Origin of the sequence: Polynucleobacter necessarius (assembly GCF_900096755.1) — a bacterium.
Lineage (GTDB): Bacteria > Pseudomonadota > Gammaproteobacteria > Burkholderiales > Burkholderiaceae > Polynucleobacter > Polynucleobacter necessarius_K.
This window is the reverse complement of sequence record NZ_LT615227.1, coordinates 55322-112992: the sequence shown is the minus strand read 5'-3', so window position 1 is coordinate 112992 and position 57671 is coordinate 55322. Positions and strand designations below refer to the sequence as shown.

Below are 57671 nucleotides of genomic sequence, written 5' to 3'. Positions count from 1 at the left end.
GTGCGGCTAAAGGCTCAACTGGTCGCCCAGTTCCTTTGCTTGTCAATTTCTTGCTTGAAGAAAAGTAAGTCAATAGGATTGATGGTTAGCTTATGGCACGCATAGATTTTCATAGCAATGTCAGCGATAAGTTGGAATACGCTTGTCGATTAACTCGCAAGATTTGGAGGGCCACTCCAGAAGGGCAGCCAGTTCGCCAGATTGTGATGGTGGGAGAGAAGGCCGACCTTCAAAAGTTAGATCAGTTGCTTTGGTCATTTAGCGGCACCGATTTTTTGCCGCACTGCTTTATTGAAGATGAAGCTGCTGCAGAAACGCCGATTGTTCTAACAGATGATTTTGCGTCTCCTGCGCTAAGCAATATCCCTCATGCTGATGTCATGATTCACCTGGGGATGCGCATGCCCGCTGATGTGCCTGCGTTGGTTGCGCGCTTTCCTAGAATCGTTGAGGTAGTCACCGTTAACGAAGCCGAGCGATTGGCGGGGCGCGATCGATACAAGGCATATCGCGAATTAGGTCATGAATTACATAACTTCGACCAGTCCAAAAGCTAATACCTCATGTTGATTCATCCTCAGTTTGATCCTGCAGCTATTCGCATAGGGTCCTTCGCCATTCATTGGTATGGCTTGATGTATCTGATGGCTTTTGCGCAGTTCCTCTTGCTCGGACGCTTACGTCTTCAGATGCCTCGCTACCAACTAATGGGGTGGACCTATAAAGATCTTGAAGACCTCTTATTCGCAGGCGTTTTGGGAGTGGTTCTTGGTGGACGCCTGGGTTACACCATGTTTTATATGCCCGGCTATTACCTTTCCCATCCTTTCGATATTTTCAAAATATGGGAGGGCGGTATGTCCTTTCATGGAGGACTTTTGGGTGTGCTTGCGGCCTTGTATTGGTTTGCTAAAAAACGCAAAACCACCTTTTTTGTTGTAAGTGATTTAGTTGCCCCTTTAGTTCCTTTTGGATTGGCCTTTGGCCGTTTAGGAAATTTTATTAATGGAGAGTTATGGGGTAGGCCAACCGATCTTCCTTGGGCGATGGTATTTCCGATGGTGGATTCGATTCCACGTCACCCATCACAGATTTATCAATTGTTGGGTGAAGGCATTCTGCTTGGAGTTGTCTTGTGGATCTATGCCAGCAAGCCGCGTCGCATAGGTCAAATCTCGGGATTCTTTTTATTGGGGTATGGCGCATGCCGCTTTTTAGCTGAATATGCGCGGGAACCAGATTCTTTTCTGGGGCTCTTGGGTCCTGGCTTATCTATGGGGCAGTGGCTCTGTGTACCCATGATGTTGTTTGGTATTTATTTGATGACCGCATATGAGGCTAAGGCGAGCAAGTAATACACATGCAAAACGAAGAAGTCACCTTACGTAAGTTAGAAATACTCTGTTCCTTTGTCAGAACAGGCTCTCTTTCAAAGACTGCTGATGAGTTACGCTTAAGCTCTGTCAGTATCCATAAGGCACTTCATTCTTTAGAGGCGGCGATTGCATGTCCTTTATTCATTAAGGAGGGTCGACAGCTCAAGCCGCTTCCTGCAGCCCTGTATTTGGCAGAAGCCAGCGTGGACCTGCTTGGCGATGTAGATCGCATTCTCAAAAAAACGAGATCAAAGGCTGGCGTAGAAGCAGGTCAAATTCGCTTGGGTTCAATGAAGACTTAATGAAGAAGCTCTCAGAAGGCGCCGTTGACGCGGTTGTGATTGCAGTGCCTGCTAGTGGCCTACCGGAGGGTATTCAGGTCATTCGTTTATTTGAAGACGAGCTGTACTTTGCATCATCCAAGAACAAAAAGCCCAAGCAAGCCGAAATTGATTTGTCTGAATATCAAAATGAAAAGTTCTTAACCCTACAAGATGGTTTTGCAACAACCTCTGGTTTTTATGAAGCCTTTAAGCTAGCGGGACTCTCCCCTAATGTTGTCATGAAGGTAGGCGATATTTTTTCCCCTCATGAATATGGTTTCCAGCGATATGGGGATGACGCTATTGCCGGGCAGGGTGAAGGCGCTTATGGGGGGTGCAATTGAATTTACGCCATTGGCCAGGAAATATCAGGTCGTTCAAAACATCGCCTTAATGTACCTTCGGGCTAATGAACCAAATCCCAACATATTGGCTTTGGCGGCTGAAGCCCGCATGCTGCATCGCAATAACACCTGATAAACCCTTACAATTTGCAGCATTATTTAACTTTAGGTTAATGATTATTCACTTAATTGATTTCGCATGTTCTGAGTAATACATTGAATCGATCCGTTTTTTGACGATTTCTTTTTGAAAAGAACACATGCTTGAAAAGTTAGCAAAAGCACGCAACCCGTCTAAGGCAAACAACGCCATCAAGCGTTTGATTTCCGAACGCGGGGAGTCTAATGCTGTCAGCATGGCTGATGATGTGGTGAATAACTATCGCAAGCTTGGCAAAGATCAGCACATCCCATTTTTTACATATCTATTCGAGAAGTTAAATCCTCAGGCAGATGCCGTTCTCAAAGCGGCGCAAAATTTTGCTGCCGAATCCAATGCGCGTAATTACATTCGCCTACAAAAAGTTTCTGAGTCTCCGCGGCAGGAATTATTTCGCCGCCTCAATCGCGCTAGTCAAGGCACTGCCGCGGTAGTGCAGATGCGTCGCGACCTATTGCAAATATTAGAAAAGAAGCCTGAGCTCACTGCGGTTGATTTTGATATGCGGCACTTACTATCTTCCTGGTTCAATCCAGGATTTTTAAAGATGCATCGCGTAGATTGGAAATCACCGGCAGAGGTTTTAGAGAAGCTCATTCAGCACGAAGCGGTACATGCTATTGATGGCTGGGATGACCTGCGCCGTCGTCTACAGCCTGATCGCCGTTGCTTCGCTTTCTTTCACCCACAACTTCCAAGTGAGCCTTTAATCTTCGTTGAAGTAGCACTTCTGCCAGAGATCCCTACAGTTATCACTCCCTTGGTGGATAAGAAGGCAGAGACTGTTGACCAACCATCGCAATATAAGGTTGCCGTTTTTTACTCCATCAGTAACTGCGAGCCTGGCCTGCGCGGTGTATCAATGGGTAATTTCTTGATTAAGCGGGTGGCAGAGCAGTTGCACGCAGAATTCCCGGGCCTCAAAACCTTCGTAACCTTGTCACCAATTCCTGGATTTATGGATTGGGTGTCTGCAGGTGCACAGTTAGGTGAAGACCTTCCTGCGGAGCGCTTGAAGCCAAATTTAAAAACGGCGAGGGAGCAGGCATTAGCTACATTGAAGCTGGATGCTCAATCATGGACGGAAAAGTTAAGCGCCGGATGGCACCCTGATCTAGCCTCAGAAAAAGAAAGAGATGCATTGTTGTGTCTAGCATCTATTTATTTAGGGTTGGGCTCGACTGGTCGAAATGGTAATCCGGTTGCCAAGTTTCACTTGGGCAATGGCGCAAAGTTGCATTTGGTGAACTGGGCGGGAGATTTATCGCGCAAAGGATTGCGTCAGTCAGCTGGTCTGATGGTGAACTATCTCTATGACTTAGGCAATGTAGAAGAAAACCATGAAAAATTTGCCAATGGCGAGATTGTGTATTCAAGGGCGGTTGGGCGATTAATGGCCCCTTGATAAGGAATTTAGGAGGAGATCCTCCAGGGAAGAGTCCAAAAGAGATTCACCTTGGAGAACGAAGTATCGAACTGGGCGCTAAGATCCAGTGTAGTAACAAAAAATGCTGTATTGATAATGAATAGATAGTCATGAAAATGGCAAGTGGAGGAGACAAAGATGTTTAAGCAATCAAGCCTTGTGGCAACTCTCAAGAGAGCGCTGTTTCTAATCTGTGCGGCGCCGTTAGTCGTGTGCGCACAGGAGTGGCCCAATAAGCCCATTACCTTTGTTGTGCCATTTCCCGCTGGCGGAGGCACTGATGCTTTTGCTAGACCTTTGGCTACTCAATTAACCAAGCAATTGGGCAAGCAAATCATTATTGATAACCGCGGTGGAGCTGGAGGCACCTTAGGCGCCTCCATTGCCGCCAAGGCCGCACCAGATGGTTACTCATTCTTCGTAGGAGCTGCGTATCATGCTATTGCGCCTGCTACGTATCCAAATTTAGATTACGACATTGAAAAGAGCTTTATACCGGTTGCGATGATTGCAAGTCCACCTCAGGTAATTGTGGTGAACCCAAAAAATGTTCAAGTGAAAGACTTAAAAGAGTTCATCGCACTTCTGAAGAAAAACCCCGGTAAATTTAACTACGCTAGTGCAGGCAATGGCTTTTCACATCATTTGGCTGGCGAGCAGTTCAAGATGTTGACTAAAACCTTTATCACCCACATCCCTTACCGTGGAGCCGGCCCAGCGATGCAAGACCTTATTGCAGGACAGGTCGACATCGAGTTTGATGGTCTTGGCTCATCTGCTGCGCAAATTAAAAACGGCTCCATTGTTGCTTTAGCGGTTGCCTCTCAGAAGCGCGCCCCCGGATTCCCGAACGTGCCTACTGCAGCTGAAGCTGGCTTGGTTGGTTATGAGGTATCCACTTGGTACGGCTTGTTTGCTCCTAAGGGCACACCACAACCGATCATTGACAAGATGATTGCTGAAGTGCAGAAGGCGATCAATACTCCAGAGCTTAAAACCATTTGGACAAATAACGGCTCTGATACACCCAATCTCTCGGGTGATGCATTTGGTAAGTTTGTAAGTGCTGATATCAAGCGTTGGGCTGCTGTTGCTAAGGCCTCTGGCGCTAAATTAGATTAAGCAATTTTATTAAACATTACCCCTTGGATTTGAGGCTCGAATGAATTTATATTCACTATTGGAAAAAGGTTTTCCAAAAGATAAAAAAGCATGCGCTATCGAGACGCATGATGGTTTGTATTACTCTTGGGGTGACCTAGAGGGTGCCACCGCAAAACTTGCAAATTTATTGGCGAGCCTTAAGCCCCCTAAAGGCGCTAGAGTTGCCGTTCAGGTTGAGAAATCTCCAGAAGCATTATTTCTTTATCTGGCTACGATTCGTGCTGGCTATGTGTATTTGCCGCTGAACACTGCTTACCAGTCTGCAGAGATTCAGTACTTTTTGGAAAATGCTGAGCCGGCGGTAGTGGTGTGCAGCGGTAAGAATCTTTCATGGGTATCTAAGGTTGCTGCAAAGGCGGGCACAAAGCATGTTTTCACATTGGACGAAAACCGTACGGGTACTTTATTGGAGCGTGCTGCAGGCTTGAGCGATAAATTCAAGACAGTTCCAGCTAAAGATGATGATCTAGCCGCCATTCTGTATACCTCCGGCACTACCGGTCGCAGCAAGGGCGCCATGCTCACGCATAAAAACTTGGGAAGCAATGCTCAGGTGCTACAAAAATTCTGGGGCTGGAAAAAAGGCGATGTATTGCTGCATGCTTTGCCAATATTCCATGTACACGGTTTATTTGTAGCCGCTCATGGTGCACTTATCAATGGCAGCAAAATGATTTGGTTGCCACGTTTGGATACCGCTCAATTGATCAAGCATATGCCTCAATCTACGGTCATGATGGGTGTGCCTACTTTCTACGTGCGCTTATTGGCTGACAAGGGCTTCAATAAGAAAGTTGCACGTAATATGCGCCTCTTTGTTTCTGGATCAGCACCTTTGCTAACAGAAACCTTCAATACTTTTAAAGAGGTAATTGGCCAGCCTATTCTTGAACGCTACGGCATGAGTGAAACCGTGATGTTGGTTTCCAATCCATATAAAGGTAAGCGTGTTGGCGGCTCTGTAGGATTGCCATTGCCTGGCGTGAAAGTACGCGTAGTCAATGAAGACAATAAGCCATGTAAGGTTAATGAGATTGGCGGCATCCAGGTTAAAGGTCCAAATATATTTAAGGGCTACTGGCGCATGCCGGAGAAGACTGCAGAAGAATTTACGAAAGACGGTTGGTTTAAGACTGGCGACGTTGGCCGTTGGGGTGGTGATGCCAATGGCGGCAAAGCGCCAAAAGTTATGCATTGTTGGCCGCAGCAAGGATTTAATTATTTCAGGTGGCTATAACGTCTATCCAAAAGAGATTGAAGGATTTATAGACGATATGCCAGGCGTTGATGAGAGCGCTGTGATTGGTATTCCGCATCCAGACTTTGGTGGAGCAGTGATGGCAGTAGTAGTGCCAAAAGCTGGCGCGAAGTTAAATGCTGAGTCAATGATCGCCGCACTCAAAACGCAAATTGCGAACTTCAAAATACCGAAGCGTTTAGAGATTGTTTCTGATTTGCCTCGTAATGCGATGGGTAAAGTGCAAAAGAATATTTTGCGCCAGCAATATACGAGCTAATTAAAAGCCAAATGCCTTGCGGCTTTCATTAAACATGAAGGCTGCAAGGAAAAACAGCAAGATGCCAAAGACTCGTTTGAGTTGAGCTATATCGAGTTTTCTGGCCATCTTTGCGCCTAGCGGTGCAGTAAAGATACTCACCACCACAATGCAGGCAACGGCCGGCAAATAAACAAATCCTAATGAACCAGCCGGAAGGTTTGGGTTTCCCCAGCTTCCATACATGTAGCCAATTGTGGCGGCTGCTGCGATCGGAAATCCTAGGCCTGATGAGCTTGCCATAGCGGTATGTGGCTTCACATTGCACCAAAGCATAAACGGTACTGTGATAAAAGCGCCGCCAGCTCCCACCAAGCTGGCAAGTGCCCCCGCAAAAGTGCCAAAAGAAAACAATCCAAGCGTGCCTGGTAATTCTCTGCCCGCCTTTGGTTTTTTATTCAAGAGCATCTGGATTGAGGTGTAAACAATAAACACGGCAAAAAAGAGTGAGAGCCAGGATGTTTTGAGGGCCTCAAATAGCTCGCTTCCGCCAATCAAGCCACCAAATATCATTCCAGGGCTAAGTGCTGCAACGAGCTTCCAATCGATGGAGCCATGCTTATGATGAGCCCAAATTGCAGAGGAGGTAGTAAAGAGAATGGTGGCCATGCCTGTAGCAATTGCCATATGCACAATCACATCTTGACTAAAGCCTAAGTGATTAAAAACCAAGATCATGAAGGGCACCAAAATCATGCCGCCACCAATGCCGAGTAAGCCGGCCAAGTATCCAGAAATGCCGCCACACAACACCAGCATCAAGATATCGCTTAGTAACATGAATTCCCCGCCTTAGCCGCTAGGCCGTCATCCTGAACCCTAAGGTTCAAGGTGGAACGGCTACTCTGTTTCGGGTGCATTAAGAGGTTCAGGGAGTAACCAAGTCTAAGTTGGCACTGTGAACTTTCGAAACGCTCACGCCCACAAGGTAAAGATCGTTCCGGATGCTTGCGCATCGGTTCAAGGAACTATTGGCCTTTTGGCGAACCAGGCAGGGAAAGGGTTTGCATCAAAGCATCCACCCGATCTTCAAGTCTATGGATCTCGCTCTGAAGACGTGAGACTTCATCTGAGCTAACGTTTGAAGAAGTGCTTTGCTGCGTTTGGTTTTTCTGAAGGGTGATTAAGTCGCCAGCAATTTTAAGGGCAGCCATCATGCTGGCTCGCTCAATGCTGCGATTGCCGCCGCCAATAGCCAGCTGAATTTGTTCGTCAACTAATACGCAAGCTGTACGCAACAATGGTTCGTGTTCGGTGCTGGTGGCTAAAGTAATCTTTTGCCCAGCGAGAGTTACTTCAATGCGTTGTTGGCTCACTGTCGTCCTCTGGATTGGTTGGTGGAATTGTTTCGCCTAGTAAATTGAGTTGGCGGCCATCACTTTGCTCTGGCAGGCGACTCAAGATCAAGATGCGTTGAACACGTTTATGGGCGGCATCGATCTTGCCTTCGAGTTGAGTTTGATTTTGATTCAAGTTTTTGACGGCCTCATTGATCAAAGCAATTTTCTCGGACAGGCGGGTGATGGATGCGCTGATCGCAACCAGATCGCCATCGGCGTCACTTGGGAGAAATGGGCTAAATTCACTCATATTGGCATTGTAGCCCTAGGGAAAAGCTTGGTGTTGGGGCGCCAGTTCAGACCCTCATATTTGGATGAATGGATCTAAACCGGACCAATACGCCTAAAACGATTAATTGAAGTTGTATTTCAGAGTTAAATAAACCGACCTAGGTTCGCTGGGGTAGTAGGAATACTTGCTGGATACAATGCTTGGCGCTGTTCCATATGTAGCGTACTGCGCATTACCCACGTTTTTTACTGTAAGCCTGGTTTCGATAGCTTGATATTTGTAGAAGGTAAAAATATCACCAATGACGTATGAGGGCATTACAGGAGATGCGCTGTAGTAGTTCGGGCCCGTATCGTAGTGTTGGTTGCTTACTTACATAATTCACTACTCCGCCTACACTCCATGCAGATGTAATGAGGTAATTTGCTCTAGCATTGAGTAGGGTGTCTGGAACAACGGGAATGGCATTGCCAGCAAATGGCCCGTTTGCGTAGTATGACTTTTGATACTTACCGCCAATACCAATATTTAATGAAGAGGTGATATTGGATGCAGCATCAAGCAAAATGCCGCCGCGATTAGTTTGGTAAGTTGAGTTGTAGTTATAGCCTGTGGCTGGGTTATAGCTAATCTCATTTTGAGTCATGGATTTAAAAATCGATGAGGTGGCCTTGGAATTCCAAATCGACCAATTGCCACCCATTTCATAAGTCTGAGTAGTTTGGGGTTGCAAAATTCCGCTAAATACAGATGTAGTGGTTTGCGTTATTGGGTTGTAGAGCAGGCCCCAGTATTCGTCAATATTAGGGAATCTAAATGATTGATTCCATTTGACATACACCCTCTGCCCAGGAAGGTAATTAGCATTGAGCGCTACGTCGCCAGCGTTTGCCGCATATTGCTGATCGCTGGCAACGGCTCCATTCGCTGCGGATATTTGGCTGCTAGAGGTTGATGCTTGCTGAACTTGTCTGCGAAAGCCGCCGCTTGCCTCAAATACTTTATTTAAGGGAACTTTTTGAATTAGATAAAGCGAGTTATTAATTTGCGCAGCGTTTTGGGTATCGCTAGTCAGGTTGTTGTAATACGTGCCAAATGGATTATTGACTGCATCGTATTGATTGGCAAGAATAATGCCCTGAGATTGTGACGAATAGGTATTCGTTCCAGCTTGATTTTCTTTTGAAAAATCGTAGCCAAAGATGCTAGTCCCTATGGCGCCAAAGTTGGCTTTGATGCGTGGGGATGCTGCTAGTTGCCAGCCTTGTAATTTATTGTTCATTGGCCCGCCGGCGGATCCGAAATCAGGGCTAGCAAAGAAATCTGCTTGAGGTGTGTAGAAGAACGAAGTTTTATTGTTGTAGGAAGTATCCAGCTCCACAACATAATCTTTGCTCAAGGTTTTGGTTAGGCCCTGACGAAAGCCGGAGTTATTTGTAGTCGCATTGTTTCCTGCGTTTTGCGGTCGCACTGAAAGTGGGTTTCCTGATCCCACTAAACCTACTACAGGGCTCGCTATTTGAGAGTTTGTGTATCCATAGTAGCCATCCACATACACTCTGTCGCCACCACCTAAGTCTTGAGAGATTTTTGCATCTACAGAGTACGCGTTTGCTGCAGTATTTGGTCTCCATCCGTTTGTGTTGGAGGTGTTTGCGCTGACCTGATAAGTAGTCTTATCAACAGTGTTTCTGAAAATCGCATTATTAATCGATGTACCCCAAGTGCCTAGAGTTGCTGATGCTTGATTAATATTTTTCTTGCCACCATTGGTGATGATATTGATGACGCCGCCTACTGCGCCGTTACCGTATTGGACGCTTGAGCCACCCTGAAGGATTTCAATGCGCTCAATAGAGTCAATTGGAATAGATTCCCAATCTACGCTGCTTGAGTCAATGGGGTTAATTCTGATGCCATCAACTAGAACCGCAGTGGTGCTATTGCCCGTAGGACCATAGCCACCCATATCTGCGGAGGCTTCTAAATTTAGTGTGCTGGAATTTAAGCCGCTGACTTTGAGGCCGCCAATTTGTGACAACACTTGAGGAATGGTGTTGGAGCTGGAGTTCTCAATTTCATCTCGTGTAATCACTTTGACGTTTGCAGGAACCTCATTGAGGTTTTCGGCGAATCGTGAGCCCGTTACCACAAGGGTATTTTGTGAGTTTTGTGCAAACAACGTTGATGAAGAAAAGACGGCGAATATTGCGCCACAAAGTAGGGCAATTTTTTTCTTGCGTAACTGCTATTTCATGAAATGCTTTCTGTTATCGATTGCCTAGCTAACTTCCCCGTTAGCTGGGTCGAACAGAATTTCACGAGCGTGAGTTCAGGCGTCAATTGGGCGCCAGATCGAGGGATAGGGCGCTGTCATTGGCGCGCGAAGATCCCCGTCCGCAAAATTCCACCTGTTTTGGCCGGTATCCGGGCTAGTAAATATCAGAATCTGGCCTTCCCATGCGATTGACGCGCACAGTGGCTTTGTCAGATTCCTGACGCCCAAAAATTGCTTAAGGACGTATTTACCTGCTGTTGCGGGGGCAGCACACGTTTAGTGTTTCCCGTTTAACTTTGTTGCATTGCAATAAAGCACCACGACCCCGTAATTCTAGCGTACTTAGGTGTATTCACCCTGAAAAAAGGGGTAAAAAAGCCTACAATATGGGCTCTAGGATTAAGGATTCATGACCGCGTTAGATAAGCACCCCGAAAAAACCTGATTCGCTTGCAGTTGAGCCAAAACTCAGTCTTAAAAAGCTTGGACCCAGCAGCAATGGCGGATCTAGAGCGTCATTTAGAGATATCGGACCTCAAAAAATCAGAAATCTTGCTCCATCAGGGGTGACCACCAGATGGAGCAATACTTTGTGCTGGACGGGATTTTGAAGCGGATTGTTTCTAGTCCAGATGCCAAAGAGATGATCTTGCGCTTCGCTATTGAAAAGGATATTGAAACTAGCTATGCTGCCTGGCGCCTTAAGACTGCAGCCCCCTATAGCATTGCCAGCGTAACCAAGGCCCGGATGCCTATGAAGAAGTGGGCTGAGTTCTTGGAGCTGCATAAGCCCCTGAAGGAGAGCTTTGAGTTTGAGGTTATGCGCCTTATGAGCGAGATCATGGCGCACACCATCAACCTTGCATATGCTCGATGCTCCCGGCCGAGTAGAGCGCTTCTTGCGCAAATACGAGGATTTATTCGAGCTCTTGCCCAAGAAAGAGCTGGCCGCCTATCTCAACTTATCTCCTGAGACCTTAAGCCGCCTTAAAACCAAGCATAAAGAGCTTTTTGTTTAGGTCCTTGATCAGCTTGTAATTACAGGATTTAGGGGGAAATTGACCGAAGTCAATGATGAACCCCCTCCCCAAGCCTAATATTCACTTCAGCCTAAGCGGGAGCTTAAAACCCGTTGTGCGATTAATAACTACATTGGAGACATTAGCGAAAGCTAAATTGCGTTAGCCTTTATGGCCCACCTGCAATTCTTATAAAAATTTCTATGACAACAGATAACCAAAACACACAATTAACAGATGGTTTCCATCTCGTCATTGACGCTTTAAAAGCGAATGACCTCAATACTATTTTCGGTCTTGTTGGTATTCCAATTACTGACTTATGTCGTTTGGCTCAAGCTGAAGGTTTGCGCTTTATTGGCTTCCGTCACGAACAGCACGCAGGTAATGCAGCAGCAATTGCTGGTTACATGACACAAAAGCCAGGTATTTGTATGACGGTTTCTGCACCAGGATTCTTGAATGGTTTAACAGCATTAGCTAACGCTACTGTGAACTGCTCCCCAATGATTTTGATCTCTGGTTCGAGCGAGCGTGAAATCGTTGACTTGCAACAGGGTGACTACGAAGAGATGGATCAGCTCAACGCAGCCAAGCCATATTGCAAAGCTGCATATCGTATTAATCACATTGAAGATATCGGCATTGGTTTTGCTCGTGCAATCCGCGCTGCGGTTTCTGGTCGTCCAGGTGGTGTCTATTTGGACTTGCCAGCACAGTTGCTAGCTCAAACTATGCCTGCTGAAGAAGCTAAGAAAACAATTTTCAAAGTAATTGATCCAGTTCCACGTCAAATCCCAGCGGCTGATGCAGTTGCTCGCGCATTGGATGTATTGAAAGGCGCTAAGCGTCCATTGATTCTCTTGGGTAAAGGCGCTGCTTATGCACAAGCCGATAAAGAGATTCGTGATTTGGTTGAAAAATCAGGTATCCCATACTTGCCTATGTCGATGGCCAAAGGTTTGTTGCCAGATAACCATCCACAATCCGCTTCTGCAGCACGTTCATTTGTATTGGCTGAAGCTGATGCAGTGCTGTTGGTTGGCGCACGCTTGAACTGGTTGTTAGCGCACGGTAAGGGCAAGACTTGGGGTAAAGATCCTAAGAAATTTATTCAAATCGATATTCAAGCAAACGAAGTGGATAGCAACGTACAAATTGCTGCTCCATTGATTGGCGATATTGGTTCATGCGTTGGTGAACTCTTGAAAGGTATTGCTTCAGTACCTAAGCCAAGCGCTGAGTGGATTGCTGCTATTGCCGAGAAGAAAGATAAGAACTTGGCGAAGATGGCTGAAACATTAGCCAAAGAAGCTAACCCAATGAACTTCCATGGCGCATTGCGTGTGATTCATGATGTGATCAAGAAGAACCCAGATGTGAACTTGGTAAACGAGGGCGCAAACACACTTGACTATTGCCGTGCAATCGCTGATATGTATAAGCCACGCAAGCGTTTTGACTCTGGTACTTGGGGGATTATGGGTATTGGTATGGGTTACTCCATCGGCGCTGCTGTAATTAGCGGCTTGCCAACGGTTGCGGTTGAGGGCGATAGCGCATTCGGCTTTAGCGGCATGGAATTAGAAACCGTTTGCCGTTACAACTTACCAATCACAACCGTTGTATTTAATAACAACGGCGTATACCGCGGTACTGATAAGAACCCAACGGGCGGCGCTGATGTTGCACCTACCGTGTTCGTTAAAGATGCTCGTTACGACAAGATGATTGAGGCATTTGGTGGTGTCGGTTACTACGTAACTACCCCAGCGGAATTAGAAGCAGCGTTAACAGAAGCAATTGCTGCCGGTAAACCAGCTCTTATCAATGCTGTTATTGATGAAACCGCAGGTACTGAGAGTGGGCGTTTAACAAACTTAAACCCATCTACAGCAGCTGCTAAGAAGTAATTAAATAATTAATTTAGAAGTAAACAAGAAAGACTTAAGGAGAAACAAACATGACTAAACCATTAGACGGTATTCGCATTATTGACTTCACACACGTACAGGCAGGTCCTGCATGTACTCAGCTGTTGGCTTGGTATGGCGCTGACGTGATCAAGGTAGAGCGTCCAGGCTCTGGCGACGTAACACGTAGCCAATTGCGCGACGTTCCAGGCGCTGATGCTTTGTACTTCACAATGTTGAACGGCAATAAGCGTTCTTTGACTCTCGATACTAAAACTCAAGAAGGTATAGAAGTTTTAGAAAAGATGATCAAGACTTCAGACGTCATGGTTGAGAACTTCGGTCCTGGCGCTTTGGATCGCATGGGATTCTTTTGGAAGCGTATCCAAGAATTGAACCCAAAAATGATTATGGCTTCTGTAAAGGGCTTTAGCGATGGCCACTCATACGAAGACTTAAAAGTGTATGAAAACGTTGCTCAATGTGCCGGTGGTGCAGTCTCTATTACTGGTTTCTGGGATGGTCCTCCGACAGTTTCTGCAGCCGCTTTGGGCGACTCTAATACTGGTATGCACTTGGCAATCGGTATTTTGACTGCATTGATGCAGCGTGAAAAAACTGGCCGTGGTCAAAAAGTATCTTGCTCAATGCAAGACGCTGTATTGAACTTGTGCCGTGTGAAGTTGCGCGATCAACAGCGTTTAGAGCGCGTAGGCCTCATGCAAGAGTACCCACAGTTCCCGAACGGTGAGTTTGGCGACTCCGTACCCCATGCAGGCAATGCCTCTGGCGGTGGCCAGCCTGGTTGGATTGTGAAATGTAAGGGTTGGGAAACCGATCCAAACGCCTATATGTATGTGATTGTTTAAGCTCCAGTTTGGGAGGCAATCTGTAAGGTAATCGGCCGTGAAGATTGGATTACAGATGTGCGTTTTGCATCGCCAATGGCGCGCTTGCCGCACCTCATGGAAATTTTCGGTGAGATCGAAAAATGGACCATGACTATGACGAAGTTTGAAGTGATGGATGTTTTGAATAAATACGACATCCCATGCGGCCCAATTCTCTCGATGAAAGAAATTGCTGAAGAGCCTGCACTGCGTGCTACTGGCACCGTAGTGGAGGTGGATCATCCGATTCGTGGCAAGTACCTCACTGTTGGTAATCCTATCAAGATGTCTGATAGCCCAACAGAAGTGACACGTTCACCATTGCTTGGTGAGTACACTGATGAGATTCTGCATGAGTTGGGTTACACCGCTGATGATTACATTACGTCACGACAAGGTGATCTAAGATGCGGGTGGCCTTGATTGGGAGTGCGGATTTTGGTAAAGCAGCTTTAGAGGCTTTTTTGGATCGTGGCGACGAAGTAGTTGCTGTCTTCTGCCTACCCGATAATCCCAAATCAAGTAAGCCGGAAGTCTTAAAAGAGGCTGCACTTGCAAGGGGCTTAACCCCCTTGCAGTTCGCTTCCCTAAAGGGTGGCGAAGCTGCTCAGGCCATGATTGATAGCAACGCAGATATTTGCGTAATGGCTTATGTCATTCAGTTTGTGCCGCAAGAGCTCTGCAAGATCCCAAAGCATGGAACTATTCAATACCATCCATCATTACTTCCAAAATATCGTGGTCCAAGCGCTATTAACTGGGCAATCGCATTAGGCGAAGAGAAGACTGGTTTAACCATCTTCCGTCCAACTGACGGTTTAGATGAAGGTGCGGTGATTTTGCAAAAAGAAGTCGCTATTGGACCCAACGACACTCTGGGTAAGATTTATTTTGATCATCTGTTCCCGGTTGGCGTAAAAGCATTGCTTGAAGCCGCTGACTTAGTGGTGGCAGGCAAGCACCAAGAGTTGGTTCAAGATGAATCGCAGGCTAACTATGAGGGTTGGTTTGATGCGAACGCTGCGCAAATTCATTGGGCAACACACATCAGTCAAATTCATAATCTCATTCGGGCATGCAATCCTGCGCCTGGCGCATGGACAAAGTTTGGCGAATAAAAGGTGCAGATCTACGATTGCCATAAGCACGTTGCTGCTACATTTAGCGCCGTTAAAGGCAAGCCAGGCGAAGTGACTCAGATTACCCTGGACTCTTTCTTTGTTGCCTGCCACGGCGGTCAAATAGAGGTTCTCAAAGCAAAAGGCGCCGCAGGAAAAGTAACGGGCGCCGCGAGCTGGCCAAGGAATTGAATCTAGAAGTAGGGCAGTTCTTCGCGCTGTAGCAATTTAATCTAAGGTACGGCAACGCGCCTAATAGTGTCGCGAGTATCGATAATTGTTTTAAAGCCGCTTACTGGGTCAATGGTTTCGGTATAGATAGCTTTTTTAGATTCGCGTTCAATGGCTCTGTCGGTTCACGAGAAGCCTGTACATCTGATTGACCTCTTTGCGCCTCTTGTTGGCGAAGCTTAATGCAGCTTGGTGCTGCACTTGAATACTTGCTAGTACATTTAATGGCTAGAGCATCTTCATGCATTCCAGCCTGATCAAATGATCTTGCGGCCTCAAAAGTCATGCATTCCGTTGCCTCCCATGAAGAGCCGGTGCTAAATCCAAATAAAACAGCCGAGCCAGCAATAGATGTTGACCCCATACAAGGTGCGGTAGGAAAGTTTGATGGTGCAATTGCAGTTGTAACTGGAATTTTGGTAGCGCCGTAGTTTGATGTAACGGTTGCATTACCAGAACCACCTTGAGAGGTAGATGCACCTGTCACAGCATTTGAGGTGCCACCAAGACCGGCGGCCTGCGCCACCTTGGGACGTAGAAGAGCGCCAGTAGTTGATACGGAGTTGCTAATAGGGGTGCTTGTGATAGCTCCACCTGTAGTCCCGCCAGTGGTGTCAATCGTAACTTGGGCATATGGTTTATTGAATGCAAAAACCATCAAACTTGCTATTGCAAGTTTTTTATACATAACTAAAATTTCTGTGGAGAGTGAGGCCTGCTCTAATTCGCTAGAGAGGACGACTGTTATGTGTGCTTAAATAAATCAAATGCTGTAACAGTTATCAGTCTTGATCTCGTTACAGCTTACTCCTTAAGCGGAGCGATAGATACTACTTATCTTTATAGGGTTACAAAGGGTCAATCAAGGTCTCAAATGAACCTTTTATCAGTGCAACCTAAATCTCTAGGTTATCAATCAAACGTGTTTTGCCAAGCTTAGCGGCTGTCAGGATAACTAGTGGCTCACCTGCCTGTAATTGCTCATTAGACGCAGGCGCTAAATTACTTTGTTGACGAATGGCGATGTAATCTGGCTGCCATCCCCGTCCAGCTAGTGATGCAACAGCAGCTTTTTCAATTTCAGAGATGGGTTGAGCGCTGCGATCTTTTAGTTGCAGAACGCGTTCGCGAACCTCTTTTAATGCCTTTTGCAATTCAGGCGCCTCGGCACGCTCTTCTACTGAGAGGTAGCCGTTGCGGGATGAAAGAGCTAAGCCATCTTCAGCGCGAATGGTTTCGCCAGGAATAATGTCTACTGGCAGAGAAAACTGCTTGGCCATCTGACGAATAATCATCAGCTGCTGATAATCTTTTTTTCCGAACACGGCAACCTTAGGTTGAACGCAAGAGAATAGCTTGAGAACAACTGTGCAAACACCCTTGAAGAAGCCTGGGCGGAATTCACCTTCAAGGATGTCGCCTAATTGTTGCGGTGGGTCAACTCGATACTCTTGTGGCTGCGGATAAAGATCTCGCTCAGTTGGTGCAAACAAGATGTAAACACCTTCTTTTTCGAGCTTATCAATATCGGCCTGCATCGTACGAGGATAACTATCAAAATCTTCGTTAGGGCCAAATTGCAGGCGATTAACGAAGATACTCGCTACTACTGGATCACCATGCTGACGCGCCAGACGCATCAGTGAGAGGTGACCTTCATGTAGGTTGCCCATGGTTGGCACAAAGGAGGCGCGATTTTGGCCGCGCAAGTGATCGCGCAGCTCTTGAATATCGCTAATGATTTTCATGCAACAGGGGTATAGGCAAGGCGCACATAGATTGGCGCATATGGCTCAGCTTGAGTAATTTCTACTAAAGCTTCGCGTGAGAGCTCCAGCATGGCGATGAAGTTCACAATCACTACTGGAATTCCTCTGCCGGATTTAATCGCATCTTCAAATAGCTCACCGAACTCAACAAACTTTGTACCCTGCAAGCGACGCAATATACGCGTCATGAAGTCACGCACGGATAACTCTTCACGAGTAATTGTGTGATGTTGTGTGAGTTTGGCACGGTGCAGAACATCACGCCAAGCCATTTGCAAATCTTCTACGTTGACATCAGGCCAAGAAATGGCGATGGTGGTATCCACAAAGCCGTGCGCCACTTGGAAGTCGCGACCTTGTTGCGGGATCTGATCGAGCTCTTGTGCGGCAAGCTTCATGCGCTCGTATTCTAGGAGACGACGAACTAGCTCTGCACGTGGATCTTCCACTTCTTCTTCGCTATCTGCTTTCTTCATTGGCAGAAGCATGCGAGATTTAATTTCAATCAACATGGCAGCCATGAGTAAATACTCAGCAGCAAGCTCAAGGTTGTGATGGCGGATTTGATCGATATAGCTCAGGTACTGTTGAGTAACCTGCGCCATTGGAATATCCAGTACGTTGAAGTTTTGCTTACGAATAAGGTAGAGCAACAAATCCAGCGGACCTTCAAATGCTTCTAGAAATACCTCTAGCGCATCTGGTGGGATGTATAAATCAGTCGGAAGCTTAAAAAGCGGCTCGCCATACAGTTTGGCGAACGCAGACGACATGCCATCGGTAACCGATGGGGTGCTATCTAGCAAATCTGAAATTGGCTGAGCGCTTGGCTCAATACCTGAATTAGTCATTCGAATAAACGTAAGCGCGTTGCTTGAGTTTTGCAGCTTTTGCGCGGCGCTGATCTTCAACGGTCAAAGGCTCTTTATCCCAAAGGAGGGCGCGGCCAGCTTGCTGATCAGCCTCGAGGTGAGGTTTCTCGGTCTTGAGTTCGCTTAAGAACTGGGTGAATTCGGATTGATATCTTGCCATGGCATTTCCTAAAATACTCAATAAATTATGAAATTAATTCGAAAAGTTATCTCAGGACTACACCCGCCATTATAGGTGCTTTTTAGGGGGCTTTTTACAAGTTTGCAGCCAGCAAAGCCTCAATTTGTGGGGCTTCAACACGGGTCATTAAATGCTTATAGGCATTAATTGGGGTCTTGCTGGAGAGTGGGGTATTGATATCAGCCCAAGAAAGTGAGGGAAGGGCAAAAAACGCTTCAACTCCAGCAGCCACTTGAGGGATGACAGGCTTGAGATAAAGACTCAGCATCCGGAATGATTCGAGGGTGATGCTGCAAACCCGTTGCAAATCCGCTTCACGCTCTGGATCTTTGGCAATTTCCCATGGTTTGTTCTCATCCACAAATCCATTTACTTTGTCAGTAAGCTCCATGACGGTGCGCAATGCTTTTGCATATTCGCGCGCCTCATAAAGTTCAGCAATTTTTTCGCTGGCCGCAGCAATTTCTTTGAGGAGTGGATTGCTCATTGCCTCATCAGAAACAATGCCGCCAAAACGCTTTACTAAAAAGCCAGCACTACGACTAGCAATATTGATATACTTGCCTAATAAGTCGCTATTTACGCGTGCTACAAAGTCTTGAAGATTTAAATCTAAATCTTCCATGCTGTCATTGAGTTTGGTTGCAAAGTAATAGCGGAACCACTCAGGATTAAATCCGCACTCAATTACGCTATTTGCAGAAATTAAAGTGCCGCGAGATTTACTCATCTTCTCGCCATCTACCGTTAAGAAGCCGTGAGCAAAAACATTGGTTGGGGTTCGATAGCCAGCAAACTTTAAAGTGGCTGGCCAGAACAAGGTGTGGAAATACAAAATATCTTTACCAATGAAGTGGTATTGCTCAGTAGTCGTATCTGGATTAACCCACTCGTCAAAATTGAGGCTCTTGGCCTGGCAATAATTGAGGAAGCTGGCGTAGTAACCAATTGGGGCATCGAGCCAGACATAGAAGTACTTTCCAAGGGCATCGGGGATCTCAAACCCGAAATACGGGGCATCGCGGGAGATATCCCAGTCGCCTAGCTTGCTTTCTCCGGGCTGGCCAACCCACTCTTTCATCTTGTTGCGGGCTTCTGGCTGCAAGGGCGTCTTGACTTGAGTCCACTCGCGCAAAAACTCTTCGCAGCGCGGATCAGATAGCTTAAAGAAGTAATGGTCCGAAACTTTTTTGATTGGCGTTGCGCCACTGACTACAGAGAACGGATTCTTGAGATCGGTGGGTGAGTATGTTGCCCCACACTTTTCGCAGTTGTCACCGTATTGATCTTTGGCGCCACACTTTGGGCACTCGCCTTTAATGAAGCGATCCGGCAGAAACATTTCTTTAACGGGATCGTAGGCTTGTTCAATCGCGCGCTTTTCAATCAGGCCAGCTTCACGTAACTTGATATAAATACTTTGCGATAGCTTTTCATTCTCAGGGCTATCGGTTGTGTAATAGTTGTCAAAAGAAATTAAAAAGTTATCAAAATCACGCTTATGTTCTTTCCAAACATTAGCGATAAGTTTTTTAGGGGTAATGCCTTCTTTTTCTGCGCGCAACATGATTGGGGTGCCATGTGTATCGTCAGCTCCAACGTAATGCACTTCATGGCCGCGCATTCTTTGAAAGCGAACCCAAATATCGGTCTGTACGTATTCCACCAAATGCCCGATATGGATCTGGCCATTGGCATACGGTAAGGCTGAGGTGACGAGAAGGCGACGTTGGGAACTGCTCATGAAATGCGGACTTAAATAAGAAGGTTGGACGGTTAAATAAGGTTTAGCACTCAATTATGCTGGCTTATGCGGTGATTTTAGTCTGCGGTTAAAGTAAAGCACTGCGAAGTCTTGATAAACCCCGATAAACTTCCCTTGAGTCCGACTGTAGAGAGCAATTTATGGCTGTAAAACCGATCATCCAAATGTCTTGTGCCTCCGTGCCATTGGTGCATGAGGTCGAGGTTATGGATGAGATGGGTCGCCTAAAGATGACCCATATTCCCGGCGAGCGCCCTTTAACTATTTACTTAGACAAACAAGCGTGAGGTGGTAACACTCATGACCCTTGGTAGCGCTCCAGAAGCCCTGGTATTGGGTTATCTACGCAATCAACGTCTTGTAGAGTCTCCGGACGACATAGAAAGCATCCAAGTGGATTGGGAGACCGATTCGGCAGCGGTTAAAACCCGTCGGAGCGCGGTGGATATTGATGCCTTGACTAGCAAACGGGTGGTTACAGCGGGCTGCGGGCAGGGGACAATGTTTTTTGGTGGCTTGATTGAGGAAATGTCAGAGATTCAGCTGCCCGAGGGTCCGACATTATCCCAAGAGGCAATTGTTGCCCTGATTGACTCGATTCGGACCCATGACACGATTTATAAGAAATCTGGCTCTGTTCATGCCTGTGCAGTCTATGAACGAGACGGCAAGGATGGGGTCCGCCTTTTGCACTTCATTGAGGACGTTGGACGGCATAACGCGGTCGACTCGATTTCCGGCTTGATGTGGCTGGCCGACAAAGTGGGTAGGGATTTGATTTTCTTCACCACAGGACGCCTCACCTCTGAGATGGTCATTAAGGGTGCCCAGATGGGCATTCCCTTCTTGTTAACCCGCTCAGGAGTCACCTTGATGGGCCTGGATTTGGCCCGTAAGACCAATCTCACGATCCTATCCCGCTGCTCTGGAAAACACTTCGAGATCTATAACGCCCCGGAGAGGGTCGTTTTTAGCCAAAACCCCCAATAAATTCGTGGGCAGGTAAGGGCGAAGGTTTTACAATTCGGCCATGACTATTAAATCTGACCACTGGATCCGCCGCATGGGCGAGCAAGGCATGATCAGCCCATTTGAACCTGGGCAAGTTCGCCAAGACGCCGCCGACAACAAAATCGTAAGTTACGGCACTTCAAGTTATGGCTATGACATTCGTTGCGCAGACGAATTCAAGATCTTTACCAACATCAACAGCACTATTGTTGATCCCAAGAATTTTGACGAACAATCCTTTGTAGATTTCAAGGGTGATGTTTGCATCATTCCACCAAATTCATTTGCATTGGCTAGAACCGTTGAGTATTTCAAGATTCCTCGTAGCGTATTAACCGTTTGCGTTGGTAAGAGCACATACGCACGCTGCGGAATTATTGTGAACGTCACGCCGTTTGAGCCGGAGTGGGAGGGTTACGTCACCCTCGAGTTTTCTAACACCACACCATTGCCGGCAAAGATTTATGCAGGCGAAGGTTGCGCACAAGTCCTCTTCTTTGAGAGTGATGAAGTTTGTGGCACATCATATAAAGATCGTGGTGGCAAGTATCAAGGTCAGCGGGGCGTTACCCTGCCTAAGACCTAAGCCTTTACGGCAGTGCGTAAATTTTTATTTAATCGCCGTCCCGCACGGATTAATTTAGATGAATATCGCGCTACACTCTCGCGCTCTGAAATGGTGCGGCCTGAGAATAATTTTTATCACTGGCTATTAGGTACTAGCTGGACCAGCTTTTTATTGCTGGTTGTATTTGTATATCTATCGACCAATCTGCTCTTTGCCTTTGCTTATATTGCTTGCGGAGATGGGGCCATCACCCATGCAGAGCCAGGCTCCTTATTGGATGTATTTTTCTTTAGCGTACAAACCATGGCAACCATTGGTTACGGGCGTATGACGCCGGTTGGTCATGGGGCTAATGCAATTGTGACTTTTGAGGCTTTCTTTGGAATCGTTTATTCCGCATTAACGACGGGTTTGGCATTCGCCAGATTTACTCGGCCAACTGCAGGTGTGCGCTTTTCTAAGGTAGCCGTGGTTGGTAATCATGATGGCGTAAAGACATTTAAGTTTCGCGTGGCGAATGACCGCAGCTCACATATTGTGGAGGCGCAGCTTCGTTTGTGGTTGATTGCTGAGAGCATGACTAGCGAAGGTGAGCGTTACCGTCGGTCCGTTGAGTTGTAACTTCATCGCTCTGAGAGCCCAGTCTTTTCTCTTACATGGACTGCAATGCATAGTGTCGATGACAGCAGCGCCCTAAAAGAGTTCTTGGGAAAAGCCGATATTGAGCAGCAGTGGCATTTATTAATTACCTTTACTGGCTACCATGAGAGCTTAGCCAACCAGGTTTATGCGCGCCATGTTTACTTGCCTAAAGATGTGCAGCAAAATGCGACCTTTGTCGACATAGTTACAGTGATGCCAGATGGTGGTCGGGTTATTGACCTTACCAATTTTGATAAGTGGGTTCCGAATAGTTCGGACAAGATAGCAGGGGAGTTTTTATGAAATTTCGTTTTCCAATCATCATTATTGATGAGGACTTTCGTTCCGAAAATATTTCGGGCTCTGGAATTCGCGACCTTGCTGAGGCTATTGAGAATGAGGGCATGGAGGTTATTGGCTTAACCAGTTATGGCGACCTGACCTCATTTGCACAGCAAGCATCCCGCGCATCCAGCTTTATTGTTTCAATCGATGACGAAGAGTTTGACTCGGATTCAGAAGATCATGATCTGCCTGCATTAAATAACTTGCGTGCGTTCATTACGGAAGTACGTAAGCGTAATGAAGATATCCCGATCTTCTTGTATGGCGAGACTCGCACGTCACGTCATATGCCAAACGATATCCTGCGTGAGTTGCATGGTTTCATTCATATGAATGAAGACACCCCAGAATTTGTAGCACGTCATATTATTCGCGAAGCTAAAGTCTATTTAGATTCTTTGGCCTCGCCATTTTTCCGCGCTTTAACCAATTACGCTTCTGAAGGTTCGTATTCCTGGCATTGCCCAGGGCACTCTGGTGGCGTTGCCTTCTTAAAGAGCCCAGTGGGTCGTATGTTCCATCAGTTCTTTGGTGAGAACATGCTGCGCGCAGACGTCTGTAATGCTGTTGAAGAGTTGGGTCAGCTCTTGGACCATACTGGACCGGTATTACAGAGTGAGCGCAATGCGGCGCGCATCTTCAATGCTGATCATTTGTTCTTCGTGACCAACGGTACATCTACATCAAATAAGATTGTTTGGCATTCGACTGTTGCTCCTGGTGACGTTGTGCTGGTAGACCGTAACTGCCATAAGTCAGTGATACATTCCATCACGATGATGGGCGCGATCCCGATTTTCTTGATGCCAACACGTAATCACTTAGGCATCATCGGCCCAATTCTTAAAGAAGAGTTTGAGTGGAAAAACATCAAGAAGAAGATTGATGCCAACCCCTTCATTAAAGATAAGAATGTTGTGCCACGCGTAATGACGCTTACGCAAAGTACTTATGACGGTATTGTGTACAACGTAGAGATAATCAAAGAGATGCTCGACGGCAAAGTAGATTCATTGCATTTTGATGAAGCTTGGTTGCCACACGCCGCCTTCCATCCTTTCTATAAGGATATGCATGCGATTGGCTCAGATCGAAAGCGCACCAAGAAGAGTTTGATGTTTGCAACCCAGTCAACACACAAGTTGTTGGCGGGCCTATCTCAGGCTTCCCAAGTTTTGGTCCAAGATGCTGAAGATACCAAGTTAGACCGTGATTGCTTCAATGAGGCTTACTTGATGCACACCTCTACTAGTCCACAGTACGCAATTATTGCTTCATGTGACGTGTCGGCAGCCATGATGGAGTCTCCTGGCGGCACAACGCTGGTTGAAGAATCTATTGCTGAAGCAATGGACTTCCGCCGCGCTATGCGCGAGGTGGATGATAAGTTTGGTGCGGATTGGTGGTTTAAGGTTTGGGGTCCAGATCACCTGGCTGAAGAGGGCATTGGCGAGCGTTCTGATTGGGTCTTAGAGCCATCTGCCGCTTGGCATGACTTTGGCAAGTTGGCTAAAGACTTCAACATGCTCGACCCAATCAAAGCGACTGTTGTTACGCCTGGATTGGATATTGAAGGTAACTTTGGTTCGATGGGTATTCCTGCCAGCATCGTTACCAAGTACTTAGCCGAGCATGGCGTGATCGTAGAGAAGTGCGGTTTGTATTCCTTCTTCATTATGTTCACCATCGGCATTACAAAAGGTCGCTGGAACACACTGGTTACTGAATTACAGCAGTTCAAGGACCACTTTGATAAGAATGCGCCTTTGTGGAAAGTCTTGCCTGAGTTTGTGGCCAAGCATCCACGCTATGAGCGCGTTGGTCTCAAAGATATTTGCCAACAAATTCATGAGTTCTATAAGAGCCGTAACGTCGCGCGCATGACTACGGAGATGTATACCTCGGATATGGTCCCAGCCATGATGCCTTCAGAAGCTTGGACAAAGATGGCACACAAACAAGTAGATCGTGTGCCGTTAGATCAGTTGGAAGGGCGTGTAACTGCCATGTTGGTTACCCCATATCCTCCAGGTATTCCACTTCTGATCCCGGGCGAGCGCTTTAACAAGCGCATTATTGACTATCTCTATTTTGCTAGAGATTTCAATGAGAAGTTCCCTGGGTTTGAGACAGATATCCATGGCCTTGTGAAAACTAACATTGACGGCAAGAGCGAGTACTACGTCGATTGTGTGAGGCAAGAGCGGGACATTACCCTCTAATAAATAAGGCCCCTAGGGGCCTTATTTATTTCTACCGCTCAATATTGCTATTTGAGTAGCACTGATGGCGATGCTGGGATGCTGCCAGGAATCTTTTGTAGAGACATTAGTTGAGCTAGTAATTTTATGGCTAGGGATGAATAATCTCAGCCGGAATATTGTAAGTACTTCCATCCAGGCCTTCTATGATTGCAAAAGGTTTGGGGTTGTAGGTTTGTCTTTATCTACTATCAGTAAAGCATTGTGGTTGAGTGAGCCTCTATTGGTATTGAATGTATTTGCGGAGGGAGGCAAGGTAACGATATAGGGTTTATCGGCATGCTGCGCCCTGATCACTTGCCCCAAGTATTCAAAAACATTATTGGTGGAGCGAATCCGAACAATAAGAGTATTTTGCTGTTTTTTTGCTGCACTAGTATTCTTTAAATCCTCTTGAAGATCATCTTCGCAGTAGATTGTTACGCCAAAATATTTTGTTGGCAGAAAATTGGCGTAATTATTCGTATTCATACAAAGCTTGTATTTGCTGGATACCTGAATGGGTTGATATGTAGGATTTTGGGTTTTATCCATTTGCTTCAGCGTAATATTCGCATCTTTAAACATGGTGAAGGCTTTTTCACCAAATCTTGGAGTGATTTTTTCCATAATCAGGGGTGGGCCCAATTTCTCTGATGTATCAATCAATGTTGCGGTAAGGCCATCATCAATCAGCTTGTATAGATATTGCTGAAACTGGGCGTGATCTGGTCTAAGGGGATTGTTGACAAGGACAGTGGATTTACCATTCGCTTGAATGAGCTCTATTTCATCAACTACCAGACTCATAATGACTTCTTTGGGAATGTGATTGTGACTGAAGTATTTGACAGTTTCTTTTGGTAGCTCGCCGAGGTATCCCTTCCAAAATAGAGAATTATCCAAAGATGACTGCGTGAAATTAAAGGTGTTATTTAGAGTCAGCGAGGTACTTGGTGTCGCATAAGAAAGCCCACCTTGGATAACGTTGTAACTAGCGTTATATGGAATAGCACCACCAGTAAATAATGCGCTCACTGAAGGTGTTACACCAATTGATCCAGAGCCATTGATAGTGGGCATATCCAAAAAGCTGACAGGTCTATTTGCTGAGGAACGCAATATATTCTGGAAGATCATATTGATCTGATATTGCTCTAGGGTATTGGCATATTTGGCTGACATCTCGCCAAAGTCAGGGGTGAGTGTAGAGCCGCATCCACTGAGTATTGCCACAATGCCGCCAATAAAAACGGTGCGCTTGAATTTTAAGAGTGGCTTCATATTAAGAAAGTCTAAAAGAGTGTTAACAAACCTGTATTGAGATAATGTAACAGTCTTGGGCCTGCTTGGTGTTTAGGTGACTTATTTGGCTGGTTTATCTAGTTGAAAGCTTACTGGCGCATCTTCGTCCACTTTGCCGTTGGGTGACTCTAGCTTATTTTCTTCGTTGCCTGTGAAATTAAAGTCCTGACTTTGCACAACAGCAGCAGGCTTATCCAGGAATGTCGTTACCAGGGCGGGGAATGCCATTACTAAAACAACCATGATCAATTGCAGCCCTACCCAAGGTAATGCGCCCCAATAGATATCGCTACTCTTCACTTCTTTTGGTGCAACACCTCGAAGGTAGAAGAGGGCAAATCCAAAGGGTGGGTGCATAAATGATGTTTGCATATTGACGCACAGCATGACGCCAAACCAAACCAAGGCTGCGCTTGCAGCCGCCTGAGGGTTGCCGTTCATAGAATCTAGCAATACTGGTGAGAGTAATTTCACAGCTACTGGAGCCAGCATCGGCACGACGATAAAGGCAATCTCAAAGAAGTCTAGGAAAAATGCCAAAAAGAAAACAAACAAATTCACGACGATTAAAAAACCAATCCAGCCGCCAGGCAAGTTGGAGAATAATTCTTCTACCCAGAAGCCGCCATCCACACCTTGAAATACCACCGAGAAGCAAGTTGAGCCAATCAAGATAAAGACCACCATGGCTGTAATACGCATAGTGTTTTGATAGGCCTCTTGAATTAATCCTTTGAGGTTGGGAATGCTTGCCCTACGAATCCACGCTAGTAATAAAGCACCCATTGCACCCATGGCTCCGGACTCTGTCGGAGTGGCAATGCCCGTCATGATGGTGCCCAGAACCAAAAAGATTAAAACAGCCGAAGGAATGATGCCCATCAGGCACTTTTTCCAAAGCGCCCAACCTTTTAGCGTGAGATCGCTCTCTAGAACTGGCGGCAAGTAGTCTGGCCGAATACGACTTAAGAAAAAGGTATACAGCGCAAATAAGCCTATTTGCAGCAGGGATGGACCCCATGCTCCCAAGTACATGCTGCCCACATCGGCGCTGCCGCTTTGAGTTTTTAGTTGGTCCGCAAGCACGATGAGCACCAGGGATGGGGGCACCAGCTGGGTGATCGTGCCAGAGGCCGCTAAAACGCCCGTAGCGTAGCGCATGTTGTAGCCGTAACGCATCATCACCGGCAAAGAGATCATGGCCATAGCGATCACCTGGGCAGCCACAGTGCCCGTAATAGCGCCGAGAATAAAGCCCACAATGATGACGGAATAACCAAGGCCACCGCGAACACGCCCAAAGAGTTGGCCCATGGAGTCGAGCATCTCTTCTGCTAACCCGCAGCGCTCAAGAATGGCGCCCATAAAGGTGAAGAAGGGGATGGCTAGTAAAAGGTCGTTAGCAAGGACGCTGCCAAAGATGCGTTGAGGTATCGCCTGTAAAAACGCGACCCCAAAGAACCCTTCGCTTATTGCAATTAAGGAAAAAAATAACCCAGCAGCCATGAGCGAAAACGCAACCGGAAAGCCGATCAACATAAAGACGATCAGCCCGCCAAACATTAAGGGCGGCATCCACTCCAATGGAATCATTGCATTGGCTTTTCGTAATGAAGGTCTTCGGCAGGCAAGGTGATTTCACCTTTCAGTGCGCCGATACGCTTAATGATTTCGGAGAGACCTTGGAGGCTGAGCATGAGGAATCCAAAAGGCACAACAAATTTAATTGGATAGCGAGCAAGACCGCCGGCATTTAATGAATGCTCCATCACCAGCCACGATGGATAAAACAAGGTAGTCCAAGATAGCCAGGCAAACAAGAGGCAGGCAGGCATTAGGAAGACAATCAAGCTAGATAGATCCACCCAAATGCGACCACGATCTGAGAGGTTGGAATAAATTAAATCAACACGGACATGCTCATTGCGTTTTAGTGTGTACGAGGCGCCGAGCATGACGGCAGCAGCAAATAAATACCATTGCAGCTCTAGTGGCCAGTTATTGCTGACATCAAGACCGTAGCGAAGTAGGGCATTTGCTGCAGACACCACGCAAGACAGCAAAATCATGATGCTGGCTGCCTTACCCAAAAACAGGTTTATACGATCGATGCCTGCAGAGAGTTTGGACCAAAACCCCATGCGTTTTAGAGGTCTGCACGACCTCGTTTGATAGCCGCAAGAACCTGCGAAGGTGCGGTGCCGCCAGCATGTTGGCGAGACTGAACTGAGCCATCTACAGTAAGTAATGCAAAAACATCATCGCTAATGAGTTCTGGGTGATTATCTAAGCCACAAGCAAAGCGCAATTCAGAAAGGCTTAAATCCGTAAGCATGTAGTTTCTACCAACACAGGCTTTAACGGCATGTGCAACTGCTTCGTGTGCATCACGGAAAGCTAAACCTTTTTTAACTAAATAGTCGGCTAAGTCGGTTGCTGTAGCAAACCCTTCCTCAGCTGCAGCTTTCATGACTTCTGCTTTGACTTCAATGTGTGGAACTATGTCGGCAAAAATGCGCAAGGTATCTTGTACGGTATCTACAGCATCAAACAAAGGTTCTTTGTCTTCTTGATTGTCTTTGTTGTATGCGAGTGGCTGACCCTTCATTAGTGTGAGCAATGAAATGAGGTCGCCATAGACGCGACCTGTCTTACCACGCGCTAATTCTGGAACGTCAGGATTTTTCTTTTGCGGCATGATTGAGCTGCCAGTGCAGAAGCGATCGGGTAGATCAATAAAGCCAAAGCGAGGGCTAAGCCATAGGATTAGCTCTTCAGAGAGGCGTGAGACGTGCATCATGAGGATGGATGCAAAAGCACAGAACTCAATTGCAAAGTCACGGTCAGATACGGCATCTAAGGAGTTATTGCAAATTCCATCAAACCCTAAAGTCTTAGCTACTAGCTCGCGATCGATAGGATAGGTGGTGCCGGCCAAAGCTGCAGCCCCTAAAGGTAAACGGTTGAAGCGAGCGCGCAAATCTGCAAGGCGACTTGCATCGCGACTAAACATTTCGTAATAAGCCATCAAGTGATGACCAAATGTAATTGGTTGCGCTACTTGCAAATGGGTGTGACCGGGCATGATGGTTGAGGCATGCTTTTCGGCTAAATCTAATAAAGCAGTACGCAAGGATGTCAGCGTAGTGGCAATGTCATCAACGCTGCCACGCAGCCAAAGACGTAGGTCGGTTGCAACCTGGTCATTACGTGAACGACCGGTATGCAGACGTTTACCTGCATCACCCACTAATTCTGTGAGGCGAGCTTCAATATTGAGATGCACATCTTCTAGTGCCAATTGCCAGTTAAATTGACCAGACTCAATCTCACTCTTAATTTGAGCCATTCCCTTTTGGATATCAGCCAAATCTTGCGCGCTAATGATTTTCTGGGTAGCCAACATCTGTGCATGGGCTAGGGAGCCGGCGATATCAACCATTGCAAAGCGTTGATCAAAGCCAATAGAGGCTGTATAACGCTGTACTAGTTCGTCAACTGGTTCGGCAAAACGGGCCGACCAAGCTTGGGCTTTGTTGGCTAGGGAATTATTTGATGAGCTCATAAAGGCAGTATATTGGTGTAGGTCTTTGATTATTTTAAATGTTATGTCCCAAACCCTGAATTCTTCGTCCCAATCCACTCCCAAGCGTCTAGTAATCGCCTCCCGAGAAAGTCGCCTAGCCATGTGGCAGGCTGAACACGTGCGGGATTGTCTTAAAAAGCTCTATCCGGAGTGTGATGCCCAGATTTTGGGGATGACTACCCGGGGCGACCAGATTTTGGATAGAGCCCTCTCAAAAGTGGGTGGTAAAGGTCTTTTTGTCAAAGAGCTTGAAACGGCCCTCGAGGATGGCCGGGCAGATTTGGCGGTGCACTCCCTTAAAGATGTGCCTATGGTGATGCCTGAAGGTTTTGACCTTTCCTGTGTCATGGCTAGGGAGGATGCCCGTGATGCATTTGTCTCAAATGATTACGCCAGCCTGGAAGATCTTCCGCAGGGTGCGATAGTGGGAACGTCAAGCTTGCGTCGTGAATCTGTACTGCGCGCAAAATTTCCACATCTCGTTATTCAGCCATTGCGCGGTAATTTAGATACGCGCATGAGCAAGTTAGACCGTGGCGAATACCAAGCCATTATTTTGGCGGCAGCCGGTTTAAAGCGTTTGGGTTTGGAGTCACGCATCCGTGCATGCTTGCCATACGATCCATACACTCCGGCAGCAGGCCAGGGCGCCTTAGGTATTGAGACTCTAAGTAAGCACCCAAATATCAAAGAGTGGTTATCACCATTAAATGACTTGCCTACATTATTTGCAGTGTCTGCAGAGCGCATGGTATCTCGTCAGCTTGGTGGATCATGCGAAGTGCCGCTAGCTGCGCATGCTGTGTGGGATCAAAATCAAATGCGCATCCGCTCTTTTGTAGCCAGCACTGATGGCAAACAAATTTGCCTTGCAAACGGCAGTGGTTCGGTTCAATCGGTTCGAGATGCTGAGGCTCTAGGCCTAACGGTAGCAAAGGACCTGTTGGCTCAGGGTGCAGCAGACCTTATTCCGCAGCTTCCAAAATAAACGCATAGTAAAAATACAATTACAGCAAAGCAATGAGCACGAAGACCATCATTGTTACCAGGCCTGCTGGTCAAGCTCGGCAATTGATTGAGGTGCTCAGTCATCATATTGAACACGGTGGTGTTGCAAAGCGAAGTCTTCCAGAAATACTCTCACTTCCTTTATTAACGATTGCTCCTAAATCTGATGATCATCTGGCGGACCATATCGTTAGCGCTCTGAGTAATGCCGATCTCGCGATCTTTGTTAGCCCCAATGCGATCGAGAGCGTCATGCGTTTGTTAGAACAAGACTGGCAAGACTTCTCAAAGAAGATCATTCCAATTGGCGTGATGGGTGGCAGCAGTCAGCTTGCACTCAAAAATCATGGTATTGGATTGGAAGAGAATCCAACGCCAATCATCATTCCAAAAAATAATGAGCAGTGGGATTCAGAGGGTTTGTGGCAAGAGCTTCAATCCTTGAAGTGGGATTGGCAGCATAAGAAGGTAGTCATCTTTAAAGGCGGGGGTGGGCGCGATTGGCTGGCTGACACTTTAAAAAATGCGGGCGCAAAGGTAGAGGCGATTTCTACTTACGTTCGCATTCCATTGGATATTGACAATCCCGCCTGGCACGCCATTCGAGATCTTGATTTCTCTAAATCCCTTTGGCTATTAACTTCTTCTGAGGCCGTACGTTACTTGGGTCAGGTAATGCAGGATCAATTTACGCAAAACCTCAATACTGCTAGCGCCTTATGCCCACATCACAACATTGCTGATGCTGCAGAGCTAATTGGTTTTGGTGAGGTGTTTACTACCGAGCCTGGAGATGAGGCCTTAGTGAAAGCAACTTTGGCCTGGCTAACGATATAAAAATTTGCAGTTAAGAGTTGGCGGCGTTCAGCAAGGCGGGTAGGTAAATTTCATTTACCAAAATTGGATGACCCTTTAAACGATAAAGGGTACGTCTTGCCCACAAGGGTGAGCTCAAGCCAGAAAAGTGCTTAGAGCATTTTTTCCATAGTTCACTGCTTTTATCTAAGCGAGCGATATCGCGCGGTGGTTTTGTCTTTGAGTGTTTGCGGGTCTTGCTAAATAAGACTGCACCCAAAGGTTTGGTACCTAAGCGTAAAACAGCATGGTTACTGCCGCTAGAGCTCAGCGTAGGAATGACGCTATGCGCCATTACCAAGGGAATCCCATTGGAGCAGAGCAGTACTTCGCGCACACGACAACGTCTGATCCGGAAATGAAAATAGCGACTTTCGTCGCTATTGAGTGATTGAGGGCAGTCGCGCAAAACCTGAACTTCCAGTTTTTGACCAATTGCTTTCTCAATTTTTTGGGTGAGAGACCCGGTATCGCTAAGCCAAGGTTGCCACTTGCGTGGCGCCCGATGGATTTCACCGGAACCGACTCGATTCCATGCAGAACGGAGACGATTACGGCGAATCATTTTTAGCTACCGCTAAAGTTGCGACGTTGACCGCCGGACTTTGGTTTTGCAAAACGTGGACTACCTGCTGGACGTGAATCACCAGAGCGTGCCGGACGCGAGTCAGCTGAACGTGCAGGACGTGAATCACCAGAGCGAGATTCAAAATGATTGCCTGAACGGTTTCCACCGCCATTGCCACCACCGCCACCTGAGCGATTGCCGCCGAAGCCGCCGCCTGAACGGCCACCACCAGGGCGACCACCGCCACCACCAAAGCTTGGCTTGGCTTGTGGCTCAAGACCAGCGATAACTGAAGCAACGATATCTTGTTGTGTGAAGCGTTCGATATTACGGATCTTGGCGCGATCACGATGTTCAACCAAAGTGATAGCCACACCATTGCGACCAGCACGACCGGTACGACCAATGCGGTGTGTGTAGTCTTCTGGTTTCATTGGCAAGCCAAAGTTAATCACGTGACTGATACGTGGTACATCAATGCCGCGAGCCGCTACGTCAGTCGCAACCAAAATCTTGGTGTGACCTTTACGTAAAGACTCTAAGCGACGCATACGTACAGCTTGAGGCATTGCACCATGGAGTGCGGTAGCTTCGTAGCCATTAGCGCGCAAGGTACCAGCAATTTTTTCGCTTTCAACTTGAGTGCTCGCAAACACAACTGCCTGATCCAAAGAGGCGTCAGCCAGGATGTGCCCAAGCAACTTGTGCTTGTGTGACATGCTGTCAGCCCAATGCAACTTCTGTTCGATGTTGGCATGCTTTTCACCTGCGTGAGCAAGCTCAATGCGCTTAGGATCTGTAGTCAACTCGTTTGCCAAAGACATGATCTTTGGCGCAAAAGTTGCAGAGAACATCAAAGTTTGGTTACGGCCTGCGCAACGTTTATCAATTGCCTCGAGATCGTCCGCAAATCCCATGTCGAGCATGCGATCGGCTTCGTCAATAACGAGTTGCTTAACATCATCTAAGCGAATTGCTTTGCTATCGCACAAGTCGAGCAAACGACCTGGAGTTGCAACAACTAACAATGCACCTTTCAGTGCTTGGATTTGTTTACCGTAAGGCATGCCACCCATAACAGTGGCGATGCGAATACCTTTTATTCCGCGAACCAAGTTCACTGCATCGGCGGCAACCTGTTGAGCCAATTCACGAGTAGGGCAAAGCACTAACACTTTAGGTTGTGCGCGACCTGGTACAGGTGAGTTGTTCGGGTTGTCTTCGATCAGCTGATGAATCATCGGCAATAAGAAGGCTGCGGTCTTGCCGCTACCGGTTTGGCTGCTGACCAATAAGTCACCACCAGCTAAAGCTGCAGGAATAACCTGAGCTTGCACGGCAGTAGCTTGGGTAAAACCCAGTTCAGCAACGTTTTTAAGGAGTGATGCCGCTAGGGCGAAATTCTGGAATTCATTTCCTGCGCTCTTTGAGTCTTGACTTGCGTCTTTAGGCTCACGACGTTTAGTTTCTTTAGAAAAAGTCATGCTATTACACATCCCCTTTAGGGGATGTCTCCGTATGTTGCACCCATGGTTTTTTATAGGGTGCGATGGTCAAAGGCATCGACCATCAGACAGGCGGCAGCGCGTTTTTTTAACTTCGGTGTTTATGACTTCTAAACGGTACGCTGAAATATAGCTGGGGGGCGATGAATTAAAATGCTTAAAAAAGCCTCCTATTATGACAGTTCAGAGGCTTGATTACAAGGGTTTTCCCGAATTAATTATGATGTAGACATGGATTGGATCACTTTCGACCTCTTATCGCCTACAAACGCAGGGATTGTGGATTTTTCAAGCTATCTGCTTGGGACGCTATTCATTATTTTGCTCCCCGGCCCAAATTCGCTTTACGTCCTCACGATTGCAACTCAAAAAGGTTGGCGCGATGGCGCTTGGGGTGCGATCGGAATATTTATTGGCGATTCGGTGCTGATGATCGCCGTTGCTTTGGGCGCTGCTTCATTGTTGATATCTTCGCCCGTACTCTTTAGTCTTGTGCGTACCTTAGGCGCTTTGTATTTAGCTTGGATGGGCTTTGGCTTATTGCGTAGCGAGCAACGGCGCTGGTCTGTGGGTATGAATGCAGGAGCGTGCGAGATTCAGGCGCGCTTAATGCAGTTGCATCCCTTGTTGGCTGCACTCGCTTTATCGCTTACAAATCCCAAAGCAATCTTTTTCTTCATTGCGTTCTTTTCGCAATTTATACGTCCGGATTTTTCTAATCCAGCGCATACCTTTATTTATCTAGCAACAGTGTTGCAGTTAATGAGTATGACGTATTTGGCTGGACTCATTTGCGTGGGTCAATTCTTCTCTAAGTATTTTGAGGCTCACCCTCGGTATGCCGCAGCCCTCTGGATCTTTGCTGGAATCTTGTTTATTGGCTTCGCTGTGCGATTAGCAATCGCTTAGCTAAACCCATTATTTAAGACGCTGGATCAAACGTTCGGTTTTATTGTTGTACGGTGGGCGGGCAGGCTTCGTGCCTTTCAGCAGGTTTGTACCTAAGAGGCCACGTACTTCTAAAATTGGCTTTTGATGGCTGAAGGTATCAAATCCTGCTTTGCCGTGATAGCCACCCATTCCACTCGCGCCAACGCCGCCAAAGGGAAGTGACTCAACCGCTGCATGCAGCAAGGTGTCATTGATGGTGACGCCACCTGAGCGTGTTTCTTCCAGGATGCGCTGCATATTCTTTTTGTCTTTGCCAAACCAGTGGAGCGCTAAAGGATTGGGCTTGTTATTGACGTATTCAATTGCGGCCGCTGCATTGCTAATAGTCAGTATCGGCAAAATAGGCCCAAATATAGGCCCAAATATTTCTTCGTTCAGGACACGTGCGTCAGATGGAACGTCGACCAGGGCTACAGGTTCAAACCTTCTGGCGCCTGCTGAGGGGAGGGATTGCTTAACAGAGGAATGGCTTTAGCTCCGCGATCAATCGCATCAGCAACCAAATGCTGCCAGTATTGCAACTGCTCATCATCAATGGGTCCAGTGAGTTCCTCTGGGTTGCTAAATTGAGATTGCGCAGCTGTCTGCAACTCCTGAATGAACTCATCGAGATTATTTTTTTCAATCAACACGTAATCGGGTGCGATACAGGTTTGTCCGCCATTGAGTAATTTCCCATAAACGATGGCAGCTGCCGCATCCTTGATTTTTGCTGAAGCGTCAATGATGGCTGGTGTTTTGCCGCCTAACTCTAAGGTAACCGGAGTCAGGTTTTTAGCAGCAGCGCGCATCACTTTTTTGCCAATGGATTCTGATCCTGTAAACAGGAGGTGATCAAAAGGGAGTGCAGCAAATTGCTCTGCAACATCAACGCCACCTGTGCTCACACAAAATTCGCTAGGATGAAAATATTCCTGAATCAAGCCTGCTAAAAAGCCTGAGGTACGAGAGCTGCGCTCTGATGGTTTGAGCCAAACGCGATTGCCGGCAGCCAACGCAGCAATTGCTGGCACTAACGCTAATTGAATAGGGTAATTCCAGGGGCTCATGATGCCAACAACACCCAATGATTGGCTCTCAATCCATGCTTGCGAGGAACCCATAAAGGAGGGGGTTTCCATCTGCACCGGCTTCATCCACTCTTTGAGGTGCGTGCGAGTGTATTTGCAGGCTTGGTAAACCATCTGGAATTCTGCGAGACGTGATTCGACAGAGTGGCGTACGCCAAAGTCTGCTGTGAGCACTTTGCAGATTTTTTCCTCATTCGCTTCGAGCATCTTTTCGATTCGACCTATACGCTCCAATCGGACTTCAAGCGAGGGATTGGGTTCTGCGGCGAAGGCTGCCTTGATTTCATTGAGTTGGATGGTGAAGCGATTCATGGTGTATTAATAGTTGGCAAGCATTGAAATAAGGCATTAAGATAAAGCCATGGAACAAACTCTCAATAAAAATGACCTACATTTAGAGCGCGCCACCTTAGGCGGCGGCTGTTTTTGGTGCTTAGAGGCGGTTTATCAGCAAATTTCGGGGGTCCGGTCGGTAGTCTCTGGATATGCGGGTGGCACTCGTCCCAATCCTACTTATGAGGCGGTATGCGCTGGAGTCAGCGGTCATGCCGAGATCGTAGATATCCTCTTCGACCCTCAAGTGGTGACATTTAGAGATTTGTTAGAAATCTTCTTTGAGATTCATGATCCAACTACCTTAAATTACCAAGGTAATGATCATGGCACGCAATATCGTTCGGTAATCTTTACTCACAGTGATGAGCAAACCCAGATTGCACATGAAGTAGTGAAGGAGCTGGAAGAATCTGGAATTTATTCCAATCCAGTGGTGACGCAAATTGATTCAGCACCAACAATTTATCCCGCTGAGGAATATCACCAGAATTATTTTCAGCGGCACCCGAATCAGGGTTACTGTATGGCAGTGGTTGCGCCTAAGTCGGCAAAATTTAAATCGTTAATTGCCCCGCAGTGCTCTTAGTACTGCTTAAGGGGCAAGACGGTTAATTTGCCAAGTGCTGCCATCTATCTTGTAGTGAATTCGATCATGCAATCTTGATGGACGACCTTGCCAGAATTCAATTTTGGTAGGACGTAAACGATATCCACCCCAATGTGCAGGGCGTGGCGGCGCATCACCAAACTCAGCCTTAGAGCGCTTCTCAGCTTCCTCTAAAAATTCACGGCTTGGTATTGCCGCGCTTTGTGGGGAGGCCCATGCACCAATTCTGGAGGCGGGAGGGCGGGAGCGGAAGTATTCGTCACTCTCGGCGCTACTGACGCGCTCGACAATCCCCTGAATTCGTACTTGACGCTCTAATTCGTGCCAATGAAAGAGTAGGGCAGCCTGTGGACGAGCAGCTAAATCCCGACCTTTTTGGCTTTCATAATTGGTAAAGAAGGTAAAGCCATTTTCGTCAGCGCCTTTTAGTAAGACAATACGGGCTGATGGATTTCCGGCTTGATCGGCAGTTGCCAGAGTCATGGAATTGGGTTCTGGGCACTCCGCCTTAATTGCCTGCTCAAACCAGAGCTTAAATAAGGGCAGGGGATTGTGTGGAACCTCGGTTTCGGACAGCTGACCAAAGGTATAGTTTTTGCGGAGTTGAGCAATAGAGTCCATTTATTCAGTATAAAGAGAAGCTATGGCAGAAGACAAGGTTGAAGAAAGCGTAGAAGAGCGTCGTTTTGGTGGGGTTTCTAGACTCTACGGACCAGAGCTGCGCGCACGCTTTCGAAATGCGACGGTAGTAGTTGCCGGCTTAGGAGGTGTTGGCTCCTGGGCGGCTGAAGCTTTGGCCCGCACTGGCATTGGTCATCTTGTCTTGGTTGACTTTGATCACATCGCAGAGAGCAATACGAATCGACAGCTGCATGCTCTAGAGGGGCAGTATGGCAAGGCGAAGGTTGAGGCGATGACCGATCGCATTCGTCAAATTAATCCCGGCATACAAATAACACCTTGTGATGAATTCTTAGAGCCGCAGAATTTAGACGCACTCATTCCAAGCAATGCCTATGTATTAGACGCAACAGATTCTGTGCAAACCAAAATTGCTTTATCAGTCTGGGCTGTGGCCAATAATCGCGCTTTGGTAATGTGTGGCGCAACCGGTGGAAAGTCTGATCCTACCTCTGTGCGCTGCGATGATCTTTCAAGAACTGAACAAGATGCTTTGCTTGCAAAGGTGAGGCAGGGACTAAGGCAGGATCATGGATTCTCCCGCAACCTGAAAAAGAAAATTGGTATCCGCGCTATCTATTCTCATGAGCCAAGGGCTGGCGCAGCCAATGGCGGTCTAGCTTGTTCGGGGTATGGCTCTACGGTGATGGTGACTGCGGCCTGCGGTTTAGCGGCTGCTGCGGAGATCTTAAATCTCATCGCTGCTCAATAAATATCAAAGAAAAAACAAAAGCAGCAAGTAAAAACATTGTTATTCCTTAAGGGGAATCCCTGTAGGAAATTACTGATTCTTTTGCGGTCAAAAATAAATCATGAGAAGTAAAAGTCGTGATTTCAAAGACTCCAATGCAATAACTAGGTATATCTCAATTTACTTTTAGCTTATTAAGCACTTTAGTTATTTTTATCCCCTAGTGCATTCCACAAGTCCTCCCTAGACTTTGCTTCGTTGGTAAATCGCCAACGACAATTCGAAAGGAGGTCTCTTTTGCAGACTGAACAAACTGGTTTAAAGCGCCTCTCAAAGCAAGGCATATTCGTTTGATGGCCTTGGGTTCAACGATTGGCGTTGGATTATTTTTAGGGTCGGCAAGCGCAATTCAAATTGCAGGCCCATCGATTCTCTTGGGTTACTTGTTGGCAGGAATTGCTGCCTTCATTGTCTTGAGGGTGCTCGGTGAAATGGCGGTACATGAGCCTGTAGCAGGCTCCTTTGCGGCATATGCCAATAACTACGTGGGTCCCTTGGCTGGTTATATGGTCGGGCGGGGCTACTGGACTTATTGGATTGTTGTGGGTATTGCCGAGGTTACGGCTGTTGGTATCTACATGAGTATTTGGTTTCCAGAAACTCCGCAGTGGATATGGGCGCTTTCTTCAATCTTGATGATGGGCTTAATCAATCTCATCGCTGTGAAAGTTTTCGGTGAATTTGAGTTCTGGTTTGCTCTTATCAAAGTAGTGGCGATTGTGGCCATGATTGCATTAGGTGGCTCAGTGATCTTATTTGGGTTCACCAACGACTGGCAGCCGATAGGATTAAGTAATTTGTGGCAGCACGGTGGCTTCTTCCCGAATGGCATTAGTGGCATGTTGCTTTCTTTGCAAATGGTATTGTTTGCCTATGTCGGTATAAAGATGATTGGTCTATCTGCAGGCGAGGCTGAGAATCCACAGAAAACCATTCCCATGGCAATCGACTCCTTAGTATGGCGCATTCTTATTTTTTACATGGGCGCTGTTCTGGTGATTCTCGCGATCTTCCCCTGGAACCAGGTGGGTCAGCAAGGAAGCCCATTTGTAGTGATGTTTGAGCGACTTGGTTTGCGAGAAGCCGCAGGCTTAATCAACTTTGTGGTGATTACCGCTGCACTATCTTCTTGTAATGCTGGCATCTTTAGTGACGGCCGATTGTTGTATTCACTATCTTCTAATGGCTATGCTCCAGCTCGCTTTGCCAAGCTCTCAAAGTATGGCATGCCTCATCATGCGGTCATGTCAACGGTTGCTATTTGTATGACCGGTGTGGTTCTGAACTACTTTGTACCAGACAAAGCATTTCACTACATGATGGCTGCTGTGACCTTTATTGGATTGATGGTTTGGATTGCAATCTTATTTACACAGCTTAAATTCCGCCGCTCCTTAACTCAAGAGCAAGTGAATGCATTGGCATATCGCACGCCTTGGTGGCCCTATTCTTCATGGTTTGCTCTGGCATTTATTTTCTTAGCCATCGTGCTGATGGGCTTTCATGAGGATGCACGGATTGCTCTGATCTTAGGTCCGTGTTTGATGGGTGTGTACCTAGCGATGTTTTATATCGTTGGCTTACATCGCAAAACAAAAACCAGTTGTGATTTTCAATAACAGGAGATATCAATGATTATTGGCGTACCTCAAGAAGTGAAGAATAATGAGTGCAGGGTTGGCTTAACTCCAGGCAATGTCAGCGGGTTATGCAGGCAAGGACACTCTGTTCTAGTTCAGCGTGGAGCAGGCGAGCAGATTGGTTTAACAGATGAGTCCTATAGGATGGCTGGAGCCACTCTAATTAATAGCGCGGCAGAAGTCTTTCAAAAAGCAGAAATGATTGTGAAGGTGAAAGAACCTCAAGCCCAAGAATGTGCGATGTTGCGCGAGGATCAAATTCTATTTACCTATTTGCATTTAGCCCCAGATCCAGCGCAGACTAAGGCTCTGATTAATTCTGGGGCGACCTGCATTGCGTATGAAACAGTCACCGCAATGAATGGCGCCTTGCCTTTGCTGGCGCCCATGAGTGAGGTGGCGGGTCGTATGCCGATTCAGGCAGCAGCCTCTCATTTAGAGAAAACCCATGGCGGTCAAGGCGTATTAATGGCCGGTGTTCCTGGAGTGTCTCCTGCCAAGATTGTGATTTTGGGTGGTGGCGTAGTCGGGCGCAATGCCTTGCAAATGGCAGTAGGAATGGGTGCAGATGTTTGCATCTTTGACCGTGATATTGATCGTCTGCGACAGATCGACATGCTCTATGGAAATCGAGTGCGAACCTTTTATTCCGATAGTTTATTAATCGAGCAAGAAGTTAGTGAGGCAGATGTAGTGATTGGTGCAGTGCTATTGCCTGGAGCTGCTGCACCCAAATTGGTAACGCGTGACATGGTTCGAAAAATGAAACCAGGATCAGTGGTAGTCGATGTTGCTATTGATCAAGGCGGTTGTTTTGAAACCTCAAGACCAACAACTCATGCGGATCCGACATTCTTGGTGGATGATGTGGTTCACTACTGTGTTGCCAATATGCCTGGTGCGGTTGCAAGAACTTCCACCTTTGCCCTAACAAACGCAACCTTCCCTTTTGTGGAAATGTTGGCAAATCGTGGCGTGCTCAATGCTTTGTCGATTGATCATCATCTACGTAATGGTCTGAGCGTTCATAAGGGAGTTCTAACTTCTGAGCCGGTGGCGCAGGCACAAAGACTGGACTTTGTGCTTGCTGAGGAGCTCCTGGCAGCGTGAGGATATAAAGCCAACAGCAAAATAGCAGTTCGCTCTATCGAGCGGAGGGTTAGGTTAGAGGGTCTAAACTACTCTCTAGCCCTTTTTATTTTGGAATCTATGGACTTTTCAGCGTTATTTCTTTCTGCCGGCGTCGTTGCCCTGGCTGAGATGGGTGATAAAACCCAGCTCTTGTCGCTCATGCTGGCTGCGCGTTATCCAAAGCAAGCAATTGCCATCACTACAGGCATCTTTATTGCCACCATTGCTAATCATGCATGTGCCGCTTTACTGGGTCATTGGTTAACAAGCTTGGTGTCGCCAGATGTGATGCGTTTGATATTAGGCTTGAGCTTTTTGGGTATCGGTTTGTGGTTACTGGTGCCAGACCATATTGATGATGCGGCTGGCTCAAAAGTGGCAGACCGAGCGCTGCAAGTTTTTCTGCTGACAGTCGGGCTTTTCTTTTTGGCTGAGATGGGTGATAAAACTCAGATTGCAACGATTGCCTTAGGCGCTCGCTATGAAGATGTATTTTCAGTAACCGTTGGCACTACTTTGGGGATGATGCTGGCACATGCACCAGCCGTCTGGATCGGTCAAAAATTTACAAAGCGCATGCCCATCAAGTGGGTGCACGCCGTAGCAGCAGTAACCTTTATCGCTATAGGTATAGCTACCTTAATTTGGAGTTAGTGGGACGCAGGACGCCCTCAGCACACTCCTTTATCCAGACTTAAAATAAACTCATGAAAACTGATCTTCCTCAAAGCTTTAAGCGTCTGCAATACCAGCCTCCGGTATATACCTTTGATCATGTCGATCTGGATATCGCCCTAGACCCAGCTCGCACTATCATCAAAAGTCGATTGGAGGTATTACCCGGCAAGGGCTTTAACGCTGGCGCACCTCTAGTGCTAGTTGGAAGTGAACTGGAATTTGTAAGCTTGCGCATCAATGGTGAAGCACATCGACATTTTGAATTGAACCCTGAATTTTTGACGATTCATTCATTGCCAAACGAGGGTAAAGAAAAATTTATTGTTGAAATCATTTGTGTCTGTGTTCCAGAAAAGAACACTACGTTGATGGGTTTATACGTTTCGAATGGAAACTTTTTTACCCAGTGCGAAGCAGAAGGTTTTAGAAAGATCACTTACTTCTTAGATCGCCCGGATGTGATGGCGCGTTTTAAGGTGACATTACGCGCAAGGGAGGAGCAGTATCCAGTACTTCTATCAAACGGTAATTTGCTTGGTACCGAGAAGCTACCCAATGGATGGCATAGCGCTGTTTGGGAAGACCCGTTTCCGAAGCCATCATATTTATTTGCACTGGTTGCAGGCAAATTGCAATGTATCGAAGAGACTATTACCACTAGTAGCGGCGCTAAGAAGCTGCTACAGATCTGGGTAGAGCCTCATGATCTAAAAAAGACGCGTCATGCAATGGATTCATTAATTGCCTCTATCCATTGGGATGAGAAGCGCTTTGGCCTGGAGCTGGATTTGGAGCGCTTCATGATTGTTGCTGTGGGCGACTTCAATATGGGTGCCATGGAGAACAAAGGCTTAAATATTTTCAATACGAAGTTCGTATTGGCTCAGCCAGAGACTGCAACAGATGGAGACTTTGCCAACATTGAAAGTGTTGTCGCGCACGAGTATTTCCATAACTGGACCGGTAACCGAGTAACTTGTCAGGATTGGTTCCAGCTATCGCTCAAAGAAGGTTTGACAGTATTTAGGGATCAAGAGTTCTCAGCCGATCAAATGGGTAGCGAATCCGGCAGAGCGGTAAAGCGTATTGAAGATGTCCGTTTATTACGCCAATTACAGTTCCCTGAAGATGCGGGTCCAATGGCGCACCCAATTCGCCCGGATGAGTATCAAGAAATTAATAACTTCTATACCGTTACCGTGTACGAGAAGGGTTCCGAGGTTGTGCGGATGTATCAAACCCTTTTGGGTAAAGATGGTTTCCGCAAAGGAATGGATTTATATTTCAAGCGCCATGATGGCCAGGCAGTCACGTGCGATGATTTCTTGGCAGCCATGGCTGATGCTAATGGCAAAGACCTTAGCCAGTTTAAAAATTGGTATAGCCAGGCTGGTACCCCGCGTGTGAAGGTACAAGAACAATATGACGCAGCTAAGAAGCAGTATCAATTAACGCTTACCCAAAGTTGCGCTCCAAGTCCTGGTCAGCCGACCAAGAAGCCGTTTCATATCCCGCTGAAGATGCGCCTTCTAACAAAGGCGAATGATCAAGTGGAGCAGTTGTTGGAGTTGACGCAAGAGAGTCAAACTTGGACTTTTGACAATATTGCAGAGCGTCCAGTGCTTTCAATCAATCGTAATTTCTCTGCCCCAATCAATTTAGATTTTGAGCAAAGCGAAGCCGATCTCTTAACGCTCTTTTCTAGTGATGATGATCCCTTTAATCGCTGGGAGTCTGGTCAAAAGCTGGCTATGCAGATGATTTTGAATAATCGTCTCCCTGACGCCCAATTGATTGATGCCTATCGCAATATCTTGATGGACCCCAATTTAGATCCCGCTTTCAAGGACCTGGCGTTAACGCTTCCAGCAGAGTCTTATTTGTACGAGCAATGCTCTAGCGTCGATCCCCAGAAAATATTCAACTCACGTCGCGCCTTCCGCAGGGAAATTGGCAAGCAACTTGCATTGGAGTGGGCTGCTTTGTATCAGCAGATGCAAACCCCAGGACCATTTAAGTCGGATGCAATTGATTCAGGTAAGCGAGCATTGAAAAGCTTAGCGCTCAATATGTTGCTAGAAGTAAATACCGCTATCTGGGCGCCCATGGTAGTCAATCAGTATCAGATTGCTGACAATATGACTGATCGTTATGCGGCCTTGGCTGCATTGGTGAGCCATGGCGCCAAAGAAGCAAAAGAAGCCAAAGAAGCAAAAGAAGCAAAAGAAGCAAAAGAAGCAAAAGAAGCAAAAGAAGCAAAAGAAGCAAAAGATTGTTTAATCGATTTTTATAATCGCTTTGCTAACGATGCTTTGGTGATTGATAAGTGGTTTGGACTGCAGTCGACTCGCCCACCTGTCGAAGGTTTGGAGCCTACCTTGGTTGAGGTGAAGAAGTTGCGTGAGCACCCGGCATTCAAATTGAACAACCCTAACCGTGCGCGGAGCGTGATCCACTCCTTCTGCGCTGCTAACCCAGCAAGCTTTCACCAAGCTGACGGCAGTGGTTATGAATTTTGGGCGGATAGCGTCTTGGCGCTAGATCCGATTAATCCTCAAGTGGCAGCACGCCTGGCCAGGGCTTTAGATCGCTGGCGTTTATTTGCCCAGCCCTACCAAAATGCAATGAAGGCCGCTCTGGAGCGTGTAGCAGCATGCCGGACGCTTTCCCCGGACGTTAGGGAAGTGATTGGAAAGGCGCTTGGTAATTAGTGAAGCTTATTTCCGTAAGAAATTCCCAACCTAGAGGCGAGAGTTTCTAAGTGTTTATCAAAAGCCCAAAGTAAAGCATTTTTTGAAAGCAGCGTTGAAGATAAAAGGGAAACATCAATTGCGCCACATCCCGACTCGTAGAGCTTATGTTTTTCTATAAGCTTTAGAGTTTCGCTTGTTGTTGCCACAGTTGCTTGTTGTAATTTCTGAAGATTGCTTAAGAACTTTTCCCTTGGTGCGGGCGGAGTTCCGCATGCTAGCTCCATTAGAACTAAGGGGTGGCAAAGCACTTGATCGTTAACAAGAAGGGGCTCAAATGAAGTATTTGATTTCCTAAAGTGCGCCACCCATACTGATGTGTCTACTAAAACCATGGTCATGCTTATTGACCATCTCTTGGTCTACGGCGAGGAACGGCCTTCATCTGGGGGGGATTTGCCGCCAAGTGCTGCAAGTCGTTTGGCTACCTGAACTCTGATAAAAACATTGATAGCTTCTCGAAATAGATCTGCCTTATCCATTTCTGGATCAGCCAGATCTAATCCTCTTTGGTATAGATCGTCGTCTATTGTTACTGTGGTTCTCATAATTAATTCTCATCAATAACAGCATCAATATAGGAGAAATGATAGCAAATAGACTCAGGCATTCCTTGTTTAATAGGAGAAATTGGCTGTTTTTCAAGTATTCATTAGGAACAAGGCAAAATAGACCCTAATCTCATTAGAGCTTTGGAGAATTCGCGTTGACCTCAAGTGCCCATACAAATTTCAAACAATATCTGGCTTCAGCAAAGACTGCGGGAGCTGCAGTTCCCTCGGGCTTACAAGAGCTCTTGTTGGCGGTAGTAGAAACCTGTTCCACGCTCAGTCATGAAGTTGCGCAGGGTGCCTTAATTGGCCTCTTGGGCTCTGCCGGAACTGGTAATGTGCAGGGCGAAGTTCAACAAAAGCTCGACATCATTGCGAATGACTTATTGATTGATGGTGTGAAGGGTTGCAAATCTCTTGCTGGTCTCGCTTCTGAAGAGATGGAGTTGCCGGTTCCAGTACAGGGTACCGGTGATTATCTTTTGTTGTTTGATCCGCTCGATGGCTCTTCCAATATTGATGTGAATGTATCCATCGGCACTATTTTCTCGGTTCTTAAAAAGCAAGACCCAAGCGCACCATTGCAGACTTCTAACTTCTTATTGTCGGGACGACATCAGGTTGCTGCTGGTTATGTAGTCTATGGCCCGCAAACCACGATGGCTTTAACCTTGGGTGATGGCGTAGTGATGTTTACTTTGAATAAAGTGACCGGCGAGTTCTTGCTTATTAAGGATGCTGTCACGATTGCCCATTCCACCAAAGAGTTTGCAATCAATATGTCCAATATGCGCCACTGGGCTGATCCCGTGCGTCGCTATGTTGAAGAGTGCCTAGCAGGCGTTGGCGGTGCCCGCGACAAGGACTTTAATATGCGTTGGATTGCCTCGATGGTGGCTGATGTGCATCGTGTTCTATCTCGTGGCGGTGTGTTTATGTATCCATGGGATCAACGTGAACCTAACAAGCCAGGTAAATTGCGCTTGATGTATGAGGCCAATCCAATGAGCTTCTTAGTGGAACAGGCTGGTGGCGCATCGACCAATGGCACTGAATTAATTATGGATTTACAGCCAACCGATTTGCATGAGCGCGTTTCAGTCATGCTGGGATCTAAAGAAGAGATTGATCGCTTGCAGCATTACCATTCATAAGGCGATCGTTCCGGCAGTAATCAGTAATCAGTAATCAGCAAAAAGCCCAATCAATAATTGGGCTTTTTAATTGCTACTCAGAACTCAAGACGGGAAAATCTTAAGGCTTTACCTTTTCTTTGAGGTAGGCAAGTGATTCTTCAACTTGGTCAATCAGGATGAGGCAAATGTCACCTGCAGCAAGACCATTCAAGGTGGTATCAATTGCTTTAAATTCCCCATGAATTTCTTGGGCCTGCTTTGCTTTGGTTGCACCAACCAAGCCTTCTTGCAAAAGCTTTAATACTTCTCCATCTTCACGGCCACGTTGGCAGGCGTCTTGATAGAGAATGACATTGTCAAAAGAGTTGCCCAAAATGCGAGTTAGATCACGGATATCTTCATCGCGACGGTCGCCTGCACCGCTAATGACAACATGGCTCTGCTTCGGTTTCATTGCCTCGACAGCGCTGGTAAGAGCGCGCATGGCATCAGGATTGTGGCCGTAGTCAGCAATTACCGTAGCACCATTGCGCTGAAATTGGTTAAAACGACCTGGTACCGAATTGGGGTCACTCTCAAAGCTGTGAAGGCCACGCGCAATCTTTTCTGCATCTAAGCCTAGCGCCCAAGCCGCCCCAATAGCGGCCATCGCATTTTCTACCTGGAAGCCGAGAACGCCATTTTGCGTAAGTGGGATTTCGCTTACAGGGAAGCGATACATCACACGAGAGCCTTTGGACGCAACGATATAAGTTCCATCAAAGAAGATAACTTTCTTATTTTTAGCCCGATGCGCAGTAATAACTGGATGGTGTTGATTTTGGGCAAAGAAAATCACGCGGCCAGAACATTTGTCACCCATCTTTGCGACCATGGGGTCTGCCGCATTGAGAACGGCAGCACCAGTAGGCGCTACGTTTTGCACAATGACACGTTTAAGGATGGCTAAATCTTCTACGCTAGTGATGTAGTTCAGACCAAGATGGTCGCCTTCACCAATATTGGTAACAACAGCAGCTACCTCGCAACGATCAAATCCTAGGCCTTCACGCAGTAATCCGCCGCGCGCAGTTTCAAGAACGGCCGCATCCACGTCAGGGTGCATGAGCACATTGCGGGCACTCTTAGGACCACTGCAATCACCGGTATCGATCAGGCGATGATTGATATAAACACCATCAGTGCCAGTCATGCCGACGCGTAGGCCAGTTTCATTTAGCAGGTGTGAGATGAGGCGTACAGTAGTTGTCTTGCCATTGGTGCCTGTAACGGCAACCACTGGAATGCGGCCATCCTCGCCAAGCGCGAACATCATATTGATGATGTCTTCGCCCACAGGTCGGCCTTTGCCGTAGGATGGCTTTAAGTGCATACGCAAACCAGGCGCTACATTCACTTCAACAATGCCGCCACCTTGTTGTTCTAATGGTTTGTAGATGGATTCACAAAGGATGTCTACGCCAGCAATATCAAGGCCAATCATTTGTGCGGCAGCTACAGCGCTTGCTGCCACATCAGGGTGTACATCATCAGTAACGTCAGTTGCAGTGCCGCCAGTACTAAGGTTGGCGTTATTGCGTAAAAGAACGCGTTCACCTGTTTTGGGAACGTGCTGAGGTGAAAGGCCATTGCTTGCTAAGTGTGCGAGTGCAATGTCATCAAAGCGAATCTTGGTTAAAGCGGTGGCATGGCCATCGCCGCGCAATGGATTTTTGTTTTCCATTTCAACGAGCTCTGCAACGGTATGAGTGCCATCGCCAACAACTTGAGCAGGTTCACGACGAGCTGCTGCAGACAGGCGATTGCCAACGACGAGCAAGCGGTAGTCAGCGCCTGGAAGGTAACGCTCAACAATGGTTTCACGTCCAAAGGCTTGGGTCACGATAAAGCCAGCACGTACTTCTTCTTCAGTTTGAATATTGGCTACAACGCCTTTGCCTTGATTGCCATCTTTAGGCTTGAGCACAATAGGGCCGCCAATTTTTTGCGCAGCACGCCAAGCGTCATCCGCAGTGGTTACTACCTCGCCGATAGGTACGGATACGCCAGCAGCAGCCAGTAAATTTTTGGTTAATTCTTTATCTTGAGCAATGGCTTCAGCAATTGCACTGGTATCGCTAGTCTCTGCCGCCTGAATGCGCTTTTGTTTGCTACCCCAACCAAACTGCACCATGCTGCCTTCAGTCATGCGGCGATAAGGGATATTGCGCTGAACGGCGGCATCGACGATTGAGCCAGTGCTTGGGCCAAGACGGACATCTTCGTAGAGCGCTTCTAATTCTGCAAGAGCTGCCGCTAAATCAAAAGCCATTCGACCAACAACTTCTTCGATGTACTCAACTACTACTTGATATACGCCAGTATCAATCGTTTGAACTGTGCGGCTAAACGTCACTGGGCAACCAGCTTGCGCTTGTAGGCCTAAAGCAGCATGCTCAAGTGCATGTGCAAGGGAAAGAATTTCATTGTGACCGCCACGACGCATACTGCCGAGTTGTGGAAAGCGCTCACGAATCTTGGTTTCAAATTGGGGAATAGAGTCGATTGATCGTTCGGACTCTTCGCAAGAAACAATCGCTTCTAAAGCGGTATGACGGCTCCATAAATTTGGGCCGCGCAACATACGAATACGGGTGATTTCCAATTAAGCCCCTGTAGCAGTTGTGGCATCAGGAACAAACGTTTCTGCACCAGCTTCAATAACGTTGAATGGGATTTCCAAAGCCCAGGCTGCGCCTAGGTTTCTGGCCTTCCATGGTGAGGCGCTGTCTGACTCGGAGTGGCGTGGCACTGGAATAGATTTTTGATCTAGCTTGCCAGACTTCAGAGTGATTTGTTGTTTACCTACCATCACTGCACGACCACCATTAGATAAATGGTTTTTAACTATTTCAGAATCTGGATCCTCGCTAAAGAAGATCACTTCGCCGTCACAAAGTTCAGCCATCTCGACGCACATAGGGTCATCTGCATTTAGTACGCCAACACCAGTTGGCAATACAACATCGATAAGTGATTGTTCTCAATCACCACAGCCTCAACGGCGCGATTCAGCAGGGTGCGACGGGCATTTTCCCAGTTAGATGCATTGGTGTTGGGGATGGCGCGGTTACCGAAAAATAAACCCTTGCTGCATGAGAGCCCAACGTAGACATTCGTTAGGCGCAGGAAGTGCGCAATCATTTCAGCAACAGGCGTTTTACCGCGTTCGCCACAAACACCTACTACTGGAATGCGGAAGTCGGCACCAGGAGGGAAGAGGTGATTGGCAATTTCTTTTCCAACGGGCTGTGGTTTGCCGCTTGCTGGCTTTAAGTGCATCAATAGGCCTGGACCGGCATTCACTTCAACAATGGCTGCATTTTGATCGGCAAGAGGCTTGCTAATGTCTTGGGCAACCAAATCTACCCCAGCAATTTCTAGGCCGACAACACGTGCAGCTAAAGCTACTTGGCTAGCGACATCTGGGTGAATTAAATCGGTTACATCAAACGCTACGTTGCCGTTACTTTGTATGAGTACTTTGTGATCTGCCGCAGGAATGCTTTCGCCAGTCAATTTTTGACGTGCAAGTTCAAGCTCAACAGCTGAGTCAATGCGAACCGGATTGAGTGGGTGCTCTTCAGCAGTGCCACGACGTGGATCAGAATTAATCTGAATGAGTTCATAAACAGAGTGTTTGCCATCGCCAGTGACCCAAACTGTTTCACCTTTGGCTGCAGCAACCACCACTTTATTTCCCACTACAAGCAAGCGGTGCTCGTCGCCAACAATATGGCGCTCAACCAGAACTTCGCTACCTTCGTCGATTGCTACTGCATAAGCAGCTTCAATTTCTTGTTGTGTATAAAGATTGATGAAGACGCCACGACCATGGTTGCCATCAATCGGTTTTACAACTACCGGTAAGCCGATATCTTGCGCTGCTTCCTAGGCATCATCAGGGCTGGTAACCGTTCTACCCTCTGGGGTGGGGACACCAGCGCTGCGAAGCAAGCTTTTGGTTAAATCTTTATCGCGAGAAATGGTTTCAGCAATTCCAATATCACGCAGGCTCTCAATAATATTTTGAACTTCAGCAACACGGTCTTTATTGTCTTGCGCTAATGCCAGGTAAAGATCGCGAGCAAATTTAAGGGCAGTTAATTAAGGTGACCTCTTCGTTGATAGCGCTAACCATGACTTTGTAAACGCCACGACGATCGCCATCTCGCGCTTTACCAAAACCGCCAGGAATGCCGGCTAAATTTTGCAATTCGAGAGTAAGGTGCTCCATGATGTGAGCAGGCCAGGTGTCTTCTTCTACTCGCTTGAGAAAGCCGCCGGTTTCTCCGTAACTGCAACGATGCTCAACCAAACTAGGGAGCGCTTTGACTAAACGGTCATAAAAGCCGGGAATCAGGTTTGAGGGATAGTCCTCAAGATCGCCAATATCAATCCAAACCTCAATTACGGGATGGTAAGTCCACATATTGGGACCACGGAGATGCTTAACGCTCAGGATCTCCTCGATGGATTTATCTAGTAATTGGGGCATGTGTGCAGTATTGCGAGGTTCAGGGCCAATATGGGGGTATTTGGCGGTGACGCGTCAGACAGTCTCTCTGTTTCTAGTTGTTATTAAAACTCACAAAATTAGCAAAAATACATAAAAAGGCCTACTTCGATAATTTAACGTAATTTAACGGCTTTCTGCCCCCTAAAGTTGACAGGAGCAATAAATCTAAAAAATCTGGCTCCACTATACTTTTAAGGTCAATGAATCCAGAAATCCTACCTTTTGCCCCAGCGCTGCCAAGCGATTGGCAGCCTATTTTGGATGGTGAAAACTCCCCAGTTCAAGGCTCTAAGCCTCTTCTGGCCTGGGTTGAGCTTGATTTAGACGCCAATTTACGCTTTGAAAAGAGCCTCTTGGCACTCAACGATCAAGAGCTGTTTTGGACGGATGGCAAGCGTCTTGAGTCCTGGCCCCTGGGCAAAGGAGAGCACCCGATTCATGGCGACCATGCCGGGGTCGGAACCTTAAGCCTGGAATCCAGCGATCGTTTGCTCAGATCCTGGAATTTCACCCTGGCGGTCAATCCCCAAGTTTTACGTTTACAGTCCAGCTTTAGGCAGTTAACCCGTGGCGAAGAAATTAGCCAAGGTGAGGTGAGTGAATACGACAAACAGGTTTGCCCCGTTTGCTTAAGCCCAAAGCCTGCCAATTCTGACGCTTGCCCAACATGCGATCCAGAAGACGATGCCCCGCCATCGACTTGGACTTTATTTAAGCTCTGGCGTTTTGCAAGACCATATAAAAAACAATTGCTCTTAGGTTTTGTGTTGACCTTGTTGTCCACTGGCGCCACTTTGATACCGCCGTATCTCACGATGCCTTTGATGGATCACGTGCTGATTCCATATGAACGTGGCAATCCAATTGATTTCCATTTGGCCAGCATGTATCTCTTAGCTCTGTTCGGTGCTGCCATTGTTGCTTGGGGTTTAGGTTGGTGGAAAACATACCTACTTGCTTTGGTGAGCGAGCGTATTGGTGCAGACCTTCGCAACACTACCTTTGAGCATTTGCTCAAGCATTCTTTGGAATACTTTGGCGGCAAGCGTACTGGTGATTTGATTGCCCGTATTGGCGCAGAGACCGATTTTCCTCTCTTTATACGCTCTTGATTTTGCAACCGATGTCTTGATGATCACCATGACTGCGGCGATCTTGGTATCCATAGATCCTTTGCTCGCGCTGGTGACGTTGGCGCCATTGCCGTTTATTGTTTGGATGATTCATGTAGTACGCGATCGCTTGCGTTTTGGTTTTGAAAAGATCGATCGCATTTGGTCTGAAGTCACCAACATCTTGGCTGATACGATTCCTGGTATTCGTGTGGTTAAAGCATTTGCTCAAGAAGATCGCGAGTTAAAGCGTTTCGTTGACTCCAATAAGCACAATTTGCAAATTAATGATCGCGCTAATCGTGTGTGGGGATTGTTCTCACCAACTGTGACGCTTTTGACTGAGACAGGCTTATTGGTGGTGTGGGGCTTTGGTATTTGGCAAGTTGCCCACCAAAAAGTAACTGTTGGTGTTTTGATTGCTTTCTTTGCCTACATCGGACGTTTTTATATTCGCCTAGATTCGATGAGCCGAATCGTGTCGCATACGCAAAAAGCGGCGGCTTGCGCCAAGCGTATTTTCGATATTTTGGATCACGTATCAAGCGTTCCTGAGCCAATTAATCCGGCCCCATTGGGTGAGGTTAAAGGGCGCATCACTTTACGTGGCGTAGGTTTCTGCTATGGTAATCGTGCCGTATCTAAATGTATCGATCTAGATATCGCTCCAGGTGAAATGATTGGTTTGGTAGGGCATAGCGGCTCAGGTAAGAGCACGCTGGTCAATTTGATTTGTCGCTTCTATGACGTGAGCTCAGGTTCGGTTTTATTGGATGGGCGCGACATTCGCAGCATCGGCATTGCTGACTATCGCAAACGTATTGGCCTGGTATTGCAAGAGCCATTCTTATTCTTTGGCACGATTGCCGAGAACATTGCCTACGGCAAGCCTGACGCAACGCGCGAGGAAATTATTGAAGCTGCGCGTGCAGCACATGCCCATGAATTTATTTTGCGCTTGCCTTTGGGTTACGACTCATTAGTGGGTGAGCGTGGTCAGTCTTTATCTGGTGGGGAGCGCCAACGCATATCAATTGCGCGCGCACTCTTAATTAATCCAAGCATTTTGATATTGGATGAAGCCACTTCATCTGTCGACACTACGACTGAAAAAGAAATTCAACGCGCCTTAGATAACCTGGTTAAGGGCCGCACAACTATTGCAATTGCCCACCGTTTGTCTACTTTGAGAAGGGCAGATCGCTTGGTAGTTTTAGACAAAGGCGAGATTGTTGAGATCGGTTCACACGATCAGCTCATGGAGGCGCAGGGCGCTTACTACACCTTGTATCAAGCGCAGTTACGCCATGCCGCAGAATTGGTTGAGGGCGGCGCGATTGGTGAAAGCTTGGAAGAAGAAAATGACAAGCGAGAAGAAAGGCTACAAGTCATTGCCAAAGAAGTCGGGGGAGGGGTATGACACAAATCAATCCACTCAACAACTAGAGCGTGATGCGTTGGGTCGCCTGGTATTCATTGATGCCAAAGGTAATCGTCATATTGGCGTACATCCGGTACGAGCATTTCCGATTACAGCTGCAGGAGCAGGCATTGCCATCATGGATCAATCTGGCAAAGAGCTCTGCTGGTATGCAGATATCGAAGCCATTCCTAAATCAGAGCTTGGTTTAATCGAAGAGGATTTGGCTAAGCGTGAATTTATGCCGGTAATTGAAAAAATTACTAAGGTTTCAACATTCGCCACTCCGAGCATCTGGGATATTGAAACGGATCGTGGACCAACACGCATTCGCCTCAAGGGCGAAGAAGATATTCGTAGAATTGCAGGCAATACATTGTTGATTGCGGACTCCAACGGACTGCAATTTCTCATCAAAGACTCCACGCAGCTGGATAAACTCAGCAAAAAACTTCTAGATCGCTTCCGCTAGATTCAAGTCGTATTTAGGGAAAACCCTTAAATCACTTTTCTTCCAAAAACTGATTTTTAAAATGTGTATTTTTCGTGCAAAAAATGCGGTTTTTTAATCGTGGATGTAAGTACACTAATGACGATCTTTGGCTTTATTTATCGGGGTTTCTACTAGGTTGTAGAAGCGCTTGTGAATCGATTTTGAAATTATTGATGGCAGTCAAGTTCTGCTTGCGCATCTTGTTTAAAAATCACTCTCACATTAGATAAGCCAAGATTAAATTGGCAAACCATTTTTGGAGACATACGTTTATGAAGATGAAGTTAAAAGGGGCTTTGATTTCCACCGCTTTAGCCCTCGGTGTAGTTGGTGCCTCACCTGCATTTGCTGCATGGGAGCCAAACAAGCCTGTTGAGTTCATTATTCCTGCCGGTCCTGGCGGCGGCGCTGACCAAATGGCCCGCATGATCCAGGGGATCATCACTAAAAACAATTTAATGAAGCAAGCAATCATTCCTGTCAACAAGGGAGCGGGCGCTGGTGCTGAAGGTTTCTTGGCAATGAAAGAAGCCAAGGGTGATCCAAACAAGATCGTTATTACTCTTTCTAATTTGTTTACCACTCCATTGGCAACTGGTGTGCCATTCAACTGGCAAGACATCACTCCGGTAGCGATGTTGGCACTTGACCAATTTGTTTTGTGGGATAACGCAGATAAGCCATACAAGACTGCCAAAGAATATATTGACGCTGCTAAAGCCGCAGGTCCAGGTAAATTCAAGATGGGCGGTACAGGTTCAAAGTCTGAAGACCAAATCATTACCGTAGCGATTGAAAAAGCAACGGGTGCTAAGTTCGCCTATATCCCATTTAAAGGGGGAGGCGACGTTGCTGTTCAGCTCGTTGGTAACCACGTTGATTCATCAGTGAACAATCCAATTGAAGCGGTAGCTCAATGGCGTGCCGGTAAGTTGCGTGCATTGTGCGTATTTGATGACACACGTAGGCCATACAAAGAGAAGGTTGCTGATACTCAATCATGGTATGACGTACCAACTTGTAAAGAAGCTGGCGTTCCAACTGACTACGTTATGTTGCGCGGCATCTTTATGGCTCCTGGTGTAACTCAAGAGCAAGTGGATTTCTACATCGACTTGTTCAAGAAAGTTCGCGCTTACTCCAGAGTGGAAGAAGTTCATGGCTGATGGTGCATTCAATCAAACATTCATGACCGGTAAAGAATTTAGAAACTGGCTCACATTGAATGAAGCTTTGCATAAGCAATTGATGTCCGAAGCAGGATTCTTAGCTAAGTAATTTTGTTAGAACAAGATAGGGCCTCCAGTAGGGGGTCCTATTTTTTAAGTAAGCGCATTAATCAACTTTATTAAAAATAAAAAATGTCTGAACATACAAATAACTCAAATCAAGACTCCGTCATTAGCGTAAGAGCGATGGATATCATTACCGCAATCGTGTTCCTTGCGATTGGCCTCACAGTAATGGTGGGCAGCCTTAAGTTAGGCGCCAGCTGGGGTAGCGATGGCCCTGAGGCTGACTATTTCCCATTCTATATCAGTTTGATCATCACGCTCTCGAGCACTGTGACGCTTTATCAGGCTGCAATCGTTAATAAGAAAAAGAAAACAGAGTCTTTTGTTGATAGAGAGTCATTCAAGCAAGTGATGGCTGTTTTATTGCCGGCGATTGTTTTTGTTCTTGGCGTTCAGTTAATCGGAATTTATGTCTCCTCAGTGTTTTACATCGCCATCTTCATGGTGTGGCTCGGTAAATATCCGCTGTGGAAAGCTATTGCAGTCTCAGTAGGTAGGGGTGAGCGTTGCCCTGTACCTCATGTTCGAGTTCTGGTTCCAAGTACCGTTGCCACATGGCTCCTGGTTTAACCCGCTCGCGTTCTTGGGTGTGCAATAAAAAAGAATAACTATTAAAAAAGATTAAAAAAAAGAGTTCAAGTTGGAAGAAATTAACGCTCTATTCAGCGGCTTTGCCGTTGCAATGACACCCTTTAATTTATTGCTCATGCTAGTTGGTGTAACTCTCGGTGTGATCATTGGTGTATTGCCCGGTCTTGGTGGCGCAAACGGAATTGCGATTCTATTGCCATTAACCTTCACAATGCCGCCAACATCAGCCATCATCATGCTCTCCTGCATTTACTGGGGCGCGTTATTCGGTGGCGCGATTACATCCGTGCTCTTTAATATCCCTGGCGAGCCTTGGTCTGTTGCGACAACCTTTGATGGTTATCCAATGGCTCGTAACGGCAAGGCTGGTGAAGCATTGACTGCTGCTTTCACATCATTATTTGTTGGTGCGTTTGTGGCGATTGTGATGATTACCTTCTTGGCGCCATTGGTTGCTAAGTTTGCCTTGCAATTTGGCCCACCTGAATTCTTCTCGGCTTACTTGCTGACCTTCTGTAGCTTTGTGGGTATGAATAAAGGTTCGCCATTCAAAACCATTTCAGCAATGATGCTCGGCTTTGCTTTGGCAACCGTAGGCATGGATACCGTTACCGGCCAATTGCGCTTGACATTCGGCAACCCAGAGTTGATGCGCGGCTTTGACTTCTTGATCGCGGTGATCGGCTTGTTTGGTATTGGCGAGATTCTTCTGTCAATGGAAGAAGGCTTGGCATTCCAGGGTGCGGCAGCGAAGATCCGTGGCAAAGTGGTTTTGGAAACTTGGAAACAATTACCTAAATACTGGGTACTGGGCCACCTCATTACGTAGCTGCTTGATTGGTTGCTGGATGGGTATTACTCCAGGCGGCGCAACACCAGCATCATTTATGGCGTACGGCGTTGCTAAGCGCGTATCTAAGGATGGCGATAAGTTTGGTACAGGTCAAATGGAAGGTATTGTTGCTCCGGAGACAGCGGCTCACGCTGCTGGTACTTCAGCACTTCTCCCAATGTTGTCCCTGGGTATTCCGGGTTCACCAACAGCGGCGGTATTGCTCGGTGGCTTGTTGATTTGGGGTTTACAACCTGGCCCATTGCTCTTCGTTGAGAAGCCAGACTTTGTTTGGGGCTTGATCGCAAGTATGTACTTGGGTAACTTGGCTGGCTTGTTTGTTGTATTAACTTGCGTGCCTTTGTTCGCATCGATCTTGAGAATTCCATTCTCAATCATTGCACCAGCCATCATCGTGATTTGTGCGGTTGGTGCTTACACAGCGCATAACGCTACATTTGATGTTTGGTTGATGCTTGGCTTCGGTATCCTCGGATATGTCTTTAAGAAGTTGGGTTACCCAATGGCTCCAATGGTCTTGGCTTTGGTATTGGGCGATCGTGCAGAAGACTCCTTCCGTCAATCGATGTTGATTTCTCAGGGTAGCTTAGATGTATTCTTCTCCAACTACTTAGTGGCTGGAATCTCATCCATCGCTTTGCTCCTCCTCTTCTGGCCATTGATTGGCAAGATTGTGGGCAAGAAAAAAGCTGCTGCTGCATAAGAAATCACGCTAGCAATAGCGATTTCAAAGGAAAAAGGGGCGTAAGCCCCTTTTTTCATGCTCAAGAGAAAATTCCGATAAAATTCTCCCATCATGAATTTCCATAAAAACCGCCTCATTCATTGGGTTGCCGCATTTGCAAACGCAATGAGTGCGCTTGCGCCAGCTGTTTCCCAAGCGATATCGCTTGCTCAGCACGGCCAAGGGTTTGCCATGGAGATTTGTTCTACTGACGGTAATAAGATTCAGATTCAAGTGCAGGGTGATGAGCAGGAAGCGGCAGAACAAGCTCAACCATGCCCCCTTATTGCTTAGCTCAAAATAGCATCACACCAGCATTCAATACCAATCTCAAATTCCAAGCGCCGCAAACTTTAGCTTTGCTGCCACAGCTTTTCTATCAATCACCTAAACCACTCGCAGTTTGGGTAACATCTCCCTCAGCAGCTCCTCCTACACAAGCCTAAATCTTTTTAGGGCATAGCTTAGCTATGTAGTTAGCAACCTAGTCAATCTGTGGTTGCAGTCATGTTGTGTGGAGAAGTACATGTTTTTATCTGAAAAAGTTTCACTACGCCTAAAGCGCGTGTATATGGGCGTTGCCATTTGGCTTTTATATACCAGCTACCTCATTATTTCGAGTGCAATGAATACGCATACTCCGTTGAGTAGTGCCCAGTTTGTGCTCACGCCTATTGCGATGGGCCAGAAATGATGCGGCAGATAAATAAAATGAGCTTCTTTCGCGGAAACCGCTTTCAGGCTTACATTATT

The 57671-nt window shown here is 46.9% G+C and carries 44 protein-coding genes, 1 other RNA gene, 13 pseudogenes and 1 riboswitch (1 of these 59 cut by a window edge); of the genes and pseudogenes, 34 read left to right on the top strand and 24 right to left on the bottom strand.

Going from position 1 to position 57671, the window contains the following annotated elements; translation table 11 throughout:
* The 9 genes and pseudogenes from DXE27_RS00595 to DXE27_RS00560 all read left to right on the top strand — a co-directional run.
* Nucleotides 1-68, top strand: the end of a protein-coding gene (locus DXE27_RS00595) for a leucyl aminopeptidase (protein ID WP_128112502.1). 1543 nt of this gene lie to the left of the window's left edge; the window shows 68 of its 1611 coding nt (coding positions 1544-1611); the start codon falls outside the window, past its left edge; its stop codon occupies nucleotides 66-68.
* A gap of 24 nt (nucleotides 69-92) precedes the next feature.
* Nucleotides 93-557, top strand: a complete 465-nt coding sequence (locus DXE27_RS00590) for a DNA polymerase III subunit chi (protein WP_128112501.1) — start codon at nucleotides 93-95, stop codon at nucleotides 555-557.
* A 6-nt stretch (nucleotides 558-563) separates the two neighbouring features.
* Complete coding sequence (lgt, locus tag DXE27_RS00585; RefSeq protein ID WP_128112500.1) at nucleotides 564-1355, top strand: prolipoprotein diacylglyceryl transferase; 792 nt, start codon at nucleotides 564-566, stop codon at nucleotides 1353-1355.
* A 5-nt stretch (nucleotides 1356-1360) separates the two neighbouring features.
* Nucleotides 1361-1678, top strand: a complete 318-nt coding sequence (locus DXE27_RS00580; RefSeq protein ID WP_128112499.1) for a LysR family transcriptional regulator — start codon at nucleotides 1361-1363, stop codon at nucleotides 1676-1678.
* Nucleotides 1678-2043, top strand: a complete 366-nt coding sequence (locus DXE27_RS00575) for a LysR substrate-binding domain-containing protein (protein WP_128112498.1) — start codon at nucleotides 1678-1680, stop codon at nucleotides 2041-2043. Before DXE27_RS00580 ends, DXE27_RS00575 begins: the two co-directional genes overlap by 1 nt.
* Entirely contained in the window at nucleotides 2027-2176 is a 150-nt protein-coding gene (locus DXE27_RS08895) for a type 2 periplasmic-binding domain-containing protein (protein ID WP_172457089.1), read from the top strand. Before DXE27_RS00575 ends, DXE27_RS08895 begins: the two co-directional genes overlap by 17 nt.
* A gap of 127 nt (nucleotides 2177-2303) precedes the next feature.
* Nucleotides 2304-3608: a malonyl-CoA decarboxylase gene (locus tag DXE27_RS00570; protein ID WP_128112497.1), complete on the top strand. Its 1305-nt coding sequence runs from the start codon at nucleotides 2304-2306 to the stop codon at nucleotides 3606-3608.
* Nucleotides 3609-3767: 159 nt separating this feature from the next.
* Nucleotides 3768-4751, top strand: coding sequence for a Bug family tripartite tricarboxylate transporter substrate binding protein (locus tag DXE27_RS00565; protein WP_128112496.1), 984 nt, complete (start codon nucleotides 3768-3770; stop codon nucleotides 4749-4751).
* A gap of 40 nt (nucleotides 4752-4791) precedes the next feature.
* Nucleotides 4792-6310 (top strand): annotated as a pseudogene (locus DXE27_RS00560) (malonate--CoA ligase).
* Here DXE27_RS00560 and DXE27_RS00555 read toward each other — a convergent pair.
* The 6 genes and pseudogenes from DXE27_RS00555 to DXE27_RS00530 form a co-directional block, all read right to left on the bottom strand.
* A complete protein-coding gene (locus tag DXE27_RS00555) occupies nucleotides 6311-7129 on the bottom strand; it encodes a sulfite exporter TauE/SafE family protein (RefSeq protein ID WP_128112495.1) in 819 nt (272 codons plus the stop codon).
* Nucleotides 7130-7350, bottom strand: a non-coding RNA gene (gene ssrS / locus DXE27_RS00550) — 6S RNA.
* Between the two features lie 90 nt (nucleotides 7351-7440).
* Nucleotides 7441-7665: pseudogene (locus tag DXE27_RS10335) on the bottom strand (cell division protein ZapA); the annotation flags it as partial.
* Entirely contained in the window at nucleotides 7646-7939 is a 294-nt protein-coding gene (locus DXE27_RS00540; protein ID WP_128112494.1) for a hypothetical protein, read from the bottom strand. The gene DXE27_RS00540 and the pseudogene DXE27_RS10335, both read right to left, overlap by 20 nt.
* Before the next feature lie 102 nt (nucleotides 7940-8041).
* Nucleotides 8042-8239, bottom strand: a complete 198-nt coding sequence (locus DXE27_RS00535) for a TonB-dependent receptor (protein WP_128112493.1) — start codon at nucleotides 8237-8239, stop codon at nucleotides 8042-8044.
* Nucleotides 8217-10073, bottom strand: a complete 1857-nt coding sequence (locus DXE27_RS00530; RefSeq protein WP_231969580.1) for a TonB-dependent receptor — start codon at nucleotides 10071-10073, stop codon at nucleotides 8217-8219. The genes DXE27_RS00535 and DXE27_RS00530 overlap by 23 nt, the downstream gene beginning before the upstream one ends.
* A 249-nt stretch (nucleotides 10074-10322) precedes the next feature.
* A riboswitch (cobalamin riboswitch) is annotated at nucleotides 10323-10536 on the bottom strand.
* A 72-nt stretch (nucleotides 10537-10608) separates the two neighbouring features.
* Here DXE27_RS00530 and DXE27_RS10330 point away from each other — a divergent pair.
* The 4 genes and pseudogenes from DXE27_RS10330 to DXE27_RS00510 all read left to right on the top strand — a co-directional run bounded on the left by DXE27_RS10330 (nucleotide 10609) and on the right by DXE27_RS00510 (nucleotide 15331).
* Nucleotides 10609-11218 (top strand): annotated as a pseudogene (locus DXE27_RS10330) (Crp/Fnr family transcriptional regulator).
* A gap of 203 nt (nucleotides 11219-11421) precedes the next feature.
* Nucleotides 11422-13131 (top strand): oxalyl-CoA decarboxylase, encoded by a 1710-nt coding sequence (gene oxc / locus DXE27_RS00520; RefSeq protein ID WP_128112491.1) that lies wholly within the window; start codon nucleotides 11422-11424, stop codon nucleotides 13129-13131.
* 50 nt (nucleotides 13132-13181) lie between these two features.
* Nucleotides 13182-14444, top strand: a pseudogene (gene frc / locus DXE27_RS00515) (formyl-CoA transferase).
* A pseudogene (locus DXE27_RS00510) lies at nucleotides 14429-15331 on the top strand (methionyl-tRNA formyltransferase). The pseudogenes frc and DXE27_RS00510 overlap by 16 nt, the downstream one beginning before the upstream one ends.
* A gap of 100 nt (nucleotides 15332-15431) precedes the next feature.
* Here the strand turns inward: DXE27_RS00510 and DXE27_RS00505 are convergent.
* The 5 genes and pseudogenes from DXE27_RS00505 to metG all read right to left on the bottom strand — a co-directional run.
* Nucleotides 15432-16058 carry a hypothetical protein gene (locus tag DXE27_RS00505; RefSeq protein WP_128112490.1) on the bottom strand — a complete coding sequence of 209 codons (627 nt, stop codon included), beginning with the start codon at nucleotides 16056-16058 and terminating at the stop codon, nucleotides 15432-15434.
* Between the two features lie 208 nt (nucleotides 16059-16266).
* Nucleotides 16267-17118 carry a pantoate--beta-alanine ligase gene (gene panC / locus DXE27_RS00500; protein WP_128112489.1) on the bottom strand — a complete coding sequence of 284 codons (852 nt, stop codon included), beginning with the start codon at nucleotides 17116-17118 and terminating at the stop codon, nucleotides 16267-16269.
* Nucleotides 17115-17990 (bottom strand): segregation and condensation protein A, encoded by an 876-nt coding sequence (locus DXE27_RS00495; protein ID WP_128112488.1) that lies wholly within the window; start codon nucleotides 17988-17990, stop codon nucleotides 17115-17117. Before DXE27_RS00495 ends, panC begins: the two co-directional genes overlap by 4 nt.
* Nucleotides 17983-18171, bottom strand: a complete 189-nt coding sequence (locus DXE27_RS00490; RefSeq protein WP_128112487.1) for a DUF3460 family protein — start codon at nucleotides 18169-18171, stop codon at nucleotides 17983-17985. Before DXE27_RS00490 ends, DXE27_RS00495 begins: the two co-directional genes overlap by 8 nt.
* Nucleotides 18172-18271: 100 nt before the next feature.
* Nucleotides 18272-19936: pseudogene (metG, locus tag DXE27_RS00485) on the bottom strand (methionine--tRNA ligase); the annotation flags it as partial.
* A 161-nt stretch (nucleotides 19937-20097) separates the two neighbouring features.
* Between metG and DXE27_RS00480 the strand changes: the two are divergent.
* The 4 genes and pseudogenes from DXE27_RS00480 to DXE27_RS00460 all read left to right on the top strand — a co-directional run bounded on the left by DXE27_RS00480 (nucleotide 20098) and on the right by DXE27_RS00460 (nucleotide 24745).
* Nucleotides 20098-20947 (top strand): annotated as a pseudogene (locus DXE27_RS00480) (formate dehydrogenase accessory sulfurtransferase FdhD).
* 40 nt (nucleotides 20948-20987) lie between these two features.
* Nucleotides 20988-21554, top strand: coding sequence for a dCTP deaminase (gene dcd, locus DXE27_RS00475; protein WP_128112485.1), 567 nt, complete (start codon nucleotides 20988-20990; stop codon nucleotides 21552-21554).
* A gap of 90 nt (nucleotides 21555-21644) precedes the next feature.
* A pseudogene (locus DXE27_RS09440) lies at nucleotides 21645-22481 on the top strand (ion channel).
* Nucleotides 22478-24745 carry an arginine/lysine/ornithine decarboxylase gene (locus DXE27_RS00460; RefSeq protein WP_128112482.1) on the top strand — a complete coding sequence of 756 codons (2268 nt, stop codon included), beginning with the start codon at nucleotides 22478-22480 and terminating at the stop codon, nucleotides 24743-24745. The pseudogene DXE27_RS09440 and the gene DXE27_RS00460 overlap by 4 nt, the downstream one beginning before the upstream one ends.
* A gap of 183 nt (nucleotides 24746-24928) precedes the next feature.
* Here DXE27_RS00460 and DXE27_RS00455 read toward each other — a convergent pair whose 3' ends face one another.
* The 4 genes from DXE27_RS00455 to argH all read right to left on the bottom strand — a co-directional run bounded on the left by DXE27_RS00455 (nucleotide 24929) and on the right by argH (nucleotide 29633).
* Nucleotides 24929-26047: a hypothetical protein gene (locus DXE27_RS00455; RefSeq protein WP_128112481.1), complete on the bottom strand. Its 1119-nt coding sequence runs from the start codon at nucleotides 26045-26047 to the stop codon at nucleotides 24929-24931.
* A gap of 81 nt (nucleotides 26048-26128) precedes the next feature.
* The gene (locus tag DXE27_RS00450; RefSeq protein ID WP_128112480.1) at nucleotides 26129-27661 is read right to left on the bottom strand and encodes a TRAP transporter large permease; all 1533 of its coding nucleotides are present in this window, start codon (nucleotides 27659-27661) and stop codon (nucleotides 26129-26131) included.
* Nucleotides 27658-28209 (bottom strand): TRAP transporter small permease subunit, encoded by a 552-nt coding sequence (locus tag DXE27_RS00445; protein WP_128112479.1) that lies wholly within the window; start codon nucleotides 28207-28209, stop codon nucleotides 27658-27660. The genes DXE27_RS00450 and DXE27_RS00445 overlap by 4 nt, the downstream gene beginning before the upstream one ends.
* 5 nt (nucleotides 28210-28214) lie before the next feature.
* The gene (argH, locus tag DXE27_RS00440; RefSeq protein ID WP_128112478.1) at nucleotides 28215-29633 is read right to left on the bottom strand and encodes an argininosuccinate lyase; all 1419 of its coding nucleotides are present in this window, start codon (nucleotides 29631-29633) and stop codon (nucleotides 28215-28217) included.
* Nucleotides 29634-29676: 43 nt separating this feature from the next.
* Here argH and hemC point away from each other — a divergent pair, with 43 nt between their 5' ends.
* Both hemC and DXE27_RS00430 read left to right on the top strand, forming a co-directional pair.
* On the top strand, nucleotides 29677-30642 hold the full coding sequence (hemC, locus tag DXE27_RS00435; RefSeq protein WP_128112477.1) for a hydroxymethylbilane synthase: 966 nt from the start codon (nucleotides 29677-29679) through the stop codon (nucleotides 30640-30642).
* Between the two features lie 32 nt (nucleotides 30643-30674).
* The gene (locus tag DXE27_RS00430) at nucleotides 30675-31499 is read left to right on the top strand and encodes a uroporphyrinogen-III synthase (RefSeq protein WP_128112476.1); all 825 of its coding nucleotides are present in this window, start codon (nucleotides 30675-30677) and stop codon (nucleotides 31497-31499) included.
* Between the two features lie 10 nt (nucleotides 31500-31509).
* Here the strand turns inward: DXE27_RS00430 and DXE27_RS00425 are convergent, their stop codons facing one another.
* Entirely contained in the window at nucleotides 31510-32082 is a 573-nt protein-coding gene (locus DXE27_RS00425) for a chorismate--pyruvate lyase family protein (RefSeq protein WP_128112475.1), read from the bottom strand.
* Between the two features lie 2 nt (nucleotides 32083-32084).
* Complete coding sequence (locus tag DXE27_RS00420; RefSeq protein WP_128112474.1) at nucleotides 32085-33569, bottom strand: DEAD/DEAH box helicase; 1485 nt, start codon at nucleotides 33567-33569, stop codon at nucleotides 32085-32087.
* A gap of 252 nt (nucleotides 33570-33821) precedes the next feature.
* On the opposite strand from DXE27_RS00420, the gene leuE reads away from it, so the two are divergent.
* Nucleotides 33822-34499 carry a leucine efflux protein LeuE gene (gene leuE / locus DXE27_RS00415; RefSeq protein ID WP_128112473.1) on the top strand — a complete coding sequence of 226 codons (678 nt, stop codon included), beginning with the start codon at nucleotides 33822-33824 and terminating at the stop codon, nucleotides 34497-34499.
* A 9-nt stretch (nucleotides 34500-34508) separates the two neighbouring features.
* Here leuE and DXE27_RS09920 read toward each other — a convergent pair whose 3' ends face one another.
* Together DXE27_RS09920 and DXE27_RS00405 are read right to left on the bottom strand one after the other, a co-directional pair.
* Complete coding sequence (locus DXE27_RS09920) at nucleotides 34509-34907, bottom strand: aldehyde dehydrogenase family protein (RefSeq protein WP_269459825.1); 399 nt, start codon at nucleotides 34905-34907, stop codon at nucleotides 34509-34511.
* 44 nt (nucleotides 34908-34951) lie between these two features.
* A complete protein-coding gene (locus tag DXE27_RS00405) occupies nucleotides 34952-35923 on the bottom strand; it encodes an aldehyde dehydrogenase family protein (protein ID WP_128112471.1) in 972 nt (323 codons plus the stop codon).
* A gap of 49 nt (nucleotides 35924-35972) precedes the next feature.
* Here DXE27_RS00405 and msrA point away from each other — a divergent pair, with 49 nt between their 5' ends.
* Nucleotides 35973-36533: a peptide-methionine (S)-S-oxide reductase MsrA gene (gene msrA / locus DXE27_RS00400; protein WP_128112470.1), complete on the top strand. Its 561-nt coding sequence runs from the start codon at nucleotides 35973-35975 to the stop codon at nucleotides 36531-36533.
* Nucleotides 36534-36539: 6 nt separating this feature from the next.
* On the opposite strand, the gene pdxH is transcribed toward msrA, so the two are convergent.
* A complete protein-coding gene (gene pdxH / locus DXE27_RS00395; protein ID WP_128112469.1) occupies nucleotides 36540-37175 on the bottom strand; it encodes a pyridoxamine 5'-phosphate oxidase in 636 nt (211 codons plus the stop codon).
* 22 nt (nucleotides 37176-37197) lie between these two features.
* Here pdxH and DXE27_RS00390 point away from each other — a divergent pair, with 22 nt between their 5' ends.
* The 5 genes from DXE27_RS00390 to pepN all read left to right on the top strand — a co-directional run bounded on the left by DXE27_RS00390 (nucleotide 37198) and on the right by pepN (nucleotide 44146).
* On the top strand, nucleotides 37198-37947 hold the full coding sequence (locus DXE27_RS00390) for a tRNA threonylcarbamoyladenosine dehydratase (RefSeq protein ID WP_128112468.1): 750 nt from the start codon (nucleotides 37198-37200) through the stop codon (nucleotides 37945-37947).
* Nucleotides 37948-38279: 332 nt separating this feature from the next.
* Nucleotides 38280-39605, top strand: a complete 1326-nt coding sequence (locus tag DXE27_RS00385) for an amino acid permease (protein WP_197712389.1) — start codon at nucleotides 38280-38282, stop codon at nucleotides 39603-39605.
* 12 nt (nucleotides 39606-39617) lie between these two features.
* Nucleotides 39618-40736 (top strand): alanine dehydrogenase, encoded by a 1119-nt coding sequence (gene ald / locus DXE27_RS00380; protein ID WP_128112467.1) that lies wholly within the window; start codon nucleotides 39618-39620, stop codon nucleotides 40734-40736.
* Nucleotides 40737-40835: 99 nt separating this feature from the next.
* The gene (locus DXE27_RS00375; RefSeq protein WP_128112466.1) at nucleotides 40836-41411 is read left to right on the top strand and encodes a TMEM165/GDT1 family protein; all 576 of its coding nucleotides are present in this window, start codon (nucleotides 40836-40838) and stop codon (nucleotides 41409-41411) included.
* A gap of 53 nt (nucleotides 41412-41464) precedes the next feature.
* Nucleotides 41465-44146: an aminopeptidase N gene (gene pepN / locus DXE27_RS00370; RefSeq protein ID WP_128112465.1), complete on the top strand. Its 2682-nt coding sequence runs from the start codon at nucleotides 41465-41467 to the stop codon at nucleotides 44144-44146.
* On the opposite strand, the gene DXE27_RS00365 is transcribed toward pepN, so the two are convergent.
* Together DXE27_RS00365 and DXE27_RS10325 are read right to left on the bottom strand one after the other, a co-directional pair.
* Nucleotides 44143-44526 carry a PIN domain-containing protein gene (locus tag DXE27_RS00365; RefSeq protein WP_128112464.1) on the bottom strand — a complete coding sequence of 128 codons (384 nt, stop codon included), beginning with the start codon at nucleotides 44524-44526 and terminating at the stop codon, nucleotides 44143-44145. The two genes, pepN and DXE27_RS00365, sit on opposite strands and share 4 nt — an antisense overlap.
* A gap of 2 nt (nucleotides 44527-44528) precedes the next feature.
* Nucleotides 44529-44733 (bottom strand): annotated as a pseudogene (locus DXE27_RS10325) (type II toxin-antitoxin system VapB family antitoxin).
* 158 nt (nucleotides 44734-44891) lie between these two features.
* Between DXE27_RS10325 and DXE27_RS00355 the strand changes: the two are divergent.
* Nucleotides 44892-45890, top strand: a complete 999-nt coding sequence (locus DXE27_RS00355; protein WP_128112463.1) for a class 1 fructose-bisphosphatase — start codon at nucleotides 44892-44894, stop codon at nucleotides 45888-45890.
* 100 nt (nucleotides 45891-45990) lie between these two features.
* Here the strand turns inward: DXE27_RS00355 and cphA are convergent, their stop codons facing one another.
* Together cphA and DXE27_RS00345 are read right to left on the bottom strand one after the other, a co-directional pair.
* Nucleotides 45991-48516 (bottom strand): cyanophycin synthetase, encoded by a 2526-nt coding sequence (gene cphA, locus DXE27_RS00350; protein ID WP_128112462.1) that lies wholly within the window; start codon nucleotides 48514-48516, stop codon nucleotides 45991-45993.
* Nucleotides 48517-50409 (bottom strand): annotated as a pseudogene (locus DXE27_RS00345) (cyanophycin synthetase family protein).
* A gap of 221 nt (nucleotides 50410-50630) precedes the next feature.
* Between DXE27_RS00345 and DXE27_RS00340 the strand changes: the two are divergent.
* The 7 genes and pseudogenes from DXE27_RS00340 (at nucleotide 50631) to DXE27_RS08890 (ending at nucleotide 57612) form a co-directional block, all read left to right on the top strand.
* Nucleotides 50631-52962, top strand: a pseudogene (locus DXE27_RS00340) (cyanophycin metabolism-associated ABC transporter).
* Entirely contained in the window at nucleotides 52904-53434 is a 531-nt protein-coding gene (locus DXE27_RS00335) for a cyanophycin metabolism-associated DUF1854 family protein (protein ID WP_128112461.1), read from the top strand. The pseudogene DXE27_RS00340 and the gene DXE27_RS00335 overlap by 59 nt, the downstream one beginning before the upstream one ends.
* 293 nt (nucleotides 53435-53727) lie before the next feature.
* A pseudogene (locus DXE27_RS00330) lies at nucleotides 53728-54733 on the top strand (Bug family tripartite tricarboxylate transporter substrate binding protein).
* An 83-nt stretch (nucleotides 54734-54816) separates the two neighbouring features.
* A complete protein-coding gene (locus DXE27_RS00325) occupies nucleotides 54817-55320 on the top strand; it encodes a tripartite tricarboxylate transporter TctB family protein (protein ID WP_231969576.1) in 504 nt (167 codons plus the stop codon).
* 70 nt (nucleotides 55321-55390) lie between these two features.
* Nucleotides 55391-56897 (top strand): annotated as a pseudogene (locus tag DXE27_RS00320) (tripartite tricarboxylate transporter permease).
* A 93-nt stretch (nucleotides 56898-56990) separates the two neighbouring features.
* The gene (locus DXE27_RS09000) at nucleotides 56991-57212 is read left to right on the top strand and encodes a DUF2946 family protein (RefSeq protein ID WP_197712267.1); all 222 of its coding nucleotides are present in this window, start codon (nucleotides 56991-56993) and stop codon (nucleotides 57210-57212) included.
* A 232-nt stretch (nucleotides 57213-57444) separates the two neighbouring features.
* On the top strand, nucleotides 57445-57612 hold the full coding sequence (locus DXE27_RS08890; RefSeq protein ID WP_172457087.1) for a hypothetical protein: 168 nt from the start codon (nucleotides 57445-57447) through the stop codon (nucleotides 57610-57612).
* Nucleotides 57613-57671 lie beyond the last annotated feature (59 nt).

Coding starts and splice junctions, on each gene's coding strand:
- DXE27_RS00590 (WP_128112501.1), top strand. CDS start 93: ATGGCACGCATAGATTTTCATAGCAATGTCAGCGATAAGTTGGAATAC.
- lgt (WP_128112500.1), top strand. CDS start 564: ATGTTGATTCATCCTCAGTTTGATCCTGCAGCTATTCGCATAGGGTCC.
- DXE27_RS00580 (WP_128112499.1), top strand. CDS start 1,361: ATGCAAAACGAAGAAGTCACCTTACGTAAGTTAGAAATACTCTGTTCC.
- DXE27_RS00575 (WP_128112498.1), top strand. CDS start 1,678: ATGAAGAAGCTCTCAGAAGGCGCCGTTGACGCGGTTGTGATTGCAGTG.
- DXE27_RS08895 (WP_172457089.1), top strand. CDS start 2,027: ATGGGGGGTGCAATTGAATTTACGCCATTGGCCAGGAAATATCAGGTC.
- DXE27_RS00570 (WP_128112497.1), top strand. CDS start 2,304: ATGCTTGAAAAGTTAGCAAAAGCACGCAACCCGTCTAAGGCAAACAAC.
- DXE27_RS00565 (WP_128112496.1), top strand. CDS start 3,768: ATGTTTAAGCAATCAAGCCTTGTGGCAACTCTCAAGAGAGCGCTGTTT.
- DXE27_RS00555 (WP_128112495.1), bottom strand. CDS start 7,129: ATGTTACTAAGCGATATCTTGATGCTGGTGTTGTGTGGCGGCATTTCT.
- DXE27_RS00540 (WP_128112494.1), bottom strand. CDS start 7,939: ATGAGTGAATTTAGCCCATTTCTCCCAAGTGACGCCGATGGCGATCTG.
- DXE27_RS00535 (WP_128112493.1), bottom strand. CDS start 8,239: ATGCCCTCATACGTCATTGGTGATATTTTTACCTTCTACAAATATCAA.
- oxc (WP_128112491.1), top strand. CDS start 11,422: ATGACAACAGATAACCAAAACACACAATTAACAGATGGTTTCCATCTC.
- DXE27_RS00505 (WP_128112490.1), bottom strand. CDS start 16,058: ATGTATAAAAAACTTGCAATAGCAAGTTTGATGGTTTTTGCATTCAAT.
- panC (WP_128112489.1), bottom strand. CDS start 17,118: ATGAAAATCATTAGCGATATTCAAGAGCTGCGCGATCACTTGCGCGGC.
- DXE27_RS00495 (WP_128112488.1), bottom strand. CDS start 17,990: ATGACTAATTCAGGTATTGAGCCAAGCGCTCAGCCAATTTCAGATTTG.
- DXE27_RS00490 (WP_128112487.1), bottom strand. CDS start 18,171: ATGGCAAGATATCAATCCGAATTCACCCAGTTCTTAAGCGAACTCAAG.
- dcd (WP_128112485.1), top strand. CDS start 20,988: ATGACTATTAAATCTGACCACTGGATCCGCCGCATGGGCGAGCAAGGC.
- DXE27_RS00460 (WP_128112482.1), top strand. CDS start 22,478: ATGAAATTTCGTTTTCCAATCATCATTATTGATGAGGACTTTCGTTCC.
- DXE27_RS00455 (WP_128112481.1), bottom strand. CDS start 26,047: ATGAAGCCACTCTTAAAATTCAAGCGCACCGTTTTTATTGGCGGCATT.
- DXE27_RS00450 (WP_128112480.1), bottom strand. CDS start 27,661: ATGATTCCATTGGAGTGGATGCCGCCCTTAATGTTTGGCGGGCTGATC.
- DXE27_RS00445 (WP_128112479.1), bottom strand. CDS start 28,209: ATGGGGTTTTGGTCCAAACTCTCTGCAGGCATCGATCGTATAAACCTG.
- argH (WP_128112478.1), bottom strand. CDS start 29,633: ATGAGCTCATCAAATAATTCCCTAGCCAACAAAGCCCAAGCTTGGTCG.
- hemC (WP_128112477.1), top strand. CDS start 29,677: ATGTCCCAAACCCTGAATTCTTCGTCCCAATCCACTCCCAAGCGTCTA.
- DXE27_RS00430 (WP_128112476.1), top strand. CDS start 30,675: ATGAGCACGAAGACCATCATTGTTACCAGGCCTGCTGGTCAAGCTCGG.
- DXE27_RS00425 (WP_128112475.1), bottom strand. CDS start 32,082: ATGATTCGCCGTAATCGTCTCCGTTCTGCATGGAATCGAGTCGGTTCC.
- DXE27_RS00420 (WP_128112474.1), bottom strand. CDS start 33,569: ATGACTTTTTCTAAAGAAACTAAACGTCGTGAGCCTAAAGACGCAAGT.
- leuE (WP_128112473.1), top strand. CDS start 33,822: ATGGATTGGATCACTTTCGACCTCTTATCGCCTACAAACGCAGGGATT.
- DXE27_RS00405 (WP_128112471.1), bottom strand. CDS start 35,923: ATGAATCGCTTCACCATCCAACTCAATGAAATCAAGGCAGCCTTCGCC.
- msrA (WP_128112470.1), top strand. CDS start 35,973: ATGGAACAAACTCTCAATAAAAATGACCTACATTTAGAGCGCGCCACC.
- pdxH (WP_128112469.1), bottom strand. CDS start 37,175: ATGGACTCTATTGCTCAACTCCGCAAAAACTATACCTTTGGTCAGCTG.
- DXE27_RS00390 (WP_128112468.1), top strand. CDS start 37,198: ATGGCAGAAGACAAGGTTGAAGAAAGCGTAGAAGAGCGTCGTTTTGGT.
- DXE27_RS00385 (WP_197712389.1), top strand. CDS start 38,280: ATGGCCTTGGGTTCAACGATTGGCGTTGGATTATTTTTAGGGTCGGCA.
- ald (WP_128112467.1), top strand. CDS start 39,618: ATGATTATTGGCGTACCTCAAGAAGTGAAGAATAATGAGTGCAGGGTT.
- DXE27_RS00375 (WP_128112466.1), top strand. CDS start 40,836: ATGGACTTTTCAGCGTTATTTCTTTCTGCCGGCGTCGTTGCCCTGGCT.
- pepN (WP_128112465.1), top strand. CDS start 41,465: ATGAAAACTGATCTTCCTCAAAGCTTTAAGCGTCTGCAATACCAGCCT.
- DXE27_RS00365 (WP_128112464.1), bottom strand. CDS start 44,526: ATGACCATGGTTTTAGTAGACACATCAGTATGGGTGGCGCACTTTAGG.
- DXE27_RS00335 (WP_128112461.1), top strand. CDS start 52,904: ATGACAAGCGAGAAGAAAGGCTACAAGTCATTGCCAAAGAAGTCGGGG.
- DXE27_RS00325 (WP_231969576.1), top strand. CDS start 54,817: ATGTCTGAACATACAAATAACTCAAATCAAGACTCCGTCATTAGCGTA.
- DXE27_RS09000 (WP_197712267.1), top strand. CDS start 56,991: ATGAATTTCCATAAAAACCGCCTCATTCATTGGGTTGCCGCATTTGCA.
- DXE27_RS08890 (WP_172457087.1), top strand. CDS start 57,445: ATGTTTTTATCTGAAAAAGTTTCACTACGCCTAAAGCGCGTGTATATG.